This window comes from Alkalibacterium sp. 20, from assembly GCF_001885615.1.
Taxonomy (GTDB): Bacteria; Bacillota; Bacilli; order Lactobacillales; family Carnobacteriaceae_A; genus Alkalibacterium.
Genome location: NZ_LSRN01000067.1, coordinates 57,672 through 112,141 on the forward strand (window position 1 = coordinate 57,672; position 54,470 = coordinate 112,141).

Here is a 54,470-nt window from a genome sequence, read left to right on the forward strand (position 1 = left end):
ATATCATTTGCCCATTCTATGCCTGCTTCAGTTAATACAGCTTTCAATTGATTGAAGTGGTTCGCTTGTTCTTGACCAACGACGTATAAAGCTTGAGAAAAGTCATATGTTTTCTTTCTATAGAAAGCAGCGGCCAAGTCACGCGTAATGTATAAGGTTGCGCCGTCTGATTTCATAATTAAAGCTGGATTCAAGCCATATTTTTCGAGGTCAACGATGTGTGCGCCTTGATTGGCAGACAATAGGTGTTTACCATCGAGTAACTTAACGACTTCTTCCATTTTATCATTATAAAAAGCTTCACCTTTAGTGGAATCAAAGTGAATATTGAGACGGTCGTAAACTTTATTGAATACATTGAGAGATTCTTCTCTAAACCATGTCCATAATTCAGTTGCTTCTTCATTGCCTTCTTCCAGCTTTTTGAACCATAAGCGGGCTTCATCGTCTAGAGATGGATCATCTTCAGCTAATTCATGGAATTTTACATACAATCGTAAAAGCTCTTCAATCGGATTTTCTTTGACTTTTTCTTTGGAACCCCATTTTTTATAAGCAGTAATCAGTTTACCGAATTGTGTGCCCCAGTCACCTAAATGATTGATACGAACAGGGGTGAAGTCGACTTTTTCGAAAATGTTTGCCAATGCATTGCCGATAACGGTAGAACGTAAGTGACCCATAGACATGGGTTTGGCAATATTTGGAGAAGACATATCGATGGGAACGTTGGTCCCATTACCGATCTTGAGATTTCCGAAATTGTTTTTTTCTGCAATGACTTCTTGCAAGACAGCACTGGACACTGTTTCTTTTTTCAAGAAAAAGTTGATGTAAGGTCCAACGATTTGCATACGCTCAATAAGTGGTGAAGATAGTTTATCGCCAACCTCTTGAGCAATTTGTGCTGGATTTTTTCTTAATAATTTAGCTAACTGGAACGTAGGAAAAGCAACGTCTCCATGATCCGAGTGTTTCGGTTTTTCAAGCAAGAGTTTAATTTCATTTAATTCTAAAGATTCGTGCAATTCTGCATGTATCGCTTCCGCGATGATTTGTTTATAGTCCATTGAAAGACCTCCTGTATTAGATAGTTGTCCCTTAAAATTTTCAATACGTGTGCATAAAAAAAGGGCTGTTTTTTTGAATAGTCAAAAGTCTAGCCGGTTCAGATCACATAAGTATTAAGCACTTGTATTATAGCAAAGCTAGCCAAGACTAGCAAGATTTTCTATTGAGCAGCGCTAAATTTTAATTGTTATAAAGTAGAAAAGCGAAATGGAATCAGATGAATGTTTATGCGAAATAAGTTATAATCGAGTTATATATATCAATCTATAGGAAGCAGGGAGGATATGAGAAAATCAGAAAGACAAATGCTGATCAAGCAAATTGTATTGAATCATGATGTCTCCACTCAGGATGATCTTTTAGCACGTTTGAACGAGAAAGGTATCAAGGCGACACAGGCAACTATTTCACGAGACATAAAAGAACTGAATTTAATTAAATCCGCATCATCAGACGGCGGGGTAAAATATATCCTGTATCAGAATAACCAAGTGTCAATGGAAGAGAAACTCTCTTCGACGATCAAAAGCGTCGTGACCGGGATCACAAATGTCGAGTTTATTAATATTGTCAAAACGATACCCGGCAATGCACACGTGATCGGCGCATTGGTCGATGATATTCACTACCCTGAGATCGCAGGTACCGTAGCGGGAAACGATACGATCATGCTGGTTTCGAAAACGAAGGAAGAAGCGGAAAAGGTTTATCATCATTTTGATAACCTGCTGGAAGAACTCGATCAATAAATCCGATCAATTATTAACTATAAACATATGATATGAGGAGAGCATGTAATGACGCAGACAGACTTGAAGCACTTACAAAACGGTTCAGACATTCGAGGGTTTGCTTTGGATACTGAAAACAAGAATAAAACGCTGACGGAAATAAGCGTGAAAAAAATAGCGAATGGCCTGATGGGATGGTGGACTGAAAAAACAGACAAACCATTAACGCAAACGACGATCACGATCGGACACGACAGTCGCCTTACAGGTCCTGCAATCAAAAACTGGCTGATCGATGTTTTCACAGAATCAGGCGTAATAGTCATTGACGCTAACATGGCAACGACGCCAGCCTTATTTATGTCCACACAATACGACGCATTCAAATCAGACATCGGTATCATGATCACCGCGAGCCATTTGCCAATGGAATATAATGGCCTGAAATTCTTCACCGATGAGGGCGGTCTCGAACACGAAGATATTGAAACGATTTTGTCATTAGCTGAAAAGGAAAATGATCATTCCGTTGCAGTACCTACACAAAAAAGTGAAAAAGACCTGCTCTCCGTCTATGCAGCCGATTTGGTCATGAAGATCAGAGCAGCGTTGAACGTGAACGAAGATGCGAAACCCTTAAGCAATCGTAAAATTATTGTGGATGCAGGGAACGGCGCCGGTGGCTTTTTTGCCGAGCAGGTATTAAAAGTCCTGGGAGCCGACATAAGCGGTAGTCAGTTCTTGGATCCCGACGGCACATTTCCCAATCATGTACCTAACCCCGACAATAAAGAAGCCATGCAGAGTATTTCGGAAGCCGTCTTGGCAAACAAGGCTGATCTGGGTATTATTTTCGATACGGACGTCGACCGTTCGGCTATTGTCGACAGTAAAGGGAACGGCATCAACCGCAATAACTTGATCGGTCTGATCGGTGCGATAGTGCTGGAAGAAAATCCGAAATCCACCATCGTGACCAATTCGCCCGTATCCGACCATCTTATTCGCTTTGTGGAAGAAATGGGTGGAACAGTTGACCGCTATATCTCAGGGTACAGAAATGTGATCAACCGTGGGATCTCTTTAAACAAAGAAGGCGTGGATTGTGCCTTGGCGATCGAAACGAGTGGTCATGCTGCACTGAGAGAAAATTTCTTCCTGGACGACGGTGCCTATCTGGCAGCTAAAATCGTCGCTAAAGAAGCTGAATTGATTAAAGATAATAAAAGTGTCACCGATTTGATCAAACACTTGAAGCAACCGGCCGAAACTGAAGAGGTCCGGTTCGTCATCACAAATCCGGATTACAAAGAAATTGGTTTGAATACACTGGACCGCTTTGCAGACTGGGTGAACAACATTGACGGCTTTACTCTGTTACCGGACAATTTGGAAGGGGAGCGCGTGCAGCTGAGCGAACCCTACGGTCAGGGCTGGCTGCTCTTGCGCATGAGTCTGCATGAACCTAAACTGGTCCTGCAAATCGAAAACGATAAAGCAGGAAAGATCCCTGTCGTGAAAGAAAAATTGAAATCCTTTTTCCATTACGAGAAAGATCTAGACAGCAATAAATTGTAAGAAATATACGTCAGAAAAAGCGTTCAGATTTGCTGTTTTTAACGCATACCTTATCCGTTGATTTTTAAAGCAGCTACTACTTTGATAAATTGAACGTCAGATCTGCTCTTTTAGAGAGACACATAAAAAAATGCCTTACCTCGATGAAAGTCGGGGTAAGGCATTTTTTTATTTTCTTTAATCTTCTGGATTGTAGATCCATTTCTGATCGTCTTTTGCTAATAATTCTTCTGCTTCTTTTGGCCCCATCGTATGGGCAGGGTAGAAGGGAATACTTTCTTCATTTTTATTCCATGCCTGTCTGATATGATCGACATACTTCCAGGAAGCGGCAACTTCGCCCCAATGAGCAAAGTGCGTTTCGTCACCATTCAAGACATCCAGGATCAATTTTTCATAAGCTTCGGGACTTTCTTTGATCGTTTTTTCAGAACGCATGGAGCTTATTTTGACCGGTCTGAGCTGCATGCCCGGTCCGATTTCTTTATCATTCAGCTGGATTTCAAAGCCTTCTTTAGGACTGATATGGATGGTTAAGAGCGAATCATGTTCTTCAAACAATTGCTGCTCCGTTTTATTCCATAAGACATCGATTCGGGATGTTTTTTCTTTCATACGTTTACCTGTTCGAATGTATATAGGGACATTACGCCATTTATCTGTATCAATGATTACTTTTCCGGCCACGAATGTTTCAGACATGGAGTCAGGATCTACTTTATCTTCATCACGATAGCCCTTTGCTTCGCCATCTCTTGAAGTTTGATACTGACCCCTTACGAATTCCTGATCCACAACCGGGTTTTTGAGTGATTCAAGTATCGCCAGTTTTTCTTTGCGGATATTATCTGTTGAGAAGGATTCGGGTTCGTCCATCGTGAGTAAACTGACCACTTGTAAGACGTGATTTTGAACCATGTCTCTTAATGCGCCACTTTTATCGTAATATTCCCCGCGTTCTTCAACACCTAAGTCTTCTGCTAAAGTGATCTGAATAGAAGCGACCGTCTCATTGTTCCAGCTGTCCTGGATGATACGGTTGGAGAAACGCAAGGCAAGAATCGTCTGCACCATTTCTTTACCCAAATAGTGATCGATACGATAGAGCTGATCCTCGTCAAAGGAGGCATTGATTTCATCGTTGAGTTGTTTGGATGACTCTAAATCTGTACCAAAAGGTTTTTCGATAATGACACGGTTGAACCCATTTTCTGTCACTAAATGCTGATCTTTCAAATGGGTGGTGATAGTACCGAAAAACATGGGAGACATTGAAAGAAAGTATATACGGTTGCCTCCAATTTCATATTTTTCATCTAGTGAATCAGCCAACTCTTTTAGCGTGTGATAATGTTCGGCATCTTTTACATTATGAGACTGGTATCTGAAGTGACTTGAAAAGTCTTCGGCATCCTCGTCTGATTCCGCAATGGACTTGATTGATTCTTTAACGACGTTTTGATAATACTCATCCGACCATTCTCTTCGTGCTGTTCCGATAACAGCAAAGTGGTCACGCAAGTATCCCTTCTTAAATAACCGGTATAATGCCGGGTATAATTTCCGAGAAGCTAAATCCCCTGTAGCGCCAAATATTATATATAGAGCTTTTATTTCTTTGGACATTATTTCCCTCTTTTCTAAATGACACGCATGTTCATACAGTCTGATACTATTCTACTTTTAATTGACTCAGCAATCAACTTATTTGGCACACTATTTCCAATAATAACTGCTTAAGCGTCATTTTTGCAATGAAGGGAGCAAATGAATTAAGGTAATAACAGATGAAAAAAATGAAAGGACGGATTTAATGAATCAATATGAACAATTAGACTTGAACTACATTGATGGTCAATGGAGGAAAGGGCGAAGTACAGAAGTCGTTGAATCGTTCAACCCTTATACAGAAGAATCATATGTGAAAATGCAGGCCGCTTCCTTAGAAGACTTGGATGAAGCCTATGAGAGTGCAAAAAGACATCAAAAGGAATGGGAGAAAACAAATCCCTTTGAAAGAGCAGGCATCATCAGAAAAGCCATTCAAATCATGGAAAATCGAAAAGAAGAACTTGTGGCTGTTCTCATAGAAGAATCTGGATCAACGATTGCAAAAGTTGAACTGGAACTCAATATAACGATGTCGATCATGCAACTGGCAGCAGAATTTCCGAATAGAATGGAAACGATCGTGAATGAGTCGATGATCCCCGGAAAGAAAAATCATATGATACGTAAACCGGTAGGCGTCGTCGGTGTCATTGGACCCTTCAACTTTCCAATGTATCTATCCATGCGTTCGGTTGCACCGGCGCTTGCTACGGGTAATGCGGTTGTATTGAAACCGGGCCATCAGACGCCAGTAAGTGGCGGAAATATCATTGCCAAAATCTTTGAAGAAGCTGGTCTTCCAAAAGGCGTATTGCAAGTCGTTCACCCTAAAACTTCGGAAATAGGGGATGCTTTCTACGAGCATCCGGTACCGGATCTGATCTCATTTACCGGTTCAACGGGCGTTGGCAAAAAAATCGGAGCAGTCTGCGGAAGAGAAGTCAAGAAAACGATCCTGGAACTTGGTGGAAATAACGCCATGGTCATCTTAGATGATGCTGACATCGAAACAGCCGCAAAAGGAGCCATTTATGGACGTTTCATGCATAGCGGTCAGATTTGTATGGCGATCAATCGTATCATCATAGATGAATCTGTTTTTGATGAATTTGCAGAAAAATTTGTTGAAATAGCGAAATCACTCAAACACGGTGATCCGAATCAGGAAGGCACTCTGATTGGCCCACTAATTGATGGCAATCAGGTGGAGAGATTGCTGGAAGAAGTGAAGAAAGCGAAGTCTGAAGGCGCTGAAATCTTGCTTGAAGGTAAACGTGAAGGCAACGTTCTAACGCCTACTATTTTAAAAGGAACCAATGATATGACTACTGCTCAAAATGAAATGTTTGGTCCTGTAGTCACATTGATACCCGCAAAAAATGAGGACCATGCTTTGGAACTGGCAAATGATACAGATGCCGGGCTAAGCGGAGCTGTTTCGTCACGTAATGAGAAACGGGCCTTTGCTTTTGCAGAGAAAATGGAAACAGGGATGGTTCACATCAACGACCAGAGCGTCAATGACGAACCTTATGTTGCTTTTGGTGGAGAAAAAGCATCAGGTATCGGACGTTTCGGACGTGAACATTCACTAGATGAATTCACAACTTGGCAGTGGATTTCTGTTCAGGAAGAACCAAGAAAATATCCATTTGATTAAAAACCAATGATAAACGAACGACATCTTCTATCAGGAAGGTGTCGTTTTTGCGTCATTCCGTATTTACTATAGCGAGATTGGCTTAGCTTTGGTACAATACGTAGTAGGAAAGAAATGAGGAATGAAAAATGACACACCCATTCGATAAATTTAATCTATCTGATTATTTAATTGAAGCAATAAAAGAAATAGGTTTTGATAAACCGACTGAGATTCAGGAGAAAGTTATTCCTGAAGTGAAAAAACGACGAGACATTATTGGCCAATCCCAAACGGGTTCCGGTAAAACACATGCGTTCTTACTCCCGTTGTTTAACAAAATCGATCCAAAAAAAGCAGAAGTACAATTGGTTATCACTGCTCCCAGTCGAGAACTGGCTGAACAATTAGCCAACGCTGCGACTCAATTAGCAAGCCACTCTCCAGAAGAAATCAACGTTCAAACAATTATTGGTGGAACGGATAAGAACAGACTGATTCAGAAACTTCAACACTCTCAACCGCAAGTTGTGATCGGAACACCGGGTCGTTTACTTGATGTTATTGAAAGTAATGACTTACGTATCAATACGTCTCAGTATATGGTCGTGGACGAAGCCGATATGACGCTGGACATGGGATTCCTGGAAGATGTCGACAAGATTGCGACACGTCTACCTGAAAAAGGACAGATGCTTGTCTTTTCAGCGACTGTTCCGCAAAAATTGCAGCCTTTCTTGAAGAAGTACATGAACAATCCGATCGTCATTGAAGTGGAAAACAAGCAGATCATTGCGGATACAGTTGAGAACTGGTTGATATCTACAAAAGGTAAAAACAAAATCGACATGATTCATCAGTTACTCACTATCGGACAACCATATATCGCTTTAGTGTTTGCCAATACTAAAGAATATGTCGACGATATTGCCTACCAGTTGAAGAAAAAAGGATTGAAAGTCGCAGTCATTCACGGTGGTATCACTTCGCGTGAACGCCGAAGAGTGATGAGACAGATCCAAAATCTGGAATTTCAATTTATCGTGGCAACTGATTTAGCCGCTCGTGGTATTGATATCGAGGGGATCTCACATGTTATCAATGCTGAAGTTCCTCAAGATTTAGACTATTTCGTCCACCGTGTCGGCCGTACCGGTCGTAACCAGCTCAGCGGTATTGCGATCACTCTTTTTGGTCCAGATGATGAAGAAGATATTGCATTGATTGAAAAACGAGGCATTGCCTTCCAGCCTAAAGAAATCAAAAATGGGGAAGTCGTTGATTCTTATGACCGTAACCGCAGAGATCACCGTAAAGGCAAGAACACGCATCCAACTGATTTCGATCCTGAAATTCACGGATTAAGAAAGAAATTGAAAAAGAACGTCAAACCCGGATATAAACGAAAAATCGAACGTAAAAAAGAAGAAAAAAGAAAACGAGCCTTCCGTCTTAGATCAAAAGATTAAAGAATAGACAAAAGACCTTCACAGCTGAATAATTCAGCTGATGAAGGTCTTTTTTTTTACGTCTTTTGATTTTGATTTTTTTTGTAGTTTATCAAGGATGAATACAAGAAATATAGAGCGAAACCTAATTTTATTTCGAAAACAAAGGGTAAAAAGAAGCCGAATCCTTCAAATACCGCAATGACTATTGTCGGAACACTGAGTGCTACCAGCGCCATTCGTGCTACTTTTTTGAATGGAAGAGTAACTCTGGAAATCGTCTTCAATATATTTGCAAACAAGGAAACAATCAACCATTCATATAATAAACTGAAGCTGCTTGCCAAATAGGTGACTAGAAAGATAGAGAATAATACGACGGGAGAAAAACGGCCCATTCCAGAGAAGATTTCTTTGAACTGAGTATCATTAAACCCGCTTAATTGTTCATAAGAAACAGGTAAGCCCCGACCGAGGATATTCAGGTAAAACTGATCATTCATTAATCCTACACCGATCGGCACATTCAAACGTTCAATGTTAGTGTCGATTTCTTCAACTTTGATCGAATCGTTCGGATCAAAGAAAAATAAAAATGAATCCGTTTGATGAATGTAAGAGTCTACATCATTTTCAACCACTAATTCACTGTCTCTGATTTCAAAAACAGGGAGCATTTCAGTGATTTCCTGACCATCTTCTCTCAAACTTCCCATTACAGACAACAAAACAGAGGTCAAAGACAATGTGATGATCAGTGCGAGTAATGCAAAATAATAAAAAAGGTGTTTCCGTGACATTTTAAGTGCGTGGTAAAGATGTTGGGGATTTGTAAATCCTAACTTTACATATTCTTTCATTATTTAGCGCCTTTCTAAAGTAAGTAATAAAGTAAGTTTACTTGTTAAATAAGAAAAAAGCAATCATCTTTAGATGTATAAGGCAAAGGATGATCGGGAACTATTTAAATAAGCTCTTACTTTCTATAAGTGTTTTTATTTGAAAATTATGTCTGAAATGTTACAATGGAAATGTACGATAAAAAGCAGTAGGAGGAATGTTCACTATGACATACACTTTACCAGATTTACCATACGCATATGATGCATTAGCACCAACGATCGATGAGGAAACGATGCATTTACATCATGACAAACATCACTCAGGTTATGTAACTAAAACAAACAAAGCTCTGGAAAACAATCCGGAATTAGCTGAATTAAGTATTGAAGACTTAATGGAAAAATTAGACTCAGTACCTGAAGATATCAAAACAGCTGTTAGAAATAACGGTGGCGGACATGCTAACCACTCACTTTTCTGGAAAATCCTTTCACCAACAGGTGGCGGAGAACCAACTGGTGAATTAGCAAACGCAATTAAAGAAACCTTTGGAGACTTTGAGTCATTCAAAGAAAAATTTAGTGCTGCAGCAACGGGCCGTTTCGGTTCAGGTTGGGCTTGGTTAGTACTTTCTGATGGGAAACTGGAAGTAATGGATACATTAAACCAAGACTCTCCTTACTCTGTAGGTAAAACACCTATCTTAGGGCTCGATGTTTGGGAACATGCTTACTATCTAAACTATCAGAACCAGCGTCCTGAATATGTTAAAGCTTTCTGGAATGTTGTTAACTGGGAAGAAGTAGCTAAACGCTATAACGACGCAAAATAATTGCTTTAATATGAAAGGCTGGGACAACTGTCCCAGCCTTTTTCCTTATATAAATCTTTTATTAAAGTGAAAAGGACAGTTCCAATGTGAATTCTGAGAGTTTTACTCGGAAATTTAACGGAAAGGTTTTGAAATAGCCGATTGCCTGTCCTTCGTGACGGGAAGTGAGAGCTGAAAATGGTAGCTAAAGGTCACGCAATGCCCTAGCAGTATTCTTTATGCGTTCCTCAAAGAGAAAGCCAGCTATCGGCTGGCTCGTAGGCAGACCAGTTGCCGCACTTTTTACATATACCTAATCAATAATGAGTTGGCCGCCACCGTTCTGTTTAATGAAATGAAATTCCTCAGCAAAATAAAAAACATAAAAAAGTCACAGTATTATCAGTTTAATCATTGAGAGGCTGTGGCATTTTAATTAACGTTTTGGTACACTAGTACGAGTATGAAAATGTAAAATAACACCCAAATGAAAATAATTCAGGTGAGCCGCTTACATAGCAATAGGAGGAAACAGATTGAAAGCACCCAAGCAAAAAAGAGCCGATAAAAAGAAATCACATATTCCTTTTCGTTTAAATTTATTATTTTTTATTGTTTTTCTACTTTTTTCAAGTCTGATTTTACGGTTAGCCTATTTACAAATTGTGCTCGTCGATGATTACCAAGCAGAAGTGGAACGGACAGAACGGACAACGATCACGGGCAGTGTACCCAGAGGTGAGATCTTTGACGCAAATTTAAATAAACTAGTCGGCAACGAAGCAAGACATTCCATCACCTATACACGTGGTAAAAACGTACCTGCCAGGCAGATGGCGAAAGTGGCGTATGACTTAGGTGATTATATTTCGATGCCTCACACAACAGCCTTTGATGTTGAAAGAAGTTTTGACCTGAGTGAACGTGATCTGAAAGACTATTTTATAGCGATCAACCAGGAAGAAGTCCGCGAACGTTTGTCTGATGAAGAAATGCGTTTGGCTGGACCGGAATCTTATCAAGTAATGCTTGATAAGATTTCAACAGATGAAGTTCGTTCTTTTGAAGAAAGAGACTTAGTGTCCGCAGCCGTATTCAAAAAAATGAATGCCGCTTATTCATTAAGTACAGTTAATGTGAAAAACGCAGATGTCACTCAGGAAGAAATTGCCCGTGTCAGTGAAAATCTGGATAAATTTCCGGGGATCGATACTGGTACGGATTGGGTCAGACATTATCCGGAAGGTGACATGCTTAGTTCGATCATAGGCAGTGTATCCACTGAAGAAAGAGGCGTACCTGAAGATTCATTAAAAACGTATCTTGCGAAAGGCTATTCAAGAAACGACCGAGTGGGAACCAGTTATTTAGAATCTCAATATGAAACGGTCTTAAATGGGACCAAATCAAAAATCGAAACGGAAACAAATACCAGTGGGGATATTATCAATCAGATAGAGCAATATTCCGGACATAAAGGCGATAATTTAGTTCTCACAATGGACATTGATTTTCAGAAAACAGTGGAACAAATTGCCTTGGATTCTTTAGGCGAACGTGAAGGATTAAGTAATAGTATCTATATCGCAGCAATGGATCCACGTAATGGTGACATTTTAGCCATGACTGGTAAAGAAGTGGAAGATGGTGAAGTGAAAGATAGGACTTATGGTGTCTTCTTCGACAATTTCAACATGGGATCTTCTGTTAAAGGAGCTACCATTTTGTCGGCGTATATGGATGGTGTACTGGACAGCAGCAATAATGTTATTGTTGACCAACCGCTACAGTTGAAAGAGTCTAATTCTATCTCATCTGTATTCAACAGATCCGGAGCAGAGGCGGTAAATGACATCACAGCGCTGGAAGTGTCTTCAAACGTCTATATGTCAAGACTTGCCATGCGTATGGGTGGTGAATGGGACTACACGAGTAATATGACACTGAATATTGATGGACAGAAATTACTGGAAAAACAGCGTAAGTACTTTAATCAGTTTGGTTTAGGCGTTGCTACAGGTATAGATTTACCTTCAGAATCATCTGGATTCGCTGGGCCCGGAACGTCTCCTGCTGAAGGGTTATTCTACTCATTCGGTCAGTACGACACGTATACGCCGCTTCAACTGCTGCAATACACAGCTACAATTGCAAACGGAGGCACACGCATTGCGCCAAGACTGGTTTCTGAGATTCGTGATACAAATACCGAAACTGGTAGTATAGGTGCACTCAAAACAGAGATACAGCCTAGAATACTGAATACACTTGACGTGTCTGAGACAGCTATGGAACGTGTGCAACAAGGCTTTTATGAAGTCGTTAACGGAAATAGAGGGAGCGCAAGAAACTATTTTGGGGATACACCATATGTTTCTGCGGGGAAAACAGGTACAGCTCAAGCCTTTTACTGGGATGATGAGCTGAAAAAAATTACTGATGAAGTAACGAATTTAACTTATGTCGGGTATGCGCCTCATGATAATCCGGAAATAGCTATAGTGGTTGTCGTACCCAACTTACCGGTATCCAGTTCACAACGCTCGAATAGAGAAAATGTGAGAGCCTCTCGTCGCATTTTGGACGCTTACTTTAAAGTCGGGGAATTTAAAGAAGAGTCATCCGGGGAATCAATAGAAACGGTTGAGGACTTAGTTGATGGAGCGGAAGATTTGGCTGAAGAAGAAAATACAACAGAAGAAGATGAAGAATAATCTGGAAATTTAAAAAGGTAAGCTGCGAACGAATCGCAGCTTACCTTTTTTGCATATTTATTTTCAAATTAAAAGACGATAAAAGCCATAAGCTTTTATCGTCTTTTAATCATTTATTTTGAAACTTATTTTGTTTCGCGATGCAAAGTTAATTTGCGTTCACGTGGGCAATATTTTTTAATTTCTAAACGTTCAGTATTGTTACGTTTATTTTTAGATGTTAAGTAGTTGCGTTCTTTGCAATCTGTACATTCTAAGGTTACGTTTACTCGCATGATTGTCCCTCCCAATATTCCTGTTTTGAAGGCTATCAAACATGTTTGGTGTCTAGCCTTTCGCCTTGACTAGAATACCATGATTTTACTAAAAATGCCAATCTTTTTTAAAAATTTTTAATTTTTTTATAAAGAGGATCTGGTTCGCTGTAAGATATCAATCAGATTTTTAGTAAACCTTTTCGTTTCTAAAAAAATGTGATACTATTTTAGAGGCGCTTTATATTTAAAAGAGAGAAGGGTATGTATGGAATTATGGATAGTAGCTAGTGTGCTTTTCGTATCAGCAGTGCTTGTTTTTATTTATTCATTTACACAAAAACAGGAAAAAGAACAAGCTTATAAAGAACTCGAAGATTTTTCGCTGACAGTCACTAGAACGGTTTACGATTTAAGTGAACGGGTGAAGACCTTGGAAACTGAGTTGCAAGTAGATGATCAGGAAGATGACCTGCACAAACAAGTTACACAATTAAATAAAGACAACATCATTACGCTGTTCACGAAAGGTTTTTCAACAGAAACCATTTCCAAGCAGCTGAGAATTGCTTCCGCTTCAGTTCAGGAGATCATTGATTCATATATCGAAGAAGGCATTCGAGCATAAATTACATATAGAAGGTGGCGAAGCGTTATGTCAAGAAAAACAAGCCGGATAATGGCAATGGGATTGCTCACGGCTAGTATAGTGGTCATGGGAATGGATTTAGCGGCTCCGAGTCAAATTAACTCTACTCAAGCAGAGGCATCAGACTCTTTATTAGAAACTGTGTTGGAACTTGAGAACAAGATCGATGAACTAGAAGCAACTAATGTGCGGTTAACTGATGAAGTTGATCGTTTGTCTGAAGGATACTCCGAGACACTGGCTCTATCAGACTTAGAAGAAAACCCAGAAAGCGATAGCGACAACGGAGAAGATGATGAGGAAGATACTGAAAAAGCTGTGACAGAAGAAGCTGTCCGAGAATTCGCAATTACTGTGAGAGAAGACGAACCTAGTAGTGTCGTGGCCGAACAATTGGCGTATTTCGGTGTTATCGATGACCGTCATACTTTTAATGACTTTTTGAAAAAAATGGTTATGCCAAGAAAGTGCGTCCAGGTAATTATGTAGTGAATTCAGAAATGACTGATACCGAATTAGCTCAAGCCATTGTTAGATAATTCTAAGGGCTTATTTTTGTAAAACGATTTCTTTCCTTTAAAATAATAGTATACGATACTATAAGGAGAGAATACTGATGGAATTAACTAAAATCACATTGACCAGTGGGGCCACATATATGGTTAACCACTCTCCAAAAGAGGTTTATCAGCGCGTCGCTCATTCAGATGAAAAACCTGAGAATCATATTCATCTTTTCACTCTAGAAAGTGGTCAGGACATTTATATCAATACGACATATATCCTGTCGATCGAAACGGTCAGCTCGTATATGACTCACGACGATCATGAAAACCATAAGAAAAATACATCAGGCAAAGTAAAAGACAGCGAGAGGATCAAGGGTAACCTGGAAGCTGTAAAAGAATTTAAAGAAGACCTTGATGGAAACATGGAATAATATTTTCACCTATCTAAGTTTAATTGTATTAAATTGTTCAGCCGCATGGGTTGGCTTTTAGACGATGAACTTAGATATTTTTGTGGAAATTTAATTAGTGATTGGGTCGGTGTATAAGGATATGCTATACTGTTTAAAGAATGCAACAAGGGAGAGTAAAACATGAATTATAAAACAAAATTGAAACTTCAAAGATGGAAAAATGGACCATTTATCGCGTATTCCATTCTAACTGTAACCGGCATAATGTTTTTACTCCAGGAAATTTTAGGCGGAAGTACCAATACGGAAACACTAGTTTTTTTGGGTGCAAAAGTTAATTTTCTTATTGTCTCAGGTGACTGGTATCGATTGATCACGCCCATGTTTCTTCATATCGGCTTGATGCATTTAGTCTTCAATGCTTTGATCATTTATTTTTTAGGCATTCAATTGGAGACGATTTTTGGTCACTGGCGCTTTTTTGCCCTATATTTTTTGAGTGGACTCGCGGGCAATGCGACAAGTTTTGCTTTCAATTCGAGTATTTCAGCTGGAGCAAGTACGGCGATTTTTGGACTCTTTGGTTCAACGCTTGTGCTGGTCAAACTTTATCCTGGTCATCCTCAAATCAAAGCAATGGCTAAGAATTTTTCACTCTTGATTATTCTGAACCTCGTTTTCGGTATATTTAGCCCGAATATCGATATGGCCGGGCACGTTGGGGGATTAGTTGGGGGTTACATTGTGACCTTTGCCTTATCGACCCCGCGAGCATGGAAAACGAATAAAAAGCAGCAATTGAGTTATGCCTTACTGTTTGTCGGGATAATCATTCTGTTGATTGTCATTGGATTCAGTCGTTATAGCAGTATATTTAATTTATTTTCTTAAAAATCAACAGTTAATGGAGGAGAAAGTATGCAAAATAAGAATATAATTGGTGTGGACTTAGGTGGGACAACAATAAAATTTGCCATCGTGACACGTGAGGGTATCATTTTAGACAAATGGAGTATCGTTACGGATATTTCTGATGAAGGAAGCCATATCACCCCCTCGATCATTCAGTCCATTACAGAGCACATGAAAGAAAACAATCTGCAGGCAAGTGATTTCTTAGGTATCGGCATGGGTTCTCCGGGTACGGTCAATAAAAGCAAAGGAACCGTTATCGGCGCTTATAACTTGAACTGGAAAACAGAACAGCCCTTACAGGAAATGATAGAAGGCGCAACAAATATTCCATTATTTATCGACAACGATGCCAACGTGGCAGCACTCGGTGAAAAATGGATCGGTGCCGGTAATGACGAACCGAACGTAGTCTTTATCACCCTGGGTACAGGTGTTGGTGGAGGCGTGATTGCGAATGGTGACCTGATTCACGGCGCAATCGGCGCAGCCGGAGAAATTGGTCATATAACCATCGATCCTCACGGGTATAAATGTACCTGTGGTAAAAACGGCTGCCTAGAAACAGTCGCCAGTGCCACTGGGATCGTTCGTGTAGCTAAAGATAAGGCAGCTGCTTTTGAACAGGATACCCAGCTTAAACGAGCTATTTTAGCCGGTGAAGCTGTCGATGCCAAAGCTATTATGGATGCTGCTAAAGAAGGCGACGCATACGGTATCGCGATCACCGATGAAATCAGCGATTACTTAGGCCTGGCTTGTGGGAATATCGCCAACATACTTAATCCATCTACGATTGTAATTGGTGGTGGGGTTTCTAAAGCGGGAGAATTTTTAGCTGAACGTGTGCGAAAACAATTTTCCGTCTATGCTTTCCCCACCATCCGTGAAAGTACAAATATAAGAATTGCCGAATTAGGCAATGATGCGGGCGTCATCGGAGCAAGTTCTCTGGTTATAAATGAGTCCATCCATCAGTCGAATCACTAACAGCTTAATCCTTTTATATGTTAAAATAATGCCATAAACAATAACAATAAAGAGGTGATAACAATGTCTAAAAAGAAATCACAGAATAATTATGTGCCTTTTCTTTTACTTTGTTGTTGCCTTTTTTTGTTTGCTTGTCAGAGGGGCTCATATGCCGTCGATGAACGAACAATTTCCCCGGATCAAAGCGAGGACAGCACACTCACACCAATCGACATCCAATATGAGTCTTTTCAAAAGGTTATTGGCTGGTTGACTGAAGATGAAATTCTTATTCATATCGGCAACACGGAAGGTCATGAACTTCTTACATACAATATCTTTTCGGGCGAAAAGAATACAATTTACAATGAAAATTTAGCTATCCTCTCAGTTGAAATAAATCAGTCGAGAGACAAGATCTTACTTCAAGAAGTAAGTGAGACCCAATCGCGGCTGACAGTGATCACGACTGACGGCTTGACTGTTCAGTCTACCCCCTTCGATTACTCAAGTTATGTTACCCTCGATTGGAATCCTACCGACAACAACACTGTGTTTATCTCTCATTATAGTTTTGACCATGTCCAGGAATCAGAAATGATTCACGTTTACGTCTGGACGATCGATGAGAACACCCTTAACACAAGAGACATTCCGTCTTTATCTCCTAAATGGTACTCTGCTAATGTGTATTTATACATTGACGAACTTGAAACTAATGCTATGTATATCGGCGATATACGGGATGACCGAGAGGATATGCTGCTTAACATGGATATTTCCGACTTTTTCTTAAGCGAAGATACGTTTCTTGGCGTCGTTGAATCAGATATTCAGGATAACGTGGTCCATCTTTTTCATGAGTACCCTTTTTTAGTGGGGGACAAGGTATTAAGTATACCGAAAGTTACAATAAACGATTATCCAGTTAAACCGCATCTCACACAGGCCACGCGCAATGGCAAAATATACGGAGTCATTCCTGAGTATTCCTTTGCTCTGGAAGAAGATTTAGGCAACTTCAGTTTGTCATACTTGGATTTTGAAAATGAAGAAATTGAAGAAGTGATGGAACTATCCGAAGATGCCCCGATTGCACTGAGTCCCTCTGAAGAATATCTACTGTACGGCTGGCGTTTCGAATATATAATCGATCTCTCTGAACAACGAATGATCCCATTGTTGGAAGAGTTCAACTAAATTTAGACTAGAAAATTATCATAGAGTAATGTAAAATAGAGTATGAATAGAATAGAGAGGAAGTTTGCTTTGGATACATGGACAACTGTAACAATTATTTTGTGGGTTTTAATCATTGGATATGGTGCGTATGAACTCTATTTACACTTTCAAAGAAAAAAAGCGGCAACGCCTTTGGACAATGAAGCATTTAAACAAGACATGCGTCGCGCTCAAATCGTGGATGTGAGAGAGAAAGACACTTTCAATGCCGGTCATATATTAGGAGCGCGAAATATTCCATATTCTCAATTAAAACAGCGTGCTGCGGAATTGAGAACAGATCAACCTATCTACTTATACGATGACAAGAAAACACTAAGTTATCGTGCTGCGATCCTATTGAGAAAAAATGGGTTTGAAGATTTGTATGTCCTTAAAGAAGGTTACTCCGGTTGGGACGGAAAAATAAAGCGTAAAAAAAGATTAGACTAATCTGGTCTGATGACTTGATTATTTTCATGGTTTTTACCATAATTCAATAAGATGAAGAAGGGAATCTCAAAGATTTCCTTTTTTTATTAGTCTATCCGAGTCGGATAATACACGTTTATACTTAAAAGAGGGAGTCTCCACGTGAACATCAAACAAACCAAAATAGCTAAAGTAGTTATAACGGCCTTAGTTAAACAGCTGGACCGGAGAGATAACAACGAAGTGCCTACCGCTCTGATCTATACGGCATTATTTATGGGGTCACTTATGGTCATCATTAATCAGACGGCCATAAAAACGGCTTTACCGACAATGATCATAGATCTGGATGTATCACCCTCGATTGGTCAATGGACGGTTTCCGGGTATACTCTGGTTAAAGGTATAATGGTTCCGATCACTGCCTTTGCCATGAATAAGTTTCGATCGAGAAATTTGTTCGTGCTGATGATGATAATTTTTGGCCTGGGCTCATTAGTTGCTGCTTCAGGTATAAATTTCTATGTGGTCTTATTAGGTACCCTGATTCAAGGAATCGGCGCCGGCATGGTCATCCCTTTGATGCAGACGATCATCTTAACTATATCACCCATTGAACAACGAGGCAGAGCATTAGGTTTAATGGGAATCGTATTGGGATTGGGTCCGACGTTAGGTCCGACAATGGGTGGGTGGATCGTTGACAATCTTTCCTGGCACTATATTTTCTACTTTCTACTCATCGGTTCACTGTTAGTCATTCCACTTGCCTTATTGACGCTTACCGATGTACTGCCTATGAGCAATCCAACCCTTGACTGGGTATCGATCAGGCATTCACTCATTGGTTTCGGTCTTTTCCTATTCGGCTTATCCGTTTTGGGATCCCAAGGATTTGATTCGCTTGTAGCCTGGGCCGGCATTTTAATTGGCGCACTGTTCATCACGCTCTTTATTAGGAGGAATCTGAACAGTGATGAACCAATGCTGAATGTATCATTATTTAAAAATAGGACATTCAGTCTGTCCGTCATTATCGCAATGCTGGGACTCATGGTTATTACGGGCATTTCAAACATCATGCCCATGTATGTTCAAACCGTACTCGGTCGATCAGCCACTTTATCCGGTTTGATCGTTTTGCCCGGGGGCATGCTGAAAGCATTTATTTCACCGGCTACCGGCAACTTTTACGATAAATATGGGGTGAGAGTGATTGGTCCTTTAGGTGGCGCGATTCTCTTTGTCGGTACACTCTTATTAGCCTTTGTATCTACTTCAACACCTATATGGTTGATTATTGGAATGTACCTTTTCTTGTCACTCGGTTTCGGGATTTTCAACATTCCGATTACCACCGCCGGCATGAATGCTTTAGCTGATGAAGACATGGGACATGCGACGTCAGCAAGACAAACGGTCAGACAGATCGGTTCGAGTTTCGCTATTACCCTTGTATTTACTACTATGTCGCTCGTTTCTTCCTTTTTCCATGTACCTGCTGCATCAAACGCTGGAGGAGGCAAGACCGACATCAGTATCGAAGGGATCCGGGGCGGGTTTGGAATGGTTGCCCTGCTGGCATTCATCGCATTTATCTTGACCTTCTTCTTAAGAGACAACAAGCGGAAAGAAACTTTTTGATCTTCAAGAATAACGCTTTGCGTATTGCCTTTTTTTTAAAAGGTACCCTTAAATTTAAGCGCAATATAAGGTTTATTGAAATAATAAAAAGAAATATTGTTTATTATTTCAATAAAATAGGGTAATTCCCTTTACTAAAAGCATTGATTATCATTATACTTACATAATGGAAGTTATTTAAAGGATATAATAAGTTTTAGATAGTTAGCTTATTATTATGACTTTCTACATGTTCCTTTCAAAAATAAATTTGCGTACGACACGGAAGCTCTCTAGAAATAAGACAGAAGATCAAACGATTCATTGACTAAACGGAGGATTAATTTATGAACTTATCCAAATTACTTGAAGCTATAGACATTCGGGCTGAAAAAGGCTATGAAACGGACTGTAACATAAAAAAGTTGGCTTACCATTCGAGTCACGTTGAACCCGGTACACTTTTCGTATGCATTCGTGGATTTCAGATCGATGGACATGACTATGCTGGCTATGCAGAAAAGAATGGAGCCGCAGCTATTGTCGTAGAAAAATTCATGCCCGACATAACGATTCCGCAGTTCCTTGTTGCTGACAGCCGAAGAGCGCTGGCAGAATTGTCTGACTCGTTTCACAAAAACCCTTCACGTTTTATGCGGTTATTTGGTGTCACGGGTACCAATGGCAAAACAACCATCACATACATGACCGATGCTGTGTTTAGGGCCTATGAACTGAAAACGGGATTGATCGGTACGATAATGGTGAAGTATGATGACGTGATGGTGCCAAGTGTTCTGACAACCCCGGAATCTCTTGATCTGCAGAAACATTTGTCAGACATGCGGGATAAAAACATTACGCATGTCTCGATGGAAGTTTCTTCATCCGCATTGGAGCTCCAGCGCGTCGCTAGCGTCGCCTTCGATGTCGCTGCGTTCACTAACATAAGCAGAGATCACATCGACTTGCATGGGTCATATGAAGCGTATTTCAATGCAAAAGCATCGTTTATCCGGGAGGCATCGAAAGAAAGTGTTGCAGTCCTGAATATAGATGAACCTACTATAGAGAAATTAGCATCAGAAACAGAAGCTCAGGTCATTACTTTCGGAATAGAAAATCCGACTGGACATCTCTCTGTCACGGATATCGACTTGTCGAGCGGAACGCCGGAATGTACAGTTCACTTGAATAAGCCAATAAAAACTTTAGAGGGCATGGAAGTAAGCCCGACTTCATTTAAATTGCATTTAGCAGTTCTGGGTCGCTTCTCGATATATAACGCACTGACTGCTATTGCCGCTGGCTTAGTCAATGCCATTCCTGTAGATATCATCAAGCAGGGCCTGGAAGGATTCAAAGGAGTAGAAAGACGATTCCAGCTCATTTATAACAAAGACTTTATGGTCATTGATGATTTGATGCTGAATGAAAATAATATCGATTCAAGCATGGCAACGATAGACGCACTCGGTTATAATTCCATTAATTTCGTACATGCCATTCGTGGCAACAGAGGCGCAAGTATCAACCGTGAAAATGCTGAAAATATGGCAGATTGGTTCTCAAGACTAAATATCAGGCAGATCATACTGACAGCAAGTCGCTCACATGTCGATAATTTGAATCGCGTGACAGAAGAAGAAACCAACGCCTATATTGATGTAATGAAAAGTCGAGGCATAACCGTTGATTTTTATCAGGAACTGCCGGACGCACTCTCTGCCGGACTTAGCAAGATAAAGACAGGCGACCTGCTGATGATTACCGGCGCTCATGGTATGGACTATGGAACACAACTAATACTGAATGCGTTGCTGGAAAGAAAGACAGGTGTGAATAGAGACGCTATAAAGGACGTCTTGAGTCGGAAAGTTATAGGTATGAAAGCTATTGATTCTATTATCTAATGAGAGGTGTTTATTTTAAAAGGCAGAAAAAAGCGTGCCTTTTTCATTATTAGTGATTTCCGGATCAGTAACACCCAAATAAAAAAGGCTCCACAGCGGTTCTCACTCAAAAATAGAGCGGGAACGGAAGCTGTGGAGCTTTTTTATTATCCAGACTATTGAAAATTTACTGATGTTTCAATGAATCAATAATAATGGCTGATGTTTCTTCAATAGACTTACTGGAAACATTGATGACCTGACAATTCAATTTAGTGTATAATTCTTCTGCATATTTAATTTCTTTACGAATGCGCTCTTTACTGGAATAAGGTGTTTCTGGAGACATACCATAAGAAATCATGCGTTCTCTTCGGATATTGGATAACATCTCTTCATCATTCGTTAACCCTACTATGTGGCGGGTATTTACTTTCCATATTTCATCAGGCAAACGTGATTCGGGCATTAACGGCAGATTGGCCACTTTATAACCCTGGTTAGCCATATAGATACTTAACGGAGTCTTGGATGTTCTTGAAATACCCAGGATAACGATATCCGCTTCCAGAAAACCTTTGGGATTTTTGCCGTCATCGTATTTGATGGCAAATTCCAGAGCGCCGATCCGGTTGAAATATTTATCATCCATTCTATGCTTGGCACCTGGTTTGTGTTGCGGCATAACGTTCGTTCGCGATGTTACTTCACTAATTAGCGGATTGAGGACATCAAAACATTTTAAATCGTTAACGGCACAAAAATCTTCAATCGTATCGACTAAGATAGTATCAACAAAGGTATGAAGCAAAATTGCATGGTACCTCTTTGCTTTTTCCAGAACTTCGTTTACTTGATCTTCTCCAGCAATGAAGGGATAATTCTTCAATTCGTACTCCACATCAGGAAATTGTGCGAGAGCAGCATGCACAACGTTACTTGCTGTTCCGCCCACAGAATCGGATAAGACCATAATTGTTAATGAAGAACGTGTTGACATAATTAGATCTCCTTTCTCAAATCATTTATAATCCTAGTATATAGGAAGTGACGCCAAATTAGAATTAATTTGAAACTTGATATTTAAATTTGTTTCGTTATACTGTAGAAGAATAAATAATAATTAAGGGAAGCGATCTCAGTGGCTGCTTTTGAACAAGCTGTTAGAACTCTAAAACAAAATGGTTACAAGACGACGGGCAAAAGACAGCGTATTTTAGAAGTTTTATACAAAACAAATAAATATATGTCTGCTAAAGAAGTCCAAGACCGATTGAAGAAAACGTTTCCTGGTATAAGCCCAGACACCATTTATAGAAATTTGCATATGTTTGTCGAATTGAATGTTGTAGAAGAGACAGAATTAAATGGAGAAAAACTCTTTCGTGCAATGTGTGATGTACATGGACACCATCATCATTTTATTTGCACAGAATGCGGAAAAACAAAAGAATTGGAATGTCCGTTAGAACTTTTCCAAGATCAGCTGCCAGGATATGAAGTAGAATCACATCGTTTCGAATTGTTCGGAAAATGTGAGGCGTGCCTAAAAAAGACGATTTAATAATTTAATATGGGAGTGTTGACCCATTTGTCATGATTAATTTTATGATAAGGTTGACGCTCTCATTTATATTGTATATAATAAAAATGAATTGTTTTATACTTTATGTATAAATAACAATTACATCATTTAATGATAGGGAAGACCAATTGTGACTATTTCAACATGTAATGCCACATGGAACGCCCTGAACGTACGAGGGGAGGGGAAGAACGTTGACTAAAACAGATATCAAGAAAGGCGAGAATCTTGAAGATGCTCTTCGTCGTTTCAAACGTTCCGTTTCTAAATCCGGCACTATGAAAGAAGCACGTAAACGCGAGCACTACGAAAAACCAAGTGTTAAACGTAAATTGAAATCTATAGAAGCACGTAAACGTAAATAATAATTTTCGTTTTGTCAGATGTTTCAAATGATAGAAGGTGAACGCGTTGAGTAAACTTGATCAATTAAATAAAGACATGATAACTGCTATGAAACAGAAAGATAAAGAAACATTATCGACTGTTCGTATGTTGAAATCTGCCTTGCAAACTGAACAAATCAATAAGCGTGAAGAATTGACCGAGGAAGAAGAGTTAACGATTCTTGCTCGCGAGAAAAAACAACGTATGGAATCTTATACTGAATTTAAGGCCGCTGGTCGCGATGACCTGGTGCTTAAAATAGAAAAAGAGCTATCCGTTGTGGAGAATTATCTTCCGGCACAATTGAGTGAAGATGAGGTTCGCACGATCGTTCAGGAAACAGTTGCTCAAACGCAGGCATCATCCATGCAAGACATGGGTAAAGTGATGGGCGCTTTGATGTCAAAAGTTAAAGGTAAAGCAGATGGATCATTAGTAAGCTCTATCGTTAAAGAAGAATTAAATAAGTAGATCTTCGATCAAAAAAGAACGTTGTTTAGAACCATTTAAACAGCGTTCTTTTTTTGCAATCAGTTAAATCAATATCAAAAAGTGTTATTTTCAGCATCATCATAGAGTTTTAGTCCTATTTATGCTATTATTTATATACTTAAACGACTATGGAGTGAGAGCTGATAAGTACATGTCAGTCTTACATAAGAAGGAGATGTTAGCTGGTTGACTGAATCAAATGAGAAGCGAAAAGTTCATTTAGAAGATTCGCAGCGGGTCTTTGCTTTATTTGGTCCTCAAAACAGTTACTTAACGTTGATGGAAGAAGAAATGGCTGTGTCGATCAACAGCCGCGGCACCCAACTTGAAATTGAAGGCAAACATGAAACCATTGATTTGATTGAATCACTTTTTCAACAATTACTGGTTTTGGAAGACAAAGGTATTGAAATAAAAAAAGCAGACGTTGTAACAGCCATTAGAATGGCTAAACAAAATAATCTGGCAAAATTCGTGCGGATGTACGAAGAAGAAATCACGCGCGACAAAGATGGCAAGATCATCCGGGCGCGAAACGTCGGACAACGCAATTATATCGAATCAGTCAAGCATAACGATATTGTTTTTGGTATTGGCCCGGCCGGAACCGGAAAAACATTCGTCGCTGTCGCTATGGCTATAGCAGCGTTGCGCAGAGGCGATGTTAAACGCATCATCTTGACGAGACCGGCAGTTGAAGCGGGCGAATCACTCGGATTTTTACCTGGGGACTTGAAAGAGAAAGTGGACCCCTATCTACGTCCGATATATGATGCGCTCTATACGATCTTCGGCACAGAGCATACTAATCGTTTGATTGAGCGGGAAACCATCGAGATCGCTCCTTTGGCCTATATGCGGGGACGAACGCTGGATGATGCGTTTGTCATCTTGGATGAAGCTCAGAATACGACCACGCAACAAATGAAAATGTTTTTGACCCGTTTAGGCTTCGGTTCTAAAATGGTGATCAATGGTGATATCACACAAATCGATTTGCCTAAACGAGTAAGCAGTGGACTTATTCATGCTGAACGAGTGTTAGCTAAAGTTAAAGGCGTCGGTCATGTCCACTTTGATGCGGATGATGTTGTAAGACATCCTCTGGTTGCTAAAGTGATACTTGCGTATGTGAATGAACCGGATAGGGAAGATTAATGGATATAATAATACATGATGATACAAAACACCTGACCCAGGAAAAACTGGACTGGATGGAAGAGTTGCTGCAATTTTCCGCAGATAAATTGACTGTCCCGAAAAATGCAGAAATTTCCATTACAATCGTCGATAATCAGGAAATAAGAAAAATCAACAAAGAATACCGCAACAAAGACACCGCGACTGACGTGATCAGTTTTGCGCTGGAAGACGACGAAGATATTTTTATGACACTTGAACTGGAAGACGATGAAATACCAAGAGACTTAGGAGACATTTTTATTTCTTATGATAAAGCAGTGGAACAGGCCGGTGATTATGGACACTCTGTCGATAGAGAACTTGGCTTCCTGCTCGTACATGGTTTCCTGCATTTAAATGGATACGACCATATGACAGAAGCAGATGAGAAAGAAATGTTCTCCCTACAAGAGGAGATTTTAAGTGAGTATGGACTCAAAAGATAAGCAAGATTTACCATGTAAAAACAGAAAATATAGAGACTCTTTTCGCTATGCCTCCTGGGGTGTGAAAACGGCCTTTAAGGAAGAGCGAAATTTGCGTACCCATGTTTTAACTGGACTCTTTGTTTTCGGCTTATCTTTGTTTCTTGGTCTCACCCGTGAAGAATGGCTATGGTTGCTCCTGGTGAGTTATCTGGTCTTTGCCATGGAACTGATCAATACAGTTGTCGAAAATGTCGTCGATCTGGTTACGGAAGAATACCATCCGATTGCTAAAAAAGTTAAAGACATGGCAGCCGCAGTTGTCCTGGTAACAGCCAGTTTTGCTGTTGTGATCGGAACGATCATTATCCTGCCGAAATTACTACAAATTTTATTATAAAGAGGCGATATGAATGGATGAACAAAAGAAAAAAGAATTGGTTTCAAAAGCTAATGCAATGATGAGTAAAGCTTATGTTCCTTATTCGGATTTTCCAGTCGGTGCTGCACTCCATACCAAGGATGGCAAAACCTATACAGGGTGCAATATCGAAAATGCGTCTTACGGATTATCTAATTGCGCTGAGCGTACGGCTATTTTCAAAGCTGTTTCAGAAGGCGACAAAGAGTTCGATTATCTAGTTGTTACAGGCGGGACAGACGAACCCATCTCTCCATGTGGCGCATGCCGTCAAGTGATGGTTGAATTTTGTGAACCGGATATGAAAGTATTACTGACAAATAAAAAAGGAAAAATAAAAGAAACGACAGTGGCAGAATTATTGCCGGGAGCATTTCAGGCGGAGGATATGGTGTGAGTAAAGAAAAAGAAGTAGCATACAAATCAGGGTTTGTTTCGATCGTGGGTCGACCAAACGTAGGAAAATCAACACTACTGAACCGATTAGTGGGTCAGAAAATCGCGATCATGAGCGACAAAGCACAAACGACCCGTAATAAAATTCAAGGTATTTATACGACAGACAAAGAACAAATCGTCTTTATCGATACCCCGGGTATTCATAAACCAAAACATCGTTTAGGCGACTTTATGGTAAAAACGGCCCTCAGCACTTTCAATGAAGTCGATGTCGTACTCTTTTTAGTGAATGTCACGGAAAAGCGTGGAGCAGGCGATAATTTTGTTATAGAGAAATTAAAGCACGTCGAAAGTCCTGTGTTTTTGATTCTTAATAAAATCGACCAGGTACATCCGGATGAACTGCTGCCGATCATCGAAGACTATAATAATCAGCTCGACTTTGCAGAAATCGTCCCTATTTCAGCTATAGACGGCAACAATGTCGACCATCTGGTGGAAACAATCGTCACCTATTTATCGGAAGGCCCGCAATTTTATCCTGAAGACCAGGTCACTGATCATCCCGAGTACTTCATCGTGTCAGAGCTTATTCGTGAAAAGGTTTTGGAACGTACACGCGAAGAAATCCCGCACTCCATCGCCGTTGTGGTCGAAAGTATGCAGCGTAATGATGATGACAAAGTGGAAGTCCGTGCAGTCATCAATGTGGAGAGAAAATCTCAAAAGGGCATTATCATCGGCAAACAAGGGAAAATGATCAAAGATATTGGCATCAACGCGCGCCGTGACATCGAGAAACTGCTTGGTGACAAAATATATCTGGAATTATTTGTGAAAGTACAAAGCGACTGGCGTGACAAGCAGACGAATCTGAAAGATTTCGGCTATGATAAAGATAACTATTAATTCAAAGTAAAAAGTGAGAAGGTGGCTGAGTGTCACAGTTAGAAGAAGTGCACGGACTCGTGCTGTCTGTCAGAAGACACCGTGAAAGAGATTTTCTGGTGAAGATATTTACGCGTGAATATGGGAAGTTGATGTTTTTTGTGCGCGGAACCAAAAACCCGAACAACAAACTGAAACCAGCCATACAGCCGTTTACACAAGCCACGTATATCGCTGACATCAGAGATCAGGGGTTGAGCTTCATTCGTGACGCTAAACTCGTGTCACCTTTCTCCTCGATTCAACAGGATATCTTTCAGAATGCCTATGCCACCTTTATCCTTCAATTAGCTGATGCAGCACTGGAAGACAAACAGGCGGACGTCAACGTGTTTGAACAGCTGGTGCGAGGCCTGGAAGCGATCGACGAAGGCTTAGATGCCGAAGTCATCATGAACATTTTTGAAATACGCTTTTTAAGCCAGTTCGGCGTCATGCCGGAACTGCGCGGGTGTGTGATCTGTGGAACGACAGAAGGGGCGTTTGATTATTCAAGCCTGCATCACGGTTTACTGTGCCCCAAACATTACTTTGAAGACGAACGGCGCTACCACGCAAGTCCCAAAGCCATTCATTTCATACGGCTGTTTTCGGTCATATCTTTTGATAAGATCAAGTCTATTTCAATCACTGATGAAACGAAAAAAGAAATCAGAGCAGTCATCGACCAGCTCTATGATGAAATGGTTGGGATCAAGCTTAAAAGCCGCCGGTTCATTGACAGTATGAAACAATGGGAAAACATGCTGAAACCTTCTCCAGATCAAAAAGAGTGAAAAATTATGGATTGACAAAACGTGTATTTCATTTAAGATAAAGTGTAGAAAATAAATACAAGACACAATGAAGGAAAAAGTAAAAACAGGTGGTCTGTCAAGCGACTGTAGGGACGTGCGAGCTACGGGAGACACTGTTTTGAAAGGCATCCGGAGTGTCCATTTAAAAGAGCTGACTTTGAGAGTCAAAGTCAGAAGTAGGGTGGAACCGCGAGAAGACTCGTCCCTATACTGAACACATGTATCAGTATAGCGACGGGTCTTTTTATGTTTTCGTTTCAATAAAAGGAGAGAAGAAAATGGAAGAAGTAAAAACATTTCAAGATATTATACTTACACTTCAGCAATTTTGGTCCCAAAAAGGGTGCATGCTGATGCAGGCCTATGACACAGAAAAAGGGGCTGGGACGATGAGTCCTTATACCTTTCTACGTGCCATTGGACCAGAACCCTGGAACGCCGCTTATGTAGAACCAAGCCGTCGTCCCGCTGACGGACGTTACGGTAAAAACCCTAACCGTCTGTATCAGCACCATCAGTTTCAAGTGGTGATGAAACCTTCACCTAAAAACATTCAGGAACTCTATATCGAAAGTCTGAAAGCGTTAGGCATCGATCCATTGAAACACGACATTCGTTTTGTCGAAGACAACTGGGAAAATCCATCGCTCGGCTGTGCCGGTTTAGGTTGGGAAGTCTGGTTGGACGGCATGGAAGTCACGCAGTTCACCTATTTCCAGCAAGTCGGTGGTCTGGAAGTGGATTCCGTTACCAGTGAGCTCACATACGGTCTGGAACGTCTGGCTTCATACATTCAAGATGTCGATAGTGTCTATGACATCGAATGGGCGCCCGGCGTCAAATACGGTGAGATCTTTATGCACCCGGAATATGAACATTCTGCCTATTCGTTCGATCACAGTGACACCACCTTTTTATTCAGTCAATTTTCAGCCTTTGAAAAAGAAGCACTGAAACAGATCGAAAACAATCTGGTCCATCCTGCATATGATTATGTACTCAAATGTAGCCACGCGTTCAACCTGCTGGATGCAAGAGGTGCTGTATCAGCGACAGATCGCCCGGATTATCTCAAACGCATCCGTCACATGGCCCGCTTGATCGCCAAGGCCTTTTTAGAAGAACGGGCGAAACTTTCCTTCCCACTTTTAAAAGACAACGAAGCAGATAAGTGGATCGAAAAGTATGGCGTTAAGGAGGAGAAATAAATGACACACACATTCTTACTTGAAATAGGATTGGAAGAAATGCCCGCGAAAGTCGTCGCGCCTTCAGCCAATCAATTAAAAGAACTGGTCAAAACGCATCTTAAAGAAAATGGTCTAGGATACCAGGGATTAGACGTCTACAGTACTCCTAGACGCCTGGCCGTGAGCGTGACAGAACTGGAAGAAAAACAGGCGGATAGAAATGAAACAGTTAAAGGTCCCGCTAAGCGGATCGCCCTGGATGACGCAGGCAACTGGTCCAAAGCAGCCATCGGTTTTTCCAAAGGTCAAAGAGCATCTGTCGAAGATATCGTCTTCAAAGAAGTCAACGGTGAAGAATATGTGTTCATCGAAAAAGAAATCAAAGGTCAAAGCGCCGAACTGGTGCTGAAAAGCCTGGCCGACCGTCTTCCTTCGATGACATTCCCCGTTTCAATGAAGTGGGGCAACACGTCTTACAAATTCATTCGTCCGGTTCATTGGCTTGTTGCCTTGCTCGATGATAAAGTCGTCGATATGCCACTCTTTGACGTTGTATCAGGCAGCGAAACACGCGGTCACCGCTTTTTAGGAAATGCAGTGACGTTGAAACACGCGTCGGAGTATCAGGCAGCGCTGAAGCGGGAAGCCGTTATAGTCGACCGCGAAGAACGTCAAGGTGAGATCCTTAAGCAGATCAAAGCCTTATGTCAGGAAAATAACTGGCAGGACCCGACAACAAACGTGTCACTTGTCAATGAAGTCACGGATCTGGTTGAATACCCGACCGTTTTTCACGGTTCCTTTGAAGAGTCATTTTTGAAGGTGCCTGAAGTCGTGCTGGAAACAGCGATGGCCGATCATCAGCGTTACTTCCCCGTCCGCGAAGACGATCAGGATGCCGCCTTTTTACCTTATTTTATAGCTGTCAGAAACGGCAACGACCAGGGGCTGGATCACGTGCGTAAGGGAAATGAAAAAGTCTTGAGTGCACGCCTGGCTGATGCGGCCTTCTTTTATGAAGAAGACAACAAACACGCCATCGACTATTTTGTCGACAAACTGAAAGCCGTTTCGTTCCATGAAAAAATCGGCTCGCTTTATGAAAAACAGGAACGCATTGAATGCATCGCTCAATTTCTGATTCCGTATTTCGATTTGAAATCAGAAGCTGAAGCGGATGTGAAACGTGCAGCTCAAATCTGCAAATTTGACTTGGTGACACAAACAGTCACGGAATTCACTTCTCTGCAAGGACAGATAGCGGGTATATTTGCTGGAGAAAGAGGCGAAACAGACACGGTATCAAACGCGATAGCTGAGCAATACCTGCCAGACAGTATGGAAGGTGAGCTGCCTCGAACAAAAGCAGGTGCCCTGATATCTCTCGCAGATAAAATGGACTCACTGCTGTCGTTCTTTGCTATCGGACTTGTGCCCACCGGTTCAAATGATCCTTTCGCTTTGAGAAGACAGGCTATGGGAATCGTACGTATCATCAAAGCCTTTGATCTCCCACTTTCCATCACGGATTGGATGGATGCGATCATCCTGGAAACACAAAACATTGAGACCAAAGCACTTTATGAACAAAACAAAGACAGCGTCAGCCGCTTTATTCTAGACCGCCTGGATCTATGGCTTTCTAAAAATGCAGACCTGGAAAAAGACTATGACATAAGAGCTGCTGTCCTTTGGTCATCACACGATAACTTGATCGTTTTGATCGATCAGGCACGTGTTTTAAAAGAGGAGAAACAGACAGAAAAATTCAAACCGGTGGTCGAATCACTGACACGTGTTGCCAATCTGGCTGAAAAAGCGGCTAATAACGTAACCGTGAATACCGAATTGCTTGAATCTGATTCAGAGCATGATCTGAATGATGCCGTGAACGCAATCGAAATGATGACTGAAAAAGATATCACCGCCGAGCAGAGATGGCAGCAGTTCGTTCAACTGCATCCACTGATCGATGCCTTTTTCGATGAAAACATGGTTATGGCTAAAGATGAAGCGGTGAAAACCAATCGTCTGGCACTTTTAAATCGCATCAATAAACTGGCCCGACCATTTGCCAAGTTTAATGCGTTAGTGATCAAATAATTAGACGGAGAAGGCAGTGAAGCTGTCTTCTTTCGTTTATTAAAGGGCTCAAGTTGAGTCTGAATGAAGGAGTATCAGCTAATGTTGAAACAGTTTTTCTCTTATTACCGACCGTATAAAAAGTTATTCACTCTGGATTTTTCGGCCGCGACGGTGGTAGCTGTTTTGGAGCTGGCCTTTCCCATTATGGTCCAGCAAGTCGTCAATCGGATCCTGCCGAGCGGTGACTGGCCGCTAATCATCTGGGTGTCCATCGGCCTATTGGTCATCTACGCCATAAACACGACGCTGCATTTCGTCGTTACATATTATGGACACAAGCTGGGAACGAATATCGAAACAGATATGCGTCAAGATCTATACAACCACTTGCAGAAACAATCTTTTTCCTATTTTGATGACCGCGAAACTGGTACGCTGATCACACGATTGACATCCGATCTGTTTGAAATTGCTGAAGTCGCCCACCATGGACCCGAAGATATCTTTATCACCATCTTTACGTTACTGGGTGCTTTCGGATTGATGTTAAGCGTCCACGTCCCATTAGCTATCATGACATTCATCCTGGTCCCGTTTATCGCTGTGGCACTGGGATTCTTCAATAAACGCATGACCCAGGTTAATACGCAGATCTATGATGATTTGGGTAATTTCAGTGCGGGCATCGAAGCATCAGTCGGTGGCATTCGTGTCGTTCAGGCTTTTTCAAATGAAGAATATGAACAAAGACGTTTCGATCATTTGAATCAGGCCTACAAACAATCCAAATATCTTTTTTACAAAACGATGGCTATCAGTCATTCATATAACTACTTTTTTATTCGTCTGATCAGCTTGTTCACGCTCTTTTTCGGAGCCTATTTCACGATTCAAGGCGAGATAAGCTACGGGGATCTGGTAGCCTTTATCCTGTTTGCCAATGTGTTTGTCCGTCCGATCGAAAGAGTGAACCATATGATCGAAAGTTACCCTAAAGGCATTGCCGGCTTCAAACGCCTGCTTGACGAAATGAGGCTCCATCCTGAGGTCAAAGATACTGATCATGCTTACGCTGTCGAGACCCTTAAAGGAGATATCGAATTCAAAAATGTGGCGTTTAGCTACGAAGAAGATCAAGTTGTCCTGGAAGACATTAACCTGACAATCGATGCGGGTGAGACCATCGCCTTTGTCGGACCAAGTGGGGCAGGGAAAACAACGATATGCAACCTGCTGCCGCGCTTTTATGACATAGACAGCGGTAAAATCACCATCGACGGGTATTCCATCAAAGACATCACCTTGAAGTCCTTACGCGAACAGATCGGTGTCGTCCAGCAAGACGTGTTCCTGTTCCCGGGCACCATCAAAGATAACATTTTATATGGTAAACTGGATGCAACAGCAGCTGAAGTCTATGAGGCAGTAAAAATGGCCAATCTTGAAGAGGTGGTCAATAATCTGCCGAGAGGACTGGAAACCGTCATTGGAGAACGCGGGGTCAAATTATCCGGCGGTCAGAAACAGCGTTTGTCTATTGCCCGTATGTTCTTAAAGAATCCACCCATCCTGATACTGGATGAAGCCACGTCCGCTCTGGATACCGAAACAGAACAAGCGATCCAGGGAGCTTTGGAAAGCTTATCCAAAGGAAGAACAACGTTGATTATCGCCCATCGGCTAGCAACGATCCGTAATGCCGACCGCATTGTGGTCGTTGCGGACAAAGCGGTCGTTGAACAAGGCAGTCATGATCAATTGATCGCACAAGGGGACGTCTACAAAGCATTGTATGACGCACAATTTTCTTGAAACAACTCTGACGAGGAGGAGTATTATGGAAACAGAACAAAGACGTTTAGAAATTCTTGAAACCTTAAAAAATCGATCCACACCAATCGTTGCTCGCGAACTGGCAACACAGTTTGATGTCAGCCGGCAAGTCATCGTCGGCGATATCGCTTTACTCAGAGCTGGGGGTGAGGCTATTTATTCCACGCCCAAAGGTTACATGATGAGAAAAACTGGATCCAGCGATGTGATCTTCCAACTTGTATGTGTGCATACGCGTGAAGAAACCTTAGAAGAACTTTATACGATGGTGGACTGCGGCTGTGAAGTGATGGACGTGATCGTGGAACATCCCTTATATGGCACGATGAGGGGAGATTTAAATATTTCCAGTCGCCTGGAAGCTGATGAATTTTTCGATAAACTAAATGAATCCGAGACGGTGCTGCTTTCCACTTTAACAGATGGCATCCACACTCACACGATCAGTGCCAAAGACGAAGCGACGCGAGCGAAATGTCTTCTCAGTCTTAGGGAAAAAGGATTTTTGTACGAATAAAGCAGTTGACATCTCCAGAAAGATGCGTATACTTATAAGGTGTAAAGACACCTGTATATACACAAGTTGAGGAGATGTTTATTATCAAACAGACAAATACTTTGAAGTTGACGATCACCGCTTTATTAACGGCCATTGCGATCACGATCCCCATGATCATGCCGATCAAAGTGATGATCGAGCCCGCTTCGTTCACCTTAGCGAGTCATGTGCCGATATTTTTTGCAATGTTTCTCTCACCACAGATTGCTGTCCTTGTATCACTTGGATCAGCGGTCGGCTTTCTGCTTGCCGGTTTCCCTATCGTCATTACTCTTCGAGCGCTGAGTCACGTCGTGTTTGCACTTGTTGGGGCATTATATTTAAGCAACAGAAGAGAAGAAATCCTTTCTTCGCCTTTAAAGAGCTATATTTTCTCGTTTTGGCTGGGCATGGTACATGCTTTAGCTGAAGTCGCTGTCGTTTCCTTATTTTTCTTCGGATTAGTATCAGGTGGCGCTTATCAGGATGGCTTTTTCTACGCGATCTTCCTGCTCGTTGGTGTGGGGACCGTCGTGCACAGCATGGTCGACTTTTTCATTGCTCAAGTCATGTGGAAGAGTCTGGGCAAACGAATGAATCGCATTGCCAAAAAAGTAACAGCCTAATTATCAGACAAAGTGATGAAATTTGAACCTGTATGGGATTATCCCAGCAGGTTCTTTAATTATTTGCAAGTAATACAAGCGAATTATTTACATAATAAACGAAATTTGGTATACTAAAGATTGATTATTATAGGGTCAGTTCGCCTTTTCTTTAACGCCTATAATCATAGGTCAAGAAGGGGGATGAAGAATGAGCAGAATACCCGAAGAAACAATTAATTCTATTCGAGATCAAACAGACATTGTTCAAGTTATTTCTCAATATCTTCAGCTAAGAAAGTCAGGACAAAACCACTTTGCTTCCTGTCCTTTTCATGACGATAAAACACCGTCCTTCTCAGTCAGTGAGAAAAAACAGATTTACCATTGTTTCAGCTGTGGAAGAGGCGGAAATGTCTTTAGTTTCCTTCAGGAGATCGAGGGTATTTCGTTTGTAGAAGCCGTAGGTAAAACAGCGGAACTTGCCGATATCCCTATAGACCAGACGATCTTCGATCAGGCCAAACAGAACCGGCCGAGTGTCGATTCAACTAAAGGTAAACTGTTGGCAATGTATGAAAAAGCTGAACATTTTTATCATCATGTCCTCGTCAATACTAAAGCCGGTGAAGAAGCTTACCAGTATTTACTTGATAGAGGCGTGACCGAAGAGAGCATCGAAACATTCAAGATCGGTTTTTCTCCGCCACAAAGAGAAACGTTGAAGCTGTATCTTGAAAACGAAAAATTAAGTGAACCAGATATTTTAAGAAAGTCCGGACTATTTTCCGACAGAGAAGACGATTCGTTCTATGATCGCTTTACCAATCGTATCCTTTTTCCCATTAAAGATGCCAAAGGACAAACGGTGGCTTTCTCTGGACGAGCGTTTATCGATGACGGTCAAACCCGGACGGCTAAATACATGAACAGTCCGGAAACGGAGCTGTTCAATAAGCGGCGGGTGCTGTTCAATTATGACAAAGCACGCCCGAATATTCGTCGTGAAGGCGAAGTGCTCCTGTTTGAAGGGTTCATGGATGTCATCTCAGCTTGGCAGGTGGGTATCAAGAATGGTTTAGCTACGATGGGGACCAGTCTGACAGAAGAGCAAGTCCAGACGTTAGATAAAGTGACAGATCACGTGGTCATTGCTTACGATGGCGATGCAGCCGGTTTAGAAGCGATCAAGCGAGCGACCGATTTCATCATGAATGAAACCCATTTTTCGATCGAAATTGCGACGTTTCCGGAAAATTTAGATCCCGATGATTTTATTCAGAAAAAAGGACCGGACGCGTTCAGAGAATTTTTAGCGCATGGTCGAGATACCTTGATGAGTTTTCTGATGAAGTATCATAAAAAAGAAACCAATGTAAAAAACGAAAGTGAACGATTAAAATATATTGATATTATTTTAAAAGAATTAACACGAGTGACTTCTGCAGTTGAAAGAGAGTTATACTTGAATCAATTAGCTGAAACGTTTGATTTATCTACAGACTCTTTGAAGGAACAGATGCACGGTCACATCGTTGAAAATAAAAAAGAACAGCGAAAACAGCAGAAAAAACGAAGTGAAAAAGAGCACATTACTGAGACAAGCCAGCAACCGGTAGTCATTCGACAGAATAAACCGAAACAGACAGCCGTCATGAAAGCTGAAACGGCCCTGCTGCATCGCTTATTCACTTATAACGAGGTTTGGCAGAAACTGACAGCTCTGGAAAATGAGCTAGCCTTTTCGACTGAATCTAATCAGCTCCTGTTTTTACTATACGAAGAGTTTTACCATTTACATGATCATCCTAATATTCAATCGTTTATCGATTTTTTACCTGATGACAAACTGAAAAGTAAAGCGTCAGAAATCATGTGGCTTTCTTTAGCAGAAGAGATCGCGCCTGGGGAAATTGAAGATTATCTTAATTTGATCTGTAATCGCCAGCCCCTCGAGGAACGCATCATAAGTAAACGTGAAGCCTTAAAGGATGCTGAACGTAGTGGAGACAAAGAGAGACAACAATCGTTAAGTATTGAAATCATCAACTTATACCGTCAATTAAAAAATAAATAAAAAGACTAATCAGGAGGCCTGTCATTTTATGGCAAAAACAACAAAGAAAACCACGAAAAAGCCTGGAGAAAAATACGAACTCGCAGTTGTCCGTTTCATCAAAGACCTGAAGAAAGACAAAGAACAGACAGTTTCTTATGTGAAAGTAACGGATGATTTGGCCGAACCCTTTGGTCTCGAAAAAGAGCAGATGGATGATTTGGTTCAGAAACTTGAAGACGAAGGAATCGGAGTCGTTGATGAAGATGGTAACCCGTTGACTAAACAGCTCGAGAAACAGGAAAAAGCTGTTGAGAAATTAAAAAAAGAAGAGATGATTGCTCCTCCGGGCGTTAAGATCAATGATCCCGTGCGCATGTATTTGAAAGAAATCGGCCGGGTCGACTTATTGAATGCTGCCCAGGAAGTTGCACTTGCAAAACGGATTGAAGCAGGGGAAATTTTAGCTAAACAAGAATTGGCTGAAGCAAACTTACGACTGGTCGTGTCCATTGCTAAAAGATATGTCGGACGTGGCATGAGCTTTTTAGATTTGATTCAAGAAGGAAACATGGGACTTATGAAAGCCGTTGAAAAGTTTGACTATGAAAAAGGGTTTAAATTCTCAACTTATGCGACTTGGTGGATCAGACAAGCCATCACCCGTGCGATCGCTGACCAGGCTCGTACGATTCGTATTCCCGTGCACATGGTCGAAACAATCAACAAACTCGTCCGTATCCAGCGTCAACTCCTGCAGGATCTAGGCCGTGAACCAACACCGGAAGAAATCGGTGCTGAAATGGACTTGCCTACTGAAAAAGTCAGAGACATTCTAAAAATTTCTCAAGAACCTGTTTCTTTAGAAACACCGATCGGCGAAGAAGACGATTCCCACTTAGGGGACTTTATCGAAGATGACGGTGCCACAAGCCCGGCAGACAACGCCGCGTATGAATTGCTTAAAAACGAGCTGGAAGACGTACTGGATACGTTAACGGATCGTGAAGAAAATGTTCTGCGTTTAAGATTCGGTCTCGATGACGGGCGCCAACGTACCTTAGAAGACGTGGGTAAAGTCTTCGGCGTAACGAGAGAACGTATTCGTCAAATCGAAGCAAAAGCGTTAAGAAAACTGCGTCACCCAAGTCGTTCAAAACAATTAAAAGACTTTTTAGAGTAATCGATCTTTGACAGATATTGCAGGAAAGTGAAAAAACAAGTGTAAAGTAAAAGTTCTTGTCGCTTTCCTTTGCAATCTGTTTATAATTTTGGTATACTAATTTCTGGCTCGTTCAGTTAATGAAATATGCTATTTACTTAAAAAAATAAAACCCTGGAAGGTGAAAATTTTATGAAATTATTAGCGACAAAACGTACTGAAACAGGAACATCTGCTTCAAGAAGAGCAAGAGTAGAAGGAAAAATCCCAGCAGCTATTTATGGTAAAGAAGTAGCAACTGTATCTGTATTAATAGACAGAAAAGAATTTGATTTGGTTATGCGTGAAGTAGGAGCAAACGGAGTATTCGACGTTGAAGTTGACGGAGATACATACCAAGTCTTTGTTAAAGATAAAACAAGTGCTGCTCTTAAAAAAGAAACTTATCACGTAGACTTATTAGCCTTTACTAAAGGACAAAAAGTTAACATGACAATTCCAGTTTACATTATTGGTGAAGAAGAAATCGAAGTTGGCGTCGTATCACAATCTATTTCCGAATTAGAAGTGAACGTAGCACCTGCTGAAGCTCCTTCAGAATTTACTATCGACGTTTCAGCTATGGAAATCGGCGACTCTAAACACGTTTCTGATATTGAAATAGACGAAAAAATTGAACTCTTAACTGACACAGAATTAACAGTAGTATCAGTTTCTGCTCCTCAAATCGAGGAAGAACCAGAAACAGCAACTGACGATGAAATGCCTGAACCAGAACTTATTGGTGAAGACAAAGACGAAGAAGATTCAGAAAAATAATCGTTCTCTATCTTTAATAGCTAGATAATAAATGAAAGCCGAGTGCTTTATGCGTAACAGCATAGCTCACTCGGCTTTTTTTTATGTCTAAACGGACGAAACTGACCCAGGGAGGTCAGTTTCCACAACCTTTGAAAGTCTTTAAGGGGACCATACTCGCGCATGGCGAGTATGGTCCCCTTATCAAGATCGGTGTTGTGCGACTGGTGAGCGTTTAGTGCGACTCAATGCCTGCCTAGTGCCAGCTCAAAGGATTTATGACTTTGAGCTGGCAAAGGGTCATTATCTAGTTTCCACTCAGTGAGCAACGATTTTTGAGTGGGTGGTAACGCGGGCAACTAGTATCCACTCATTTTCCTGCTTCTCACGAGTGAGTAGTGATGCCCCTCGCTAATGACCAGTCAACGCGCAACAGTTACTTTTTTTCAATAAATTTAGTCATATTTCTTCTCATTGGTAAATATTATTAGGTAAGGAGGGGAAAAATGATGCACCTATTGAAGATACGTCAAAAATCGCAGTTACTGCATGGTTTACAGTTGCTCGATCAACGCATGAACCTATCAGATCAAGATAAGCAGTACTTATATAATCTGGAAAAAGGGCTTGAAGGAGAGGAACTTTTTGATGCTTACGTCAAAAAGTATCTATATGGAGAGGTGATCATCCTAAACGACTTATTATTAACGATCAGAGGAACCACGATTCAATTGGATACATTAATGATAACGACAGAAGGTGTCAGGATATATGAGGTGAAAAATTATAAAGGAAGCTATGAGATGCAGTCTGGACGCTTAGTGACAATAAGCGGACAAGAAATAAGCAATCCCCTGTCTCAACTGAACCGGTCATTGATAAAATTGCGCCATTTATTTAATGAGTGGGAGGTGAGCGAAACCGTGGATGGGGTAGTTGCTTTTGTTGAGCCCTCATTTTATTTATACAATGCAGATCCAGCTGATCCATTTGTTTTTCCTTCTCAGTTGGCATTGCATTTTTTGACGTTCAATAAGAACATGACGCGGTTATCTAAGTCTCAGCACTTTTTAGCTAAAAAACTTATCCAAGCGAACCAGACATCAGCATCTCACGAAAAAAATTACCGATTCATGACTATCATTCTTTGAAAAAAGGTCTTACCTTCTCGGCTTGCGGTAGTTTTGACTTAACGATTTCTCAAAGAAGCTGTCAGTGTAACGACTGTCTGATAAAAGTCTCAGTTGAGGAAACTCTAATGAAAAAAATTAGAGATATAAAGGTATTATTTCCTGAAATGAAACTGACTACATCTTTGGTTTATGATTGGTGTGAGCGTGCGATCGTTTTTAAAAGGATACGGCGGATACTTAAAAAGAAATTCACTGTTAAAAGCAAAGCTACAGGGACGTATTACGACTAGTTAAGAACGAGTCGGACAATGCCGCTCATTTTTAGCTCATCTCGGCAAAAAAATAGCTGGTCTCACCCTCGGACAGCTCTTGAATAATCAAGACAAAATAACTTCGGCAATAGTGAATAGTATTAAAGCCGTTTGATTGGTCATTTTATTACAGAATTAATATAATAAATATGGGTGGGGGCAACAGTCTCAGTCCAATACTATACAGGAGGGTATGTTAATGGTAGATGCAAACAAAAAAGTGATCGGTAGTTATGCAACCAAAGAAGAAGTATTTGATGTGGTTGATCGGTTAAACAAGGAAGGTCATCCAAAGCAGAATATTATCTTGTATTCAAATAAGGAAACAGCTAGCACGCTAGGCCATCACGACGCAGTCGAAATTGTGGCTGACAAGAGCGATGCGACACGTCCAGACGATACGGATAAAAATGATGATCGTTCAATGTGGGATAAAATAAAAGATGCGTTCACTTCAGACACCTATGATTATAAGGATGAGCATACCCGTGATGACTATGATCAGGGAACTGACATTTTATATCCGTATAGAGATGACATCGCTAAAGGCAATGTTGTTGTTGTCGTAGATAATTACGAAGGTCGATCAACTGAAGAAACGGCTACTGCCGGTAATACGTCCGCTATGCCGTCGGATGTCGGGCACTCAGAAGATCCGGGAAACACGTCTGCAATGCCATCTGATGTCGGCCGTTCGGCAGAACCCGAAAACGATCCTTTAACAAAGGGTAGAGAGTTCAGCCGCGAAGACGAGACCAATGATGGCTATAAAAAATAAATAATCTTTTAATTTTTTAGTCTATTACCTGCTATTTGTATAGTAGGTAATAGTTTTTTAATACAATTAAACCGTTCATTAAAAAAATGTGTCTATCTTTTCATTTTCCTCTTAAAACTGGTAAAATAGAGAGAGTAGAAAATAAGAGGTGACATATGAATTCAGTTAATTTATCAGAACGGCTTCAAGTCGTTGCAGATTATGTTGAAGAGGGTGCAAGACTTGCAGACATAGGATCAGACCATGCCTATTTACCGTGTTACTTGGCACAAAATAAGCATATTGATTTCGCCGTTGCAGGTGAAATCGTTGAAGGTCCTTACTTAAATGCAGTCAATGAAGTTTCCAAGCTTCATTTAGAAGAAATTGTCGCTGTGCGTCTGGGTGACGGACTGCGTGTATTGAAGGAAGAGGATCATATAACAACTATCACGATCGCGGGTGTAGGTGGCCCGTTGATCAAGCGGATCTTGGAAGAAGGGAAGCAACTGAAAAAACGATCCGGGCAGGAGACGCTTATCTTACAGCCCAATGTAAACGAACGAACGGTTCGACAGTACTTAATGAAAGAAGAATATGAAATCGTAGCAGAAACGATTATAGAAGAAAATGATAAAATTTATGAGATCATCAAAGCTAAAACTAGTGAAACAAGACAGGAGTATTCGGAAAAAGACTTGCTGTTCGGCCCTTTTTTAAGCAAAGAAAAAGCGCTTGTATTCATAAAAAAATGGTCCAGTGAAGCTCAGAAAACAAACTACATCTTAGAACAAATGAAAAAAGCAGATCAAGCGGATAGCGTGAAAATAGGTGAGCTGGAGACACAGTTAGATCTAATCAAGGAGATGATAAAGTGAACAACGTCATCGTTTCGGATATCATAAAGCAAATAGACCGTTTGGCGCCACCGGATTTAGCTGAAAGCTGGGACCCTATCGGATTATCATTTGGCGGACTCAATCAAGACGTTAAGCGCGTACTTGTTGCCTTAGACGTTGATAAAGACACAATCAGTGAAGCAAAAAAACACAATGTCGATTTGATCCTTACGCACCATCCGGCGATCTTCAGAGCTCAAAAAACATTGAATCAAGAAGATGCCAGAAGAAGAGAGTACATTGATCTGCTCAAGTCGGATATTGCCGTTTATTCTGCCCATACCAATTTAGATGCAGCAAAGGGTGGAATGAACGACTGGCTGGCGGATACTTTAGACATAGACAAAAACAACCGTGAAATCCTTTCCCTTCGTTTAAACCGCGGTTTCAAAAAAATAGCTGTTTACGTACCTGATTATGCTGCCGAAAAAGTAAGACAGGCTTTACATCAGGTCGGTGCAGGTCAAATTGGCGACTACAAGGACGTGTCGTATACGCTGGAAGGCTATGGACGATTCACTCCGCAGAAAGGTTCCAACCCAACTGAAGGAGTCGTTGGAAAGGAAGAAGTCATTCAAGAGCAGCGCATTGAAATGATGATCAAAGACGAAGACGTGTTCAGAAGTATTGCGGCATTAAAAGATGCCCATCCATATGAAGTTCCGGTTTTTGATTTATTTACACTGAAAAATCAGGAAGAAGCGTTTGGCTTCGGCCGCGTGGGGATACTTAATAAAACTCTCACTACAGAAGAACTTGCCAAAAAAGTGATTCACCTGTTTGACGTTGATGGTGTAAGATACGGCTCTGTCGACCCAGATAAAAAGCACAAAAAGATCGCCATTTTAGGTGGTTCTGGAGAAAAGTATTATCAGGAAGCACTCAGCAAGGAGGCTACGCTATATATCACAGGCGACATCTCTTATCACGGCGCACAGGACATGCTGAGAGAGGGTTTGGACTTTATCGATGCCGGCCATTATATGGAAGCCGTATCAGTTTCCAAGTTAGCTGAGTATCTGAATCACTGTAAAGTAGAACACTCATGGGATATTGAAATACTCGAATCACACGTTCAAAAAGATGTATTCAACTACTTAAAATAGAGGCGGGATAAAATGTACAAGAACTTAGTCGATCAATTTTTAACTTATGTCAAAATCGAAACACAATCTGATAGTAATTCAGCCACTGTACCTACGACACAGACACAAGTCGAATTTGCGAAAATATTGATGAATGATCTTAAGGCGATTGGGATGGAAGAAGTGGAATACAATGATACCAATGGCTTTGTGACGGCGACTCTGTCCGCAAATACGGATAAAGAAGTACCGGTCATTGGGTATATTGCTCACATGGATACTGCTGACTTTAATGCAAAAGGTGTTAATCCACAGATTCATGAGAATTACGACGGTAAAGAAATCATCTTAAATAAAAAGTTAGGTGTAAAGTTGTCACCAAAAGATTTTCCGAATCTGAAAAACTACATTGGTCAGACATTGATCACCACAGATGGCAAAACGTTACTCGGATCAGATGACAAGTCAGGTATTGTAGAAATCTTTGCTGCTATGGAACATTTAATCAGTCATCCGGAAATCAAACACGGGAAAATACGTGTAGCGTTTGGTCCTGATGAAGAAATCGGTGTGGGTGCTGACAAATTTGACGTTGAGCATTTCAATGCTGATTTTGCCTATACCATTGACGGGGGACCTGTTGGAGAGCTGGAGTATGAATGCTTCAATGCTGCGAGCGCGAATGTACTGATTCAAGGTAAAAATGTTCATCCTGGAACTGCAAAAGATAAAATGGTCAATGCACTAAGCCTGGCTATCGCTTTTGATGATGCATTACCTAGTCATGAAGTACCAGAAATGACAGAAGATAGAGAAGGTTTTTTCCATCTAATGGGACTAAAAGGTACTGTAGAAGAAGCTGAGATGGCTTACATTATCAGAGACCACGACAGAGAGTTATTCATCAAACGCAAACAATTGATGCGTGATATTGCTTTACGATTAAATGCGCCTTTTGAAGAAGAACGCGTAAAAGTGATTATGAAAGACTCTTATTACAATATGCGTGATGTTATTGAAAAAGATATGAGACCGGTGGAAGTAGCTGACAAAGCTATGAGGAACTTAGGTATTGAACCGGACATAAAACCGATCAGAGGGGGCACAGATGGCTCTAAAATTTCATTCATGGGTCTGCCTACACCAAATATCTTTGCAGGTGGCGAGAATTTCCACGGTCGCTATGAATTTGTAACTGTAGAGAGCATGGAAAAAGCCAAAGATGTCTTGATCGAAATTGCTCGTTTAGCAGCAGAATAAGTTTTCAAGAAAGGATAGAGGGCGATAAGGCTTTCTTTCCTTTCTTCTTTTTATGCTGATTATTTGATAGAATAAGAGTATTGATAGAAATCGCCGACTAATTGAAAGGAATGTTTCCGAATGGGTCTACAGTTTATATTAGGACGTTTACATACAACTAAAAAGGACCACATATATAACCAGCTTGTAGAATGGTCACAAGCAGATAGTGAAAATCAAGTGTTTTATCTCGTGCCGGATCATATAAAATTCGAGTCAGAGATGAATATTTTAGAATTTATCAAAACCAACCAAAGTGACCACAGTGATCACTATGCGGGCATGATCAATTTACAAGTATTCAGTTTCAGTCGTTTAGCCTGGTATTATCTTCAAGATACAGCTATATTCAGTCGTTCTCAGCTCACTGAAACAGGTTTATCCATGCTGATACGAAAAATATTGAAAGAAAAGGAAGAAGATTTAACCATTTTTAGAGGAGAAAGCCACCAGCAGGGTTTTGTCGATAAAACCACCACCTTATTTATGGAAATGAGAAACGGCCGCGTCCAACCTGAAGATTTAGAAGAACTCTTCCTAAATCAATGGACAGATGAACATGAGCACAATGATTTGAAATTAAAACTTAAAGATATCAAGCAATTATACGAAGCGTTTATGAATCAACTTCTTGGAAAATATATAGAAAAAGAAGATGTCCTGGAAGCATTGATTCAAGAAATCAAAAAAAGAGACATGAGTCGCACACTGATCGTTATTGATAATTTCAATAGTTTTTCTGCCCAAGAACAAGCGTTGATTCTTGAACTCATAGAGCAAGCTCAAGAAGTCAAAGTCTCATTGATTTTAGATAAAAAACACGCGGTAGAACCGCCGGAATTAACGAACTTTTTTCACGAAACAGGTATGACCTATTATCGTTTGTATCAGCAAGCACGTGAAAAAAGACTTCAAGTTCAACACGACATCCTGCTGAATGAATCAAGCAGTGAACAGTGTCTTGAGCTGAATACACTTGAGGAATATTGGGTGAATAGCTTTGACTTATCACCTAAAAACGCTTTAAGTACAGAATTAGACATGACAAACTGCATTGAAATAAGAGAAGCTGAAAGCAGACAAGCCGAAGTATTGCATACAGCAACTACAATCAAAAGATTGGTTGCATCTAACTATTACAGATATAAAGACATTCTCGTGGTCTCACGTAGGTTAGACGATTATAAACAAATGTTAGAAGCGACCTTTGCTGAGAACAATATTGAATTATTTGTCGATCAAGCGGACCATATGTCGGGGCATGCTTTAGTTGAAGCGATACAAAGTCTCTTTCTTATCCGTAAAAAATATTGGCGTTACGATGACATCATGCGTTTTCTTAAAACCGAATTACTCATTCCTTTAACCGACGAAGATGAAATACCTAAAGATAATCTAGAGAAGCTGACTTTTTGGAATGAGAAAACAAAAGCTTGGCGGACGCAAATGGACACGTTGGAAAATGTCGTATTAGCTTATGGGTATGAAGGCAGAGAATGGCTGGACGATAGAGAATGGATCTATGCCCGTTTTCATCTTGAAGAAATGGATGAGCAGCTAGATGCTGACAAGCTCATGCAGGCAGAAGCCAACGCAGCAAAAGATATGATCAGAAAGGTTTTGATTCCTTTCTATGATCAATTAGCTAATGTAGAAACCAATCGGGATGCTGCGCGACTCCTTTATCAGTTTCTGGATGATCAGGGTTTCAATAAGCAATTGTTGTATTGGCGAGATCAGGCTATTGAACAAGGAGACTTGGATGAGGCACGCAAACATGAACAGGTATGGCAAACCTTTATACAGCTATTAGATGAATTCGTAGATGTGTTGGGCGACGAACCGTGGAATATGGATTCTTTCCTGTCGATTTTAGAAACCGGTTTTGAACAGGCCACGTACAGTATTGTGCCACCGAGTATCGATCAAGTGATGTTTACGAACTTCGACAAGTCCCGGATCAATACAAAAAAAGTCGTGTTTATTTTAGGTATGACGGATACGCAACTGCCTATGAATCAAGAAAATGACTCGATATTTACAGATGAAGACCGGGAAGCACTCTCTGTTTATTTACCTGATGATAAATATTTGGCCCCAACAACGAGCGGACGTTTAGCTAGCGAGCCTTTTGCGGCCTATGCAGCCTTTATGAATGCTTCAGAAAAACTTATATTCAGCTACCCTGTAAAAAATGATGGATCTGGGGATAATCAGTTAAGTCCTTACGTTGAAAGGATCAGTCGTCAATTGAACGTTCCTGTTAAACGGAAACAGACAGAAGCAAGTAGCCTAACCAATGAGCCACTGGAAACGCTGTTGACATACGTGGGTTCCCGTCGAGAAACATTGGGACATCTGGTCAATGTGTTACGAGAGGGCATTGACAAGGAACATCAGCCGTCACTTTTCTGGTTGAAACTTTATCAGTCATTGATCAAACAGGCTACGGATACTGAGAGAAAAATTCTTAGCAGTCTGGAATACTCCAATATCCCGACACGACTCGACCGTGATCTGGCTGAAGAATTATACGGTAAAGACTTATACTTATCGGTATCGCAACTCGAGAGTTTTTATTTGGATCCATATAGTCATTTCCTGCGATACGGTTTGAAGTTGAAAGAACGCTCCGTTCAGGAACTGACACCGGCAGAAACTGGAACGTTTTTCCATGATGCGTTAGACAGTATATTTAAAACGATCGTTACCCGTGATTTGAAGATAAATGAACTCACTGACACCGAACTAAACAAATTGACTGATGAAGTCTTGGCCTTGATGTACGAAAAAAATAAATTCCGCTTGCTTTCCATGTCGAACCGCATGAAGTTTATCCGAAAGCAACTCAGCAACACGATTCGTCAAATGATGTGGGCGATAACTAATCAGTCACGCCGATCAAGCATGGTCACGCAAAAGTCAGAAGTCCTCTTTGGACGTATTGCCGGTAAACAAGGGGTGCCTGGTTTATCCTTTCCATTAAGTAATGGTGGAAACCTGCATGTCAGAGGTAAAATCGACCGTCTAGATGCTGTTGAACTCGACAATCAATTGTACATCAGCGTTGTCGATTATAAGTCTGGAGACAAGAAACTTGAATTTGATGAAATATATCATGGTTTGATGATGCAACTACTTACGTACCTGGATACTGCCGTAGAGCATTCAGAAGAATTATTCGGTAAGAAGGCCAAACCCGCGGGTGCCTTTTACGCTCAAGTCAAAAACCCATTACTCGATAGTCGCGCTGTTAAAGGCAAAGACTGGCATACTGAAATGTTGAAAGAGTTTAAAATGAAAGGGTTACTGCTTAATGAAGAAGACTTGTTACAAAATATAGACAAAACACTGGATAACGGCCTTTCCTCACTTGTGTATCCTTTAAGGAAACTAGTAAAAGGGGAGCTTCGAGGTTCGTTCATTACTCTGGAAGACTTGGAGTTGCTTCTGAAGCATCACCGGATCAAGATCAAAGAAGCAGGCAATCTAATTTTGTCAGGCGAGAACCAGCTGGCGCCATTCTATGAGAAGAAAAAATTTACACCTACAACGGTTGGTGGCGAATACCATCCTATTTCACAGTTCGATGTCCTGCTTCCGAACAATCAGAACTATTACCGAAACTTGCCTAAAATTAAAGATCAGGATGAACTGATGCAAAAACTTAAAGAGAGATATCAGATCATTGAACCCAGCAAGGAGGACGATGAAGCATGACAACACTACCTGAAAAGCCTCAAAATTCACAGTTCACTGATCACCAGTGGCAGGCTATTCACGATGACGGTAAAAATTTGCTTGTTTCGGCATCAGCCGGATCGGGGAAGACCACCGTCCTCGTTCAGCGTGTGATCGAAAAGATCAAAAAGCAGACGGATATCAATCAGCTGCTCGTCGTGACATATACCAATGCGGCAGCCAGAGAGATGAAGCAGCGAATCCAGTTAGCCATTCAAAAAGAAATAAATGAAAATCAAGACGCTGATTTAAAGCATCATCTGATCAGACAGATGCCTCTGCTCGGACATGCGGATATATCGACGCTGCATTCTTTCTGCCTGAAAGTCATACGTCGTTATTACTATCTGATCGATTTCGATCCGGTTTTCCGATTATTAACGGATGACACGGAAATAGCCTTGATGAAAGAAGATGTCTGGGATGATCTGCGTGAAGAACTCTACGGTATTGATGACAGTATTTTCGAACAACTAGCGACAGCTTATTCAAGCGATAAGAATGATGATGGTGTGACTGATTTAGTCTTGTCGTTATACGAATTCTCTCGGGCAAATCCCGATCCATTGAAGTGGCTATCTGAACTCAGCCAGATGTATACGGTAAAAGACAATGATCTAGGACGCAGTTTTGTCTTTCAGCACCTGATAAAAACGCAGCTGCTAAGTACATTGAATAATATCAAAGAATTACTTGAAGACGCAATCGCTATGGGCAATGGTGAAGAAGAACTAAGCAAAACACTTGCTATTTTAGCAGACGATCAGTCACATATAAGTCAAATCGAAACACTTGTCATGGACAACAAGCTGAACGATGCCTTTGCCCTGATTGAAAATTTTAGTCACGCGAGATGGTATGCCCCTAACAAGAAAGACACGCCCGAAATCGTTAAAGAAACCGGCAAGGAAATGAAGCCATTCAGAGACAAAGCAAAAGATTTGTATTCAGACATGGTCGCTGACATTTTTGCATTTTCTCCAGATGAACACTTGGATAACATGGCCAAGGTTAAAGTGCTAGTCGAAGAGATGGCTCGAGTAACGACGCTCTTTTATAAACGCTATCAAGCCTTTAAAGCGGATCGAAAAGTCCTGGACTTCAACGACTTGGAACATTTAACGCTGAAAATATTAGCCAATGAAACAGGTGAGGGGAAAGAGCCTTCTGAAGCGGCGAATCATTACCGTCGCCAATTCAAAGAAGTCATGATCGATGAGTACCAAGATATTAATCAGATCCAAGAAGAAATACTGAAATGGGTCACCAAACCCGACCCCAATAAAGGTAATCAATTTATGGTGGGTGACGTGAAACAGTCTATTTATTCCTTCCGTCTAGCCGATCCAAGTTTGTTTATCGATAAGTATGAGCGATACGCAACTAAAGAAACCGGTGAACGCATTATATTAGCGGAAAATTTCCGTTCCAGAAAAGAAGTGCTATCCTTTACCAATTTTATCTTTGATCAGCTGATGGATAAAGAAGTCGGAGAGCTGACCTATGATGACTCAGCCAAACTGGTTAATGGTTTCACGGCTTTCCCAGAATCAGACAACTTTCAAACCGATATCCTGCTTTACGAATCAAAAGAAGATGATTCTGAAGAAGAAGAGGACGAACCAGCAGCACTTTCCGTATCCTTTCAAATCGATACAAAGACAAAAGGTGAACTATACATGGTGGCCAATAAAATCCTCGAGATGATGGCCAATGGTTATGAAATATATGATAAAAAGGCCCAAGCCATGAGCCCGCTTGAGCTCAAAGACATTGTATTGTTGACTCCTACAAAGAAAAATAACTTGGATATTCAAGACATATTCAAACAGTTGGGGATACCAACTGCGGTGAAGGATACGCAAAACTATTTCCAAACCACTGAAATAACAATCATGATGTCTATCCTTAAAATCATCGATAATCCAGAGCAGGATATCCCCCTGGCTGCTGTGTTGCGGTCACCGATTGTCGGATTAGATGAAGTGGACTTGACGCGTATTCGTATTATGGATAAACAATCTTCTTACTTCGACGCATTGACTCAGTTCGCTGATAAGGAGGACTGGGAAGATATCAAGAATATAAATCTGCAGGTGAAGATTCAGACCTTCTTGGAACTGCTTGAAAAATGGCGCAAACAGTCACGGAGACAATCACTTGTCGCTCTCATTTGGATGATTTTTGAAGACACCGGCTTTTTACATTATGTCGGTGGCATGAGTTCTGGAAGACAAAGGAAAGCTAATCTTCACGCTTTGTATGAACGGGCGTCGGCGTATGAAAAGACGTCATTCAAAGGTTTGTTCCAGTTTATCCGATTCATCGAGAAGATGCAGAAAAAAGACAAGGATCTGGCTGAACCTCAAGCTATTTCAGATAGCGAAAATGCTGTCCGGGTCATGACCATACATGCCAGCAAAGGATTGGAGTTCCCGATCGTCTTTGTACTGGACATGACGAAGAAGTTCAATATTAGAGATGCTCAGGGTGCAACGGTTTTCGATGAAGAATATGGGGTAGGCGCGGAATACCGTGATTTGGAATCCCGAGAGAAAAAAACGACACTGCCGGAAAAAGCATTGAAGTATAAAAAGAAAACTAAACTTCTGTCTGAACAAATGCGTGTGTTGTACGTGGCATTAACACGAGCAGAACAGAAATTAATATTAGTTGGCTCGTACAAGAACAAGGAAGATGCTTATAAACGGTGGGGCCTGGTTGGCGGACACCCGAAACGCGTGCTTCCTGCGGATATGCGTTTGGGTGCTCGAGGGTTTATGGACTGGATCGGCTTCAGTATCATCAGGCATGAACACATGGATGATGAGCGAACCATTGAGGCACAAAACGCAGCGATTCATCACTACGACACTTCCTTTGATGTTCATTTTTATAATCAGGAAGAACTGGAGCACGCACTGCTTTCTCATCAAAAGTCAGATACAACCGAGTGGTATCCAAAATTGAAAGAAGGAACTTTAAACGCACAGGCGGACGATGGGATCAAAGAAGCGGTGAAAGACGCCATTGAATTAATGAACAAACCTTACGCTTATCAGATTGCAACTCAGACAACCAGTTATCAGTCGGTTTCAGAAATCAAGCGTTTGTTTGAAGAACCTGATGATGGCCAAATGGTCAAAATCGATATCACCAAACCAAGACAGATCAATCGTTATGTCGAAGATCAGCTCAGTCGACCGTCCTTTATTCAAGAGGATCTAAATCCGACACCCGCTGAAGTAGGTAAGGCCACACACTTGGTTCTGCAAACGCTCGATTTAAATGAGAAACCTACGAATGAATCAGTTGAAACATTGATTACTCATCTCGTTGACGAAAAGGTGTTTACGGAAGAACTGGCTGGTCTTATTCGGATAGAAGAGATCCTAAACTTCTTTGAAACATCCTTTGGTGCCTATATTATTGATCATGCACCCTTCATGAAACGAGAGGTCCCTTTCTCATTACTCATGGAAGCGAAAGATATTTTCAATGATATGGAAACCGTTGACGATAACGTGCTGATTCACGGGATCATAGATGGATATATCGAACAAGAAGAAGGCATTGTTTTGTTTGACTATAAAACGGACCGTGTGTCTCACTTGGGAAAGCGAGCAGGGGACGAAATGCTGAATAAATACCGTGGCCAGCTGACTCTCTATAAACGAGCTTTGGAATCGATCCTCAATAAACCCGTTATAGCATCACATCTGGTCATGCTTGATGTCAGTGAGACGGTCCGGGCCGGCTAAAGGTACTATTTAACTTTCAACTTGACTCCAACAACAATTATTATTAAAAGAACAGGGGAACAACTCAATTTATAATGAGTTGTTCCTCTGTTCTTTGTTTTTTAACGACAATAGGTAAGTTATTGGCATGATTCGCTTCCTTCCTTTGATGGAACGAGCATTATCGGGGCCTGATAACCGTTACTCGCAGCGCCACATCGATTTGAGTGACTATTATAAAGTTACAAAGCCCCACAACCATCAACTCAAGATGAATGATTAGGCGAGTGCGCCTAATCAAGCCCATCATATCTCTGTTTGCGTTTTTTTAGCAAGAAAAAAAGGCCGAGACAAAAGTCTCGGCCTTTATAATACATTTAGTCAAAACTGTATTGAGCACTTTCGGAATAAGAGTTACCGGCATTCCAAAGCAGGAATTCATTGACACCATATTCGTTGAGTGCGCGAATCTGATCTTCTACTTCTTGGGCACCGTATCGTTTATACCATCCGGAGCCTAGATAGGAAGCGGTAAAGTCTTGAATCCAGGGACGTGAAACGGGTGCATCCTCGCCCAAGTTGCCCAAGACTTCATTTTCATACTCCATGTATCTGGCAACCACATTATAGGGTTCCAAGTCTGGTTTGGCGATTCCAAGCGAACCGGGTCCCCAGTGACTTGGATAAATCATTGATGAAATGACATCAACATTCTCGGAAATACGAGAGAAGTTTTGACCGATACCCGGTGCTTCTTCAATCGTTGCTGCGTATCCGAATATATCGACGGAAACGTCTACGTCAAACGGTTCGAGCTCACGGCGTGCATAGGCTACAAAATCAGTAACTGCTTCCACGCGTTGTTTCACATTGTCGAGATCGCTACCCTCGTAGTCTTCACGTGAATAAATGACATCGTCATCACGGAGTTCAAAACCTTCAGGGAAACGAACATAGTCGAACTGAATATCTTTGAAGCCTAGTTTAGCTGCTTGTTTTGCGACTTCTATGTTGTAGTCCCAAACTTCTTTCATAAACGGATTAACGAAAGCATGACCTGCTCGGTTAGTCCATACAGAACCATCAGTGTGTGTAAAGGATAAGTCCGGACGTTCTTTGGCTAGGTTGTTATCTTTAAAGACCACGATACGAGCGATAGGGTAGATGCCGTTTTCTTCTAGTTGAGGCATCAACTGCTCCGGATCGACCCAATTTCTAGTGTTTTCAGCGATCAATTCATGATCCGAATCGATTGGCATCGTGATGTCACCATAATCATCTTTGACGTCGATGACCATTGAATTCAGTTCTGTGCGATTCATTAAATCTATTAAGCTTTCCATACGTGAGCCACCAGCAGAATTTGCTGTCAGGAAAATACCTTTGACGCCGTCTTCCGGATAAGGAATATCTACGCCGCTGTCATACTTGAATTGACTGGGAAACGTTTCTGGAATCATTAAAAGTGGCTCTGAACTCATGGTTAAGTATGTTGTTTCGACTTGCTGGACTTCTGTTGTTGCTTCAGCCTCTACACTAGTACTTCCTAAAGCACTAACTGACAGAAGTGCGGCTGAGCAGAAGAGGGTCTGTTTAAATTTTTTCATCATTCGCTAACATCCTCACTTTCTAATTCATTGGATAGGATCAAATCTGGATCTAATAATTCAAAATCATTGTCTCTTAAGCCGTCAATAATTGCAGGGACTGCTTTTGCGGTCCATTCACGGTCATGCATAAGTAAATTAGAGCCTGGTACAAGTAGATTGGTATTGATCATGATGTCCGTCAAAGCTTCCGGATCTCTATACGCGTCTTCCCAATCATAACCGTATGTCCAGTTCATCAAAGCCATGCCTTCATCTTGAACGACTTGTTTGGAATGGTCAGTATTTTGTCCGAAGGGTGCTCTAAAGAAGCGCGGACGTGTACCGATGATTTCTTCGACCAGATCGTTGGTTGTGATGATTTCTTCTGTTTGTTTTTCTTCAGAAATAGAAGGCAGGCTCGCGTGAGTGTGCGTATGATTACCTATTGCAAAACCCATTTCGTGAACTTCAGTTAAAATGGCTTTGCCTTCGTCATCTTCAAGATACATGCTATTGACAAAGAAGATTGCCGGTGCATCTTTTTCAGCCAAAGACTGAGCGATTTTCAACGTGTGTTCGTTGGGACCATCGTCGAACGTCAATAGGGCCACTTGCTTGTTGGCTTCTTTACCGTCGATCACGTTGATATAGGCTAAATTGTCACTCACTTCGTATAAGTACTCTATAGATTCGGCCACATCGGCTTCTTCTTCAACATCCTCTTCCAATTCATCCGTTTCTTCATCAGAGGAGTCAGTCGTTTCTTCCTGATTGGTCACTTCTGAATCCTGGCTCGTTTCATTATTCTCGGTTTCAAGAGTTTCTTCACTGTTTGCTGCTCCACACGCAGTAAGCAGGAGCGTGGAAGCAAGTAGGGTAGATAGGATTATTTTTTTCATGCTGATACTCCTTTATTCTTCTTCGCTTAGTTGTGCGTCAATAGAGGACTTTAACGCTGAAAGCTGGCCATTGATTGCAATCAGGGCTCCATCTATTTCCGGAAACATCTGTAACAGTGTTACACGTTCGTCGTTGATTCGATCGATGCCTTCGACAAAATCATCATAGGTAGCATTCTCATCCGCTAAACCTGTGAAATAGTCGCGCTGATTGTCCAAACTTGTTTTATAATTGTCGATGTAACTGGAGAGGTGTGTGTTGAAATTGCTGACTGATTCATTGACTGCATTGACCTCTTCATGATCGAGAAGTTCGCCCTCATAACTCGTCAGTGTTTCCTGGTGTTCTTCAAATTCACTTTGCTTGTTTTCCAGCTCTGTCACGATTTCTTCTCTGGAAGCAATGTTTTCAAAGACAGGAGAAGATTCATCCCCTAAAGTTGCCAAGTCATCATCCGTTTGCATTGTTTCGTCAAAATGACTTTGTAAATCTGCTTCTGACATGACCAATTGGTTGAATGTCTCAACCGTTTCGTCTTTGATGCGGTCAATCTCAATTGTAGCGTCTTGCACATCATCTAAATTTTCCGAATCACAACCAGCTAACAACAAAGGTACAGCCGTGAGTGAAACTAGTGCCCACTTTCTAATAATCATATCTTATCTCCTTTAAAAGTATAACTTAAGTATTTTGGTATCTTGTAGAGTATATCAAAAAGCTATTGTATTTAAAATGCTTTTGTTCATATATTGTTAATAATTTAGTAATTTTGTTAAAGAGACTCGTATAG

The 54,470-nt window shown here is 41.0% G+C and carries 47 protein-coding genes (1 of these 47 only partly in view); 39 read left to right on the top strand and 8 right to left on the bottom strand.

The features are described from left to right. Positions 1 to 1,070 carry the 5' portion of an arginine--tRNA ligase gene (gene argS / locus AX762_RS10605; protein WP_071849104.1) on the bottom strand. 625 nt of this gene lie to the left of the window's left edge, so the window shows 1,070 of its 1,695 coding nt (coding positions 1–1,070); its start codon is at positions 1,068 to 1,070; its stop codon lies off the left edge, out of view. Positions 1,071 to 1,355: 285 nt separating this feature from the next. Between argS and argR the strand changes: the two genes are divergently transcribed. After that, complete coding sequence (argR, locus tag AX762_RS10610) at positions 1,356 to 1,820, top strand: arginine repressor (RefSeq protein WP_071849105.1); 465 nt, start codon at positions 1,356 to 1,358, stop codon at positions 1,818 to 1,820. Positions 1,821 to 1,868: 48 nt separating this feature from the next. Further along, the gene (locus tag AX762_RS10615; RefSeq protein WP_071849106.1) at positions 1,869 to 3,380 is read left to right on the top strand and encodes a phosphomannomutase/phosphoglucomutase; all 1,512 of its coding nucleotides are present in this window, start codon (positions 1,869 to 1,871) and stop codon (positions 3,378 to 3,380) included. A 177-nt stretch (positions 3,381 to 3,557) separates the two neighbouring features. Here the strand turns inward: AX762_RS10615 and zwf are convergent, their stop codons facing one another. Continuing rightward, positions 3,558 to 5,006, bottom strand: coding sequence for a glucose-6-phosphate dehydrogenase (zwf, locus tag AX762_RS10620; protein WP_071849107.1), 1,449 nt, complete (start codon positions 5,004 to 5,006; stop codon positions 3,558 to 3,560). Positions 5,007 to 5,193: 187 nt separating this feature from the next. On the opposite strand from zwf, the gene AX762_RS10625 reads away from it, so the two are divergent. After that, positions 5,194 to 6,651 (top strand): aldehyde dehydrogenase family protein, encoded by a 1,458-nt coding sequence (locus AX762_RS10625; RefSeq protein WP_071849108.1) that lies wholly within the window; start codon positions 5,194 to 5,196, stop codon positions 6,649 to 6,651. Positions 6,652 to 6,779: 128 nt separating this feature from the next. Further along, complete coding sequence (locus AX762_RS10630) at positions 6,780 to 8,099, top strand: DEAD/DEAH box helicase (protein WP_071849109.1); 1,320 nt, start codon at positions 6,780 to 6,782, stop codon at positions 8,097 to 8,099. 56 nt (positions 8,100 to 8,155) lie between these two features. On the opposite strand, the gene AX762_RS10635 is transcribed toward AX762_RS10630, so the two are convergent. Further along, positions 8,156 to 8,938, bottom strand: a complete 783-nt coding sequence (locus tag AX762_RS10635; RefSeq protein WP_071849110.1) for a DUF1189 family protein — start codon at positions 8,936 to 8,938, stop codon at positions 8,156 to 8,158. A 206-nt stretch (positions 8,939 to 9,144) separates the two neighbouring features. Here AX762_RS10635 and AX762_RS10640 point away from each other — a divergent pair, with 206 nt between their 5' ends. Both AX762_RS10640 and AX762_RS10645 read left to right on the top strand, forming a co-directional pair. Beyond that, positions 9,145 to 9,753, top strand: coding sequence for a superoxide dismutase (locus AX762_RS10640; protein ID WP_071849111.1), 609 nt, complete (start codon positions 9,145 to 9,147; stop codon positions 9,751 to 9,753). A gap of 515 nt (positions 9,754 to 10,268) precedes the next feature. Continuing rightward, the gene (locus AX762_RS10645; protein WP_083432936.1) at positions 10,269 to 12,446 is read left to right on the top strand and encodes a penicillin-binding protein 2; all 2,178 of its coding nucleotides are present in this window, start codon (positions 10,269 to 10,271) and stop codon (positions 12,444 to 12,446) included. 125 nt (positions 12,447 to 12,571) lie between these two features. On the opposite strand, the gene rpmG is transcribed toward AX762_RS10645, so the two are convergent. Then, positions 12,572 to 12,721 carry a 50S ribosomal protein L33 gene (rpmG, locus tag AX762_RS10650; RefSeq protein ID WP_071849113.1) on the bottom strand — a complete coding sequence of 50 codons (150 nt, stop codon included), beginning with the start codon at positions 12,719 to 12,721 and terminating at the stop codon, positions 12,572 to 12,574. Positions 12,722 to 12,968: 247 nt separating this feature from the next. Between rpmG and AX762_RS10655 the strand changes: the two genes are divergently transcribed. The 9 genes from AX762_RS10655 to AX762_RS10695 all read left to right on the top strand — a co-directional run bounded on the left by AX762_RS10655 (position 12,969) and on the right by AX762_RS10695 (position 21,344). Further along, complete coding sequence (locus tag AX762_RS10655; RefSeq protein ID WP_071849114.1) at positions 12,969 to 13,328, top strand: hypothetical protein; 360 nt, start codon at positions 12,969 to 12,971, stop codon at positions 13,326 to 13,328. A 27-nt stretch (positions 13,329 to 13,355) separates the two neighbouring features. Next, positions 13,356 to 13,838 (top strand): hypothetical protein, encoded by a 483-nt coding sequence (locus tag AX762_RS10660; RefSeq protein ID WP_071849115.1) that lies wholly within the window; start codon positions 13,356 to 13,358, stop codon positions 13,836 to 13,838. 127 nt (positions 13,839 to 13,965) lie between these two features. Then, entirely contained in the window at positions 13,966 to 14,289 is a 324-nt protein-coding gene (locus AX762_RS10665) for a hypothetical protein (RefSeq protein ID WP_071849116.1), read from the top strand. A gap of 162 nt (positions 14,290 to 14,451) precedes the next feature. Continuing rightward, on the top strand, positions 14,452 to 15,162 hold the full coding sequence (locus AX762_RS10670; protein ID WP_071849117.1) for a rhomboid family intramembrane serine protease: 711 nt from the start codon (positions 14,452 to 14,454) through the stop codon (positions 15,160 to 15,162). Between the two features lie 27 nt (positions 15,163 to 15,189). Next, positions 15,190 to 16,173, top strand: a complete 984-nt coding sequence (locus tag AX762_RS10675; protein WP_071849118.1) for an ROK family glucokinase — start codon at positions 15,190 to 15,192, stop codon at positions 16,171 to 16,173. 63 nt (positions 16,174 to 16,236) lie between these two features. After that, positions 16,237 to 17,355, top strand: coding sequence for a hypothetical protein (locus tag AX762_RS10680; RefSeq protein ID WP_071849119.1), 1,119 nt, complete (start codon positions 16,237 to 16,239; stop codon positions 17,353 to 17,355). A gap of 69 nt (positions 17,356 to 17,424) precedes the next feature. After that, positions 17,425 to 17,829, top strand: a complete 405-nt coding sequence (locus AX762_RS10685) for a rhodanese-like domain-containing protein (RefSeq protein WP_256244779.1) — start codon at positions 17,425 to 17,427, stop codon at positions 17,827 to 17,829. Between the two features lie 141 nt (positions 17,830 to 17,970). Beyond that, complete coding sequence (locus tag AX762_RS10690) at positions 17,971 to 19,452, top strand: MDR family MFS transporter (RefSeq protein ID WP_071849121.1); 1,482 nt, start codon at positions 17,971 to 17,973, stop codon at positions 19,450 to 19,452. A 326-nt stretch (positions 19,453 to 19,778) separates the two neighbouring features. After that, on the top strand, positions 19,779 to 21,344 hold the full coding sequence (locus AX762_RS10695) for a Mur ligase family protein (protein ID WP_071849122.1): 1,566 nt from the start codon (positions 19,779 to 19,781) through the stop codon (positions 21,342 to 21,344). A gap of 166 nt (positions 21,345 to 21,510) precedes the next feature. Here AX762_RS10695 and AX762_RS10700 read toward each other — a convergent pair whose 3' ends face one another. After that, the gene (locus AX762_RS10700) at positions 21,511 to 22,323 is read right to left on the bottom strand and encodes a pyruvate, water dikinase regulatory protein (RefSeq protein ID WP_071849123.1); all 813 of its coding nucleotides are present in this window, start codon (positions 22,321 to 22,323) and stop codon (positions 21,511 to 21,513) included. 141 nt (positions 22,324 to 22,464) lie between these two features. Between AX762_RS10700 and AX762_RS10705 the strand changes: the two genes are divergently transcribed. The 24 genes from AX762_RS10705 (at position 22,465) to addA (ending at position 51,212) form a co-directional block, all read left to right on the top strand. Beyond that, complete coding sequence (locus tag AX762_RS10705) at positions 22,465 to 22,887, top strand: Fur family transcriptional regulator (RefSeq protein WP_071849124.1); 423 nt, start codon at positions 22,465 to 22,467, stop codon at positions 22,885 to 22,887. Positions 22,888 to 23,102: 215 nt separating this feature from the next. Further along, entirely contained in the window at positions 23,103 to 23,273 is a 171-nt protein-coding gene (gene rpsU / locus AX762_RS10710) for a 30S ribosomal protein S21 (protein ID WP_071849125.1), read from the top strand. Between the two features lie 46 nt (positions 23,274 to 23,319). After that, entirely contained in the window at positions 23,320 to 23,766 is a 447-nt protein-coding gene (locus tag AX762_RS10715; protein WP_071849126.1) for a GatB/YqeY domain-containing protein, read from the top strand. Between the two features lie 207 nt (positions 23,767 to 23,973). Then, positions 23,974 to 24,945, top strand: coding sequence for a PhoH family protein (locus tag AX762_RS10720; protein ID WP_071849127.1), 972 nt, complete (start codon positions 23,974 to 23,976; stop codon positions 24,943 to 24,945). Beyond that, positions 24,945 to 25,415 (top strand): rRNA maturation RNase YbeY, encoded by a 471-nt coding sequence (gene ybeY, locus AX762_RS10725; protein WP_071849128.1) that lies wholly within the window; start codon positions 24,945 to 24,947, stop codon positions 25,413 to 25,415. Before AX762_RS10720 ends, ybeY begins: the two co-directional genes overlap by 1 nt. Further along, on the top strand, positions 25,399 to 25,794 hold the full coding sequence (locus tag AX762_RS10730) for a diacylglycerol kinase family protein (protein ID WP_071849129.1): 396 nt from the start codon (positions 25,399 to 25,401) through the stop codon (positions 25,792 to 25,794). Before ybeY ends, AX762_RS10730 begins: the two co-directional genes overlap by 17 nt. Before the next feature lie 13 nt (positions 25,795 to 25,807). Continuing rightward, on the top strand, positions 25,808 to 26,212 hold the full coding sequence (locus tag AX762_RS10735; protein WP_071849130.1) for a cytidine deaminase: 405 nt from the start codon (positions 25,808 to 25,810) through the stop codon (positions 26,210 to 26,212). Further along, entirely contained in the window at positions 26,209 to 27,123 is a 915-nt protein-coding gene (gene era / locus AX762_RS10740; protein ID WP_071849131.1) for a GTPase Era, read from the top strand. The genes AX762_RS10735 and era overlap by 4 nt, the downstream gene beginning before the upstream one ends. Positions 27,124 to 27,152: 29 nt before the next feature. Continuing rightward, positions 27,153 to 27,938, top strand: a complete 786-nt coding sequence (recO, locus tag AX762_RS10745; protein WP_071849132.1) for a DNA repair protein RecO — start codon at positions 27,153 to 27,155, stop codon at positions 27,936 to 27,938. 299 nt (positions 27,939 to 28,237) lie between these two features. Next, a complete protein-coding gene (gene glyQ, locus AX762_RS10750; protein WP_071849133.1) occupies positions 28,238 to 29,167 on the top strand; it encodes a glycine--tRNA ligase subunit alpha in 930 nt (309 codons plus the stop codon). Next, the gene (glyS, locus tag AX762_RS10755; RefSeq protein ID WP_071849134.1) at positions 29,168 to 31,252 is read left to right on the top strand and encodes a glycine--tRNA ligase subunit beta; all 2,085 of its coding nucleotides are present in this window, start codon (positions 29,168 to 29,170) and stop codon (positions 31,250 to 31,252) included. An 81-nt stretch (positions 31,253 to 31,333) separates the two neighbouring features. After that, the gene (locus AX762_RS10760; RefSeq protein ID WP_071849135.1) at positions 31,334 to 33,046 is read left to right on the top strand and encodes an ABC transporter ATP-binding protein; all 1,713 of its coding nucleotides are present in this window, start codon (positions 31,334 to 31,336) and stop codon (positions 33,044 to 33,046) included. A 25-nt stretch (positions 33,047 to 33,071) separates the two neighbouring features. Beyond that, complete coding sequence (locus AX762_RS10765; RefSeq protein WP_071849136.1) at positions 33,072 to 33,584, top strand: transcription repressor NadR; 513 nt, start codon at positions 33,072 to 33,074, stop codon at positions 33,582 to 33,584. 74 nt (positions 33,585 to 33,658) lie between these two features. After that, positions 33,659 to 34,231, top strand: coding sequence for a hypothetical protein (locus AX762_RS10770; protein ID WP_071849137.1), 573 nt, complete (start codon positions 33,659 to 33,661; stop codon positions 34,229 to 34,231). Between the two features lie 190 nt (positions 34,232 to 34,421). After that, the gene (gene dnaG / locus AX762_RS10775) at positions 34,422 to 36,287 is read left to right on the top strand and encodes a DNA primase (protein ID WP_071849138.1); all 1,866 of its coding nucleotides are present in this window, start codon (positions 34,422 to 34,424) and stop codon (positions 36,285 to 36,287) included. A gap of 28 nt (positions 36,288 to 36,315) precedes the next feature. Beyond that, positions 36,316 to 37,449, top strand: coding sequence for an RNA polymerase sigma factor RpoD (gene rpoD, locus AX762_RS10780; protein ID WP_071849139.1), 1,134 nt, complete (start codon positions 36,316 to 36,318; stop codon positions 37,447 to 37,449). Positions 37,450 to 37,620: 171 nt separating this feature from the next. Then, positions 37,621 to 38,247, top strand: a complete 627-nt coding sequence (locus AX762_RS10785; RefSeq protein WP_071849140.1) for a 50S ribosomal protein L25 — start codon at positions 37,621 to 37,623, stop codon at positions 38,245 to 38,247. A gap of 485 nt (positions 38,248 to 38,732) precedes the next feature. Beyond that, positions 38,733 to 39,377, top strand: a complete 645-nt coding sequence (locus AX762_RS10790) for a nuclease-related domain-containing protein (RefSeq protein WP_083432938.1) — start codon at positions 38,733 to 38,735, stop codon at positions 39,375 to 39,377. Between the two features lie 492 nt (positions 39,378 to 39,869). Beyond that, a complete protein-coding gene (locus tag AX762_RS10795) occupies positions 39,870 to 40,448 on the top strand; it encodes a general stress protein (RefSeq protein WP_071849141.1) in 579 nt (192 codons plus the stop codon). A gap of 155 nt (positions 40,449 to 40,603) precedes the next feature. Further along, on the top strand, positions 40,604 to 41,305 hold the full coding sequence (locus tag AX762_RS10800; protein ID WP_071849142.1) for a tRNA (adenine(22)-N(1))-methyltransferase TrmK: 702 nt from the start codon (positions 40,604 to 40,606) through the stop codon (positions 41,303 to 41,305). Then, the gene (locus AX762_RS10805; RefSeq protein WP_071849143.1) at positions 41,302 to 42,432 is read left to right on the top strand and encodes a Nif3-like dinuclear metal center hexameric protein; all 1,131 of its coding nucleotides are present in this window, start codon (positions 41,302 to 41,304) and stop codon (positions 42,430 to 42,432) included. The genes AX762_RS10800 and AX762_RS10805 overlap by 4 nt, the downstream gene beginning before the upstream one ends. A gap of 12 nt (positions 42,433 to 42,444) precedes the next feature. Then, positions 42,445 to 43,671: a peptidase T gene (gene pepT, locus AX762_RS10810; RefSeq protein WP_071849144.1), complete on the top strand. Its 1,227-nt coding sequence runs from the start codon at positions 42,445 to 42,447 to the stop codon at positions 43,669 to 43,671. A 120-nt stretch (positions 43,672 to 43,791) separates the two neighbouring features. Further along, entirely contained in the window at positions 43,792 to 47,430 is a 3,639-nt protein-coding gene (locus tag AX762_RS10815; protein ID WP_071849145.1) for a PD-(D/E)XK nuclease family protein, read from the top strand. After that, on the top strand, positions 47,427 to 51,212 hold the full coding sequence (addA, locus tag AX762_RS10820; protein WP_071849146.1) for a helicase-exonuclease AddAB subunit AddA: 3,786 nt from the start codon (positions 47,427 to 47,429) through the stop codon (positions 51,210 to 51,212). The genes AX762_RS10815 and addA overlap by 4 nt, the downstream gene beginning before the upstream one ends. Before the next feature lie 356 nt (positions 51,213 to 51,568). Here addA and AX762_RS10825 read toward each other — a convergent pair whose 3' ends face one another. Genes AX762_RS10825 through AX762_RS10835 form a run of 3 tightly spaced genes read right to left on the bottom strand, consistent with a single transcriptional unit; the run spans position 51,569 to position 54,336 of the window. Next, a complete protein-coding gene (locus tag AX762_RS10825) occupies positions 51,569 to 52,801 on the bottom strand; it encodes a putative glycoside hydrolase (protein ID WP_083432940.1) in 1,233 nt (410 codons plus the stop codon). Further along, on the bottom strand, positions 52,798 to 53,679 hold the full coding sequence (locus AX762_RS10830; RefSeq protein WP_071849147.1) for a polysaccharide deacetylase family protein: 882 nt from the start codon (positions 53,677 to 53,679) through the stop codon (positions 52,798 to 52,800). The genes AX762_RS10825 and AX762_RS10830 overlap by 4 nt, the downstream gene beginning before the upstream one ends. 12 nt (positions 53,680 to 53,691) lie before the next feature. Beyond that, the gene (locus AX762_RS10835) at positions 53,692 to 54,336 is read right to left on the bottom strand and encodes a YkyA family protein (protein ID WP_071849148.1); all 645 of its coding nucleotides are present in this window, start codon (positions 54,334 to 54,336) and stop codon (positions 53,692 to 53,694) included. Positions 54,337 to 54,470: the final 134 nt, after the last annotated feature.

Bases quoted from the DNA above. Each gene is read 5' to 3' on its own strand.
- pepT (WP_071849144.1), top strand. From the start codon at position 42,445: ATGTACAAGAACTTAGTCGATCAATTTTTAACTTATGTCAAAATCGAA.
- AX762_RS10660 (WP_071849115.1), top strand. From the start codon at position 13,356: ATGTCAAGAAAAACAAGCCGGATAATGGCAATGGGATTGCTCACGGCT.
- AX762_RS10835 (WP_071849148.1), bottom strand. From the start codon at position 54,336: ATGATTATTAGAAAGTGGGCACTAGTTTCACTCACGGCTGTACCTTTG.
- AX762_RS10625 (WP_071849108.1), top strand. From the start codon at position 5,194: ATGAATCAATATGAACAATTAGACTTGAACTACATTGATGGTCAATGG.
- AX762_RS10815 (WP_071849145.1), top strand. From the start codon at position 43,792: ATGGGTCTACAGTTTATATTAGGACGTTTACATACAACTAAAAAGGAC.
- AX762_RS10760 (WP_071849135.1), top strand. From the start codon at position 31,334: ATGTTGAAACAGTTTTTCTCTTATTACCGACCGTATAAAAAGTTATTC.
- AX762_RS10680 (WP_071849119.1), top strand. From the start codon at position 16,237: ATGTCTAAAAAGAAATCACAGAATAATTATGTGCCTTTTCTTTTACTT.
- AX762_RS10640 (WP_071849111.1), top strand. From the start codon at position 9,145: ATGACATACACTTTACCAGATTTACCATACGCATATGATGCATTAGCA.
- argR (WP_071849105.1), top strand. From the start codon at position 1,356: ATGAGAAAATCAGAAAGACAAATGCTGATCAAGCAAATTGTATTGAAT.
- ybeY (WP_071849128.1), top strand. From the start codon at position 24,945: ATGGATATAATAATACATGATGATACAAAACACCTGACCCAGGAAAAA.
- addA (WP_071849146.1), top strand. From the start codon at position 47,427: ATGACAACACTACCTGAAAAGCCTCAAAATTCACAGTTCACTGATCAC.
- AX762_RS10770 (WP_071849137.1), top strand. From the start codon at position 33,659: ATGTTTATTATCAAACAGACAAATACTTTGAAGTTGACGATCACCGCT.
- AX762_RS10790 (WP_083432938.1), top strand. From the start codon at position 38,733: ATGATGCACCTATTGAAGATACGTCAAAAATCGCAGTTACTGCATGGT.
- AX762_RS10730 (WP_071849129.1), top strand. From the start codon at position 25,399: ATGGACTCAAAAGATAAGCAAGATTTACCATGTAAAAACAGAAAATAT.
- AX762_RS10735 (WP_071849130.1), top strand. From the start codon at position 25,808: ATGGATGAACAAAAGAAAAAAGAATTGGTTTCAAAAGCTAATGCAATG.
- glyS (WP_071849134.1), top strand. From the start codon at position 29,168: ATGACACACACATTCTTACTTGAAATAGGATTGGAAGAAATGCCCGCG.
- dnaG (WP_071849138.1), top strand. From the start codon at position 34,422: ATGAGCAGAATACCCGAAGAAACAATTAATTCTATTCGAGATCAAACA.
- AX762_RS10795 (WP_071849141.1), top strand. From the start codon at position 39,870: ATGGTAGATGCAAACAAAAAAGTGATCGGTAGTTATGCAACCAAAGAA.
- AX762_RS10670 (WP_071849117.1), top strand. From the start codon at position 14,452: ATGAATTATAAAACAAAATTGAAACTTCAAAGATGGAAAAATGGACCA.
- AX762_RS10630 (WP_071849109.1), top strand. From the start codon at position 6,780: ATGACACACCCATTCGATAAATTTAATCTATCTGATTATTTAATTGAA.
- AX762_RS10800 (WP_071849142.1), top strand. From the start codon at position 40,604: ATGAATTCAGTTAATTTATCAGAACGGCTTCAAGTCGTTGCAGATTAT.
- AX762_RS10765 (WP_071849136.1), top strand. From the start codon at position 33,072: ATGGAAACAGAACAAAGACGTTTAGAAATTCTTGAAACCTTAAAAAAT.
- AX762_RS10635 (WP_071849110.1), bottom strand. From the start codon at position 8,938: ATGAAAGAATATGTAAAGTTAGGATTTACAAATCCCCAACATCTTTAC.
- AX762_RS10700 (WP_071849123.1), bottom strand. From the start codon at position 22,323: ATGTCAACACGTTCTTCATTAACAATTATGGTCTTATCCGATTCTGTG.
- rpmG (WP_071849113.1), bottom strand. From the start codon at position 12,721: ATGCGAGTAAACGTAACCTTAGAATGTACAGATTGCAAAGAACGCAAC.
- AX762_RS10785 (WP_071849140.1), top strand. From the start codon at position 37,621: ATGAAATTATTAGCGACAAAACGTACTGAAACAGGAACATCTGCTTCA.
- AX762_RS10655 (WP_071849114.1), top strand. From the start codon at position 12,969: ATGGAATTATGGATAGTAGCTAGTGTGCTTTTCGTATCAGCAGTGCTT.
- rpoD (WP_071849139.1), top strand. From the start codon at position 36,316: ATGGCAAAAACAACAAAGAAAACCACGAAAAAGCCTGGAGAAAAATAC.
- AX762_RS10695 (WP_071849122.1), top strand. From the start codon at position 19,779: ATGAACTTATCCAAATTACTTGAAGCTATAGACATTCGGGCTGAAAAA.
- AX762_RS10825 (WP_083432940.1), bottom strand. From the start codon at position 52,801: ATGATGAAAAAATTTAAACAGACCCTCTTCTGCTCAGCCGCACTTCTG.
- glyQ (WP_071849133.1), top strand. From the start codon at position 28,238: ATGGAAGAAGTAAAAACATTTCAAGATATTATACTTACACTTCAGCAA.
- AX762_RS10615 (WP_071849106.1), top strand. From the start codon at position 1,869: ATGACGCAGACAGACTTGAAGCACTTACAAAACGGTTCAGACATTCGA.
- AX762_RS10675 (WP_071849118.1), top strand. From the start codon at position 15,190: ATGCAAAATAAGAATATAATTGGTGTGGACTTAGGTGGGACAACAATA.
- AX762_RS10830 (WP_071849147.1), bottom strand. From the start codon at position 53,679: ATGAAAAAAATAATCCTATCTACCCTACTTGCTTCCACGCTCCTGCTT.
- zwf (WP_071849107.1), bottom strand. From the start codon at position 5,006: ATGTCCAAAGAAATAAAAGCTCTATATATAATATTTGGCGCTACAGGG.
- AX762_RS10665 (WP_071849116.1), top strand. From the start codon at position 13,966: ATGGAATTAACTAAAATCACATTGACCAGTGGGGCCACATATATGGTT.